The sequence below is a fragment of the Streptomyces sp. AC558_RSS880 genome, assembly GCF_019049255.1.
GTDB lineage: Bacteria > Actinomycetota > Actinomycetes > Streptomycetales > Streptomycetaceae > Streptomyces.
Window position 1 is genome coordinate 1 of record NZ_JAGMUJ010000017.1, and the last position, 43,826, is coordinate 43,826.

33 protein-coding genes, 1 other RNA gene and 1 pseudogene are annotated in these 43,826 nt (G+C 73.4%); 19 read left to right on the forward strand and 16 right to left on the reverse strand.

The genetic code is table 11. The features are described 5' to 3' along the window. A partial coding sequence (locus KUM38_RS06945; RefSeq protein ID WP_217128388.1) for a hypothetical protein occupies window positions 1-225 on the forward strand: 225 nt, incomplete at its 5' end. An 86-nt stretch (window positions 226-311) separates the two neighbouring features. On the opposite strand, the gene KUM38_RS06950 is transcribed toward KUM38_RS06945, so the two are convergent. From KUM38_RS06950 to KUM38_RS06965, 4 genes are all read right to left on the reverse strand, one after another. After that, complete coding sequence (locus tag KUM38_RS06950; protein WP_217128389.1) at window positions 312-1,622, reverse strand: acyltransferase; 1,311 nt, start codon at window positions 1,620-1,622, stop codon at window positions 312-314. Next, complete coding sequence (locus KUM38_RS06955; RefSeq protein ID WP_217128390.1) at window positions 1,619-3,820, reverse strand: polysaccharide deacetylase family protein; 2,202 nt, start codon at window positions 3,818-3,820, stop codon at window positions 1,619-1,621. The genes KUM38_RS06950 and KUM38_RS06955 overlap by 4 nt, the downstream gene beginning before the upstream one ends. After that, window positions 3,820-5,397: a hypothetical protein gene (locus tag KUM38_RS06960; RefSeq protein WP_217128391.1), complete on the reverse strand. Its 1,578-nt coding sequence runs from the start codon at window positions 5,395-5,397 to the stop codon at window positions 3,820-3,822. The genes KUM38_RS06955 and KUM38_RS06960 overlap by 1 nt, the downstream gene beginning before the upstream one ends. 173 nt (window positions 5,398-5,570) lie before the next feature. Beyond that, window positions 5,571-6,539, reverse strand: a complete 969-nt coding sequence (locus KUM38_RS06965) for a LysR family transcriptional regulator (RefSeq protein ID WP_217128392.1) — start codon at window positions 6,537-6,539, stop codon at window positions 5,571-5,573. 83 nt (window positions 6,540-6,622) lie between these two features. Here KUM38_RS06965 and KUM38_RS06970 point away from each other — a divergent pair, with 83 nt between their 5' ends. Together KUM38_RS06970 and KUM38_RS06975 are read left to right on the forward strand one after the other, a co-directional pair. Continuing rightward, window positions 6,623-7,945 carry an MFS transporter gene (locus KUM38_RS06970; RefSeq protein WP_217128393.1) on the forward strand — a complete coding sequence of 441 codons (1,323 nt, stop codon included), beginning with the start codon at window positions 6,623-6,625 and terminating at the stop codon, window positions 7,943-7,945. Between the two features lie 90 nt (window positions 7,946-8,035). Continuing rightward, window positions 8,036-9,043 (forward strand): LacI family DNA-binding transcriptional regulator, encoded by a 1,008-nt coding sequence (locus KUM38_RS06975; RefSeq protein ID WP_217128394.1) that lies wholly within the window; start codon window positions 8,036-8,038, stop codon window positions 9,041-9,043. A gap of 108 nt (window positions 9,044-9,151) precedes the next feature. On the opposite strand, the gene ssrA is transcribed toward KUM38_RS06975, so the two are convergent. The 5 genes from ssrA to ftsE all read right to left on the reverse strand — a co-directional run bounded on the left by ssrA (window position 9,152) and on the right by ftsE (window position 13,114). Continuing rightward, window positions 9,152-9,554: a transfer-messenger RNA gene (ssrA, locus tag KUM38_RS06980) on the reverse strand. A 155-nt stretch (window positions 9,555-9,709) separates the two neighbouring features. Further along, entirely contained in the window at window positions 9,710-10,189 is a 480-nt protein-coding gene (gene smpB / locus KUM38_RS06985; RefSeq protein WP_030834350.1) for an SsrA-binding protein SmpB, read from the reverse strand. A gap of 60 nt (window positions 10,190-10,249) precedes the next feature. Then, window positions 10,250-11,410, reverse strand: coding sequence for a S41 family peptidase (locus KUM38_RS06990; protein ID WP_217128395.1), 1,161 nt, complete (start codon window positions 11,408-11,410; stop codon window positions 10,250-10,252). 67 nt (window positions 11,411-11,477) lie between these two features. Then, window positions 11,478-12,395 carry a permease-like cell division protein FtsX gene (gene ftsX / locus KUM38_RS06995; RefSeq protein ID WP_217128396.1) on the reverse strand — a complete coding sequence of 306 codons (918 nt, stop codon included), beginning with the start codon at window positions 12,393-12,395 and terminating at the stop codon, window positions 11,478-11,480. A gap of 29 nt (window positions 12,396-12,424) precedes the next feature. After that, window positions 12,425-13,114, reverse strand: coding sequence for a cell division ATP-binding protein FtsE (gene ftsE / locus KUM38_RS07000; RefSeq protein WP_030834344.1), 690 nt, complete (start codon window positions 13,112-13,114; stop codon window positions 12,425-12,427). Between the two features lie 309 nt (window positions 13,115-13,423). Here ftsE and KUM38_RS07005 point away from each other — a divergent pair, with 309 nt between their 5' ends. Next, the gene (locus KUM38_RS07005; protein WP_073932041.1) at window positions 13,424-13,615 is read left to right on the forward strand and encodes a hypothetical protein; all 192 of its coding nucleotides are present in this window, start codon (window positions 13,424-13,426) and stop codon (window positions 13,613-13,615) included. A 100-nt stretch (window positions 13,616-13,715) separates the two neighbouring features. Here KUM38_RS07005 and KUM38_RS07010 read toward each other — a convergent pair whose 3' ends face one another. From KUM38_RS07010 to KUM38_RS07025, 4 genes are all read right to left on the reverse strand, one after another. After that, window positions 13,716-14,444: an LPXTG cell wall anchor domain-containing protein gene (locus KUM38_RS07010; RefSeq protein WP_217128397.1), complete on the reverse strand. Its 729-nt coding sequence runs from the start codon at window positions 14,442-14,444 to the stop codon at window positions 13,716-13,718. A gap of 307 nt (window positions 14,445-14,751) precedes the next feature. Next, on the reverse strand, window positions 14,752-15,858 hold the full coding sequence (gene prfB / locus KUM38_RS07015) for a peptide chain release factor 2 (RefSeq protein ID WP_217128398.1): 1,107 nt from the start codon (window positions 15,856-15,858) through the stop codon (window positions 14,752-14,754). A gap of 211 nt (window positions 15,859-16,069) precedes the next feature. Then, the gene (locus tag KUM38_RS07020) at window positions 16,070-17,314 is read right to left on the reverse strand and encodes a serine/threonine-protein kinase (protein WP_217128399.1); all 1,245 of its coding nucleotides are present in this window, start codon (window positions 17,312-17,314) and stop codon (window positions 16,070-16,072) included. A gap of 109 nt (window positions 17,315-17,423) precedes the next feature. Next, the gene (locus tag KUM38_RS07025) at window positions 17,424-19,112 is read right to left on the reverse strand and encodes a serine/threonine-protein kinase (protein WP_217128400.1); all 1,689 of its coding nucleotides are present in this window, start codon (window positions 19,110-19,112) and stop codon (window positions 17,424-17,426) included. Between the two features lie 460 nt (window positions 19,113-19,572). On the opposite strand from KUM38_RS07025, the gene KUM38_RS07030 reads away from it, so the two are divergent. From KUM38_RS07030 to KUM38_RS07070, 9 genes are all read left to right on the forward strand, one after another. Next, window positions 19,573-23,094 (forward strand): FHA domain-containing protein, encoded by a 3,522-nt coding sequence (locus KUM38_RS07030; protein WP_217128416.1) that lies wholly within the window; start codon window positions 19,573-19,575, stop codon window positions 23,092-23,094. Between the two features lie 276 nt (window positions 23,095-23,370). Further along, window positions 23,371-24,735, forward strand: a complete 1,365-nt coding sequence (locus KUM38_RS07035; RefSeq protein ID WP_217128401.1) for an ABC transporter substrate-binding protein — start codon at window positions 23,371-23,373, stop codon at window positions 24,733-24,735. Between the two features lie 7 nt (window positions 24,736-24,742). Continuing rightward, a complete protein-coding gene (locus KUM38_RS07040; RefSeq protein WP_217128402.1) occupies window positions 24,743-26,092 on the forward strand; it encodes a carbohydrate ABC transporter permease in 1,350 nt (449 codons plus the stop codon). After that, complete coding sequence (locus tag KUM38_RS07045; RefSeq protein ID WP_217128403.1) at window positions 26,089-26,991, forward strand: carbohydrate ABC transporter permease; 903 nt, start codon at window positions 26,089-26,091, stop codon at window positions 26,989-26,991. Before KUM38_RS07040 ends, KUM38_RS07045 begins: the two co-directional genes overlap by 4 nt. Before the next feature lie 148 nt (window positions 26,992-27,139). Beyond that, window positions 27,140-29,407 carry a bifunctional glycosyltransferase family 2 protein/CDP-glycerol:glycerophosphate glycerophosphotransferase gene (locus tag KUM38_RS07050; protein WP_217128404.1) on the forward strand — a complete coding sequence of 756 codons (2,268 nt, stop codon included), beginning with the start codon at window positions 27,140-27,142 and terminating at the stop codon, window positions 29,405-29,407. A gap of 155 nt (window positions 29,408-29,562) precedes the next feature. Continuing rightward, window positions 29,563-31,761: a CDP-glycerol glycerophosphotransferase family protein gene (locus KUM38_RS07055; RefSeq protein WP_217128405.1), complete on the forward strand. Its 2,199-nt coding sequence runs from the start codon at window positions 29,563-29,565 to the stop codon at window positions 31,759-31,761. 1 nt (window position 31,762) lies between these two features. Then, window positions 31,763-34,018, forward strand: a complete 2,256-nt coding sequence (locus KUM38_RS07060; protein ID WP_217128406.1) for a bifunctional glycosyltransferase family 2 protein/CDP-glycerol:glycerophosphate glycerophosphotransferase — start codon at window positions 31,763-31,765, stop codon at window positions 34,016-34,018. Further along, window positions 34,015-35,280 carry a hypothetical protein gene (locus KUM38_RS07065; RefSeq protein ID WP_217128407.1) on the forward strand — a complete coding sequence of 422 codons (1,266 nt, stop codon included), beginning with the start codon at window positions 34,015-34,017 and terminating at the stop codon, window positions 35,278-35,280. The genes KUM38_RS07060 and KUM38_RS07065 overlap by 4 nt, the downstream gene beginning before the upstream one ends. 98 nt (window positions 35,281-35,378) lie before the next feature. Continuing rightward, window positions 35,379-36,962 (forward strand): hypothetical protein, encoded by a 1,584-nt coding sequence (locus tag KUM38_RS07070; protein ID WP_217128408.1) that lies wholly within the window; start codon window positions 35,379-35,381, stop codon window positions 36,960-36,962. A gap of 12 nt (window positions 36,963-36,974) precedes the next feature. Here the strand turns inward: KUM38_RS07070 and KUM38_RS07075 are convergent, their stop codons facing one another. After that, a complete protein-coding gene (locus KUM38_RS07075; RefSeq protein ID WP_217128409.1) occupies window positions 36,975-37,388 on the reverse strand; it encodes an organic hydroperoxide resistance protein in 414 nt (137 codons plus the stop codon). Between the two features lie 130 nt (window positions 37,389-37,518). Here KUM38_RS07075 and KUM38_RS07080 point away from each other — a divergent pair, with 130 nt between their 5' ends. From KUM38_RS07080 to KUM38_RS07095, 4 genes are all read left to right on the forward strand, one after another. Further along, a complete protein-coding gene (locus KUM38_RS07080; RefSeq protein WP_217128410.1) occupies window positions 37,519-38,016 on the forward strand; it encodes a MarR family winged helix-turn-helix transcriptional regulator in 498 nt (165 codons plus the stop codon). A 79-nt stretch (window positions 38,017-38,095) separates the two neighbouring features. Continuing rightward, entirely contained in the window at window positions 38,096-39,697 is a 1,602-nt protein-coding gene (locus tag KUM38_RS07085) for a glycosyltransferase family 2 protein (RefSeq protein WP_217128417.1), read from the forward strand. A 56-nt stretch (window positions 39,698-39,753) separates the two neighbouring features. Continuing rightward, window positions 39,754-40,737 (forward strand): UDP-glucose 4-epimerase GalE, encoded by a 984-nt coding sequence (gene galE / locus KUM38_RS07090; RefSeq protein WP_217128411.1) that lies wholly within the window; start codon window positions 39,754-39,756, stop codon window positions 40,735-40,737. Continuing rightward, window positions 40,737-41,669 carry an ADP-ribosylglycohydrolase family protein gene (locus KUM38_RS07095; RefSeq protein WP_217128412.1) on the forward strand — a complete coding sequence of 311 codons (933 nt, stop codon included), beginning with the start codon at window positions 40,737-40,739 and terminating at the stop codon, window positions 41,667-41,669. The genes galE and KUM38_RS07095 overlap by 1 nt, the downstream gene beginning before the upstream one ends. Before the next feature lie 131 nt (window positions 41,670-41,800). Here the strand turns inward: KUM38_RS07095 and KUM38_RS07100 are convergent, their stop codons facing one another. Further along, window positions 41,801-42,445, reverse strand: coding sequence for a dihydrofolate reductase family protein (locus KUM38_RS07100; protein WP_217128413.1), 645 nt, complete (start codon window positions 42,443-42,445; stop codon window positions 41,801-41,803). Between the two features lie 127 nt (window positions 42,446-42,572). Between KUM38_RS07100 and KUM38_RS07105 the strand changes: the two genes are divergently transcribed. Further along, entirely contained in the window at window positions 42,573-42,803 is a 231-nt protein-coding gene (locus tag KUM38_RS07105) for a hypothetical protein (protein WP_217128414.1), read from the forward strand. An 84-nt stretch (window positions 42,804-42,887) separates the two neighbouring features. On the opposite strand, the gene KUM38_RS07110 is transcribed toward KUM38_RS07105, so the two are convergent. After that, window positions 42,888-43,514 (reverse strand): TetR/AcrR family transcriptional regulator, encoded by a 627-nt coding sequence (locus tag KUM38_RS07110; RefSeq protein ID WP_217128415.1) that lies wholly within the window; start codon window positions 43,512-43,514, stop codon window positions 42,888-42,890. Between the two features lie 142 nt (window positions 43,515-43,656). On the opposite strand from KUM38_RS07110, the pseudogene KUM38_RS41625 reads away from it, so the two are divergent. After that, window positions 43,657-43,826: pseudogene (locus tag KUM38_RS41625) on the forward strand (ABC transporter permease); the annotation flags it as partial.

Here is a 43,826-nt window from a genome sequence, read left to right on the forward strand (position 1 = left end):
GACGGCGTCGACGCCGTCTACGGCGCCTCCGGCTGGGGCAGTTCCAACATCTACCTGCTCATCGGCACCCCCGACGCCAACGGCGACGCCATCCCCGACATCTGGACCGTGCGCACCGACGGAACCGTGCGGTTCTACTCCGGCGGCCGGACGGTCCTCTCGGGCTCGGGCACCGAGATCATCGGGACGTCGAGCTACTGGAAGACACGCATCGCCATCGGGTGAGCCACACGGCTCCCCGCGAGCGGGCGAGGGCCGTCGGAAGCGTAGTCCGACGCCCCTCGCCCATTTCGCACGGCCGCACCGTGACGTCAGCCCCGGTGCGCCCCGCTGCTCGCCCGGGGCCGCTCGCTCTTGCTCCCGTTCGGCCACAGGCGCGGCTTCCGCTTCGCCCCGAGGTCCTCGACCCAGCCGACCGCGAGGATCATCAGGCCGATGAGCGGCCAGACCAGGGCGAACGTCCAGATCGTGTACGTGCTGTCGAGAGCGGCTGTCGCCCGCTCGCTCTGCATGAACGGGAGCCGGTACAGCAGATCGATGATCGGGAACGTCGCCATGATCATCATGTTGTGCCACAGGTAGATGGTGACTGCCCGGTTGTTGGACAGGGTCACCAGCTTGTCCCAGTTCGCCAGGCGTCCCGGAAGTTCCCGCCACGACGGGGAGTACTGGAGCAGGATCACCACGAAGCCGAACGACCAGGCGGCATCGGCCAGCGGAATGTCGTTGAGGTCCCAGCCCGAGGGACCGAGGTGGCCCGAGGCCCACCACAGGCCGAAGGCCATCACCAGGGACGCGCAGGACACGGTGACGTACCGCGGGATCTGTTTCAGCATGCCGTCGTGATGGGCGAAGCCGAGGACCCAGCAGCCGCCGTAGACCGCGAAGTCGGTGACCGCGTTGCCCAGCTCGCCGGGGATGGTCACCAGGCCGGTGCCGACGATCGCCGTCAGGCCGAGCGGGGCGAGCATGGTCGGCCAGGGTGCCCGCCGGAACAGCCACAGCAGCAGCGGCGACGCGATGACGAACCACAGGTAGGCGCGCAGGTACCACAGCGGCCCCACCGTCTCGTCCGCCCAGGTGCTCTCCAGCGGACCCAGAACTCCGGCATCCACCGGGTAGGGCGGGGCGCCTATCGGGACGAGGTAGTTGACCAGGTTGATCAGACCCCAGACCCCGTCCTGGTCCGGGTCCTTCGAAGGGCTCCAGTCGCCCACGAACAACAGCGCCAGCACGACCGCCGCGAACGCCCACATCGGCGGCAGCAGTCGGCGGACCCGCCCGCGGATCACGCTCCACGCCGGACGCTTCAGCGAACGCGCCATCAGCGAGCCCGCCAGCGCGAACATCACGCCCATCGACGGGAACAGCACCGACAGCCAGGCCCAGCCGAAGAGGTGGTAGATCACGACGCGGACCAGGGCGATGGAGCGCAGCAGGTCCAGGTACCGGTCGCGGCCCGGCTTCTCGGGCGCCGGGGCGGGTGCGGGCTCGGTCGTCCGCTGCCGCGGGACCGTGTACGACGTCCCCGGGACCGTGCCGGCGTCCCCCGCGTACGGCGTTCCGTACGGGCCCGCCGGTTCCGGGCTCGTGCCCGTACCGGTCGTGTATCCGTGGGTCATGCCACGGGCCTCCGATCATCGCTGTGCGGGGCGCGCGGGCCCGGCACCGCTCCGGCGACGGGTGCCCCGACCACGCCCGTGCGCCGCAGCTTCTGCCAGCGCAGGCGGCCGCCGGTGAGCGCGGTGATCCAGGACTGGAGGAGGACGACGTACATGAGCTGGCGGTAGAGGATCTGCTGCAGCGGCAGCGAGATGAGGTGGGTCATGCGTTCCCGGTCGAGGTGGAAGGCGTACGCCGCGCAGACCGCCTGGATGGCCAGGACGCCCAGCCACGCCATGATCGTCTTCTCGGTGGGGCCGAAGACGAGGCCGTAGAGCAGGAAGACGTCGATCAGCGGCGCGAGCAGCGGGGCCACGATCATGAACAGGGAGACGAAGGGCAGGCCGATGCGGCCGAAGCGGCCCGAGGGGCCCTTGTCGATCACCGCGCGGCGGTGCTTCCAGATGGCCTGCATGGTGCCGTACGACCAGCGGTAGCGCTGGGACCACAGCTGCTGGACGGACTCCGGGGCCTCGGTCCAGGCGCGGGCGTTCTCGGCGTAGACCACGCGCCAGCCGGCGCGGTGCAGCGCCATGGTGACGTCGGTGTCCTCGGCGAGGGTGTCGTCGCTCATGCCGCCGATGGGCTCCAGGGCGGAGCGGCGGAAGGCGCCGACCGCGCCGGGGATGGTCGGCATGCAGCCGAGGATGTCGTACATGCGGCGGTCCAGGTTGAAGCCCATCACGTATTCGATGTGCTGCCAGGCGCCGATGAGGCTGTCCTTGTTGCCGACCTTCGCGTTGCCCGCCACCGCGCCGACCCTGGGGTCGCCGAAGGGCTGGACGAGTTCGCGGACGGTGGACGGTTCGAAGACGGTGTCGCCGTCCATCATCACGACGATGTCGTAACGGGCGTTGGCCAGGCCCCGGTTGAGCGCGGCCGGCTTGCCCGCGTTGAGCTGGCGGATCACCCGTACGTTGGGCAGGCCCATCGCCTCGACGATGCGGGCGGTGCCGTCGGTGGAGCCGTCGTCGATGACGAGGACCTCGATCGGGTGCTCGCTCGCCATCAGGGAGTTGACGGTGTTCTCGATGCACTTGGCCTCGTTGTACGCCGGGACCAGCACCGTCACGGGTTCGTGGACCGGTGGGCCCCAGCGGAAGTTCCTGCGGCGGACGCGGCGGGCGTGGACGCCGGAGAGGAGGAGCATCAGGACGAAGCGGCCGATGACCAGGGTGCCGATGACCGCGAGGCCGACCACCAGGACGCCGGTGATGTGCTCCGAGGCCTGGACCAGGAAGATCCATGCCTTGCCCTTCCAGAGGTCGGCGCCGGCGACCGGACTGTGGGCGCTGGGCGCGTCCAGGGCCTCGGTGAGGTTGTCGAACTCGTAGCCCTCGTCCTTCAGGTCGGGCAGGAACCTGTCGAGTGCCGCGACGGTCTGGCTGCGGTCGCCGCCGGAGTCGTGCATCAGGACGATGGCGCCCTTGCCGCCCTCGGGCGTGGCGCGGCGGATGATCTCGTCGACGCCGGGCCGTTTCCAGTCCTCGCTGTCGGTGTTGTTGACGACGGTGAGGTAGCCGCGGCTGCCGATGTACTGGGTGACCGGCCAGGTCTCGTTGTCCATGGCGGCGGAGAAGGAGGAGTACGGCGGGCGGAAGAGCGAGGTGCGGATGCCGGCCGCGCCGGTGATCGCCAGCTGGTTCTGCGACAGCTCCCAGTCGATGCGCTTCTTGGACTGGAGGGAGAGGTCGGGGTGGTTGAAGGTGTGCAGGCCGATCTCGTGGCCCTCGTCGACCATGCGCTGGACGAGGTCCGGGTAGCGGGAGGCCATGGTGCCGGTGACGAAGAAGACCGCGTGCGCGTCGTGCTTCTTCAGCACGTCGAGCACCTTCGGTGTCCAGGTCGGGTCCGGGCCGTCGTCGAAGGTGAGGACGAGGCGGCGGTCGGGCACGCTCAGGCTCTGGACCTGCCCGGCGCGGGCGTCGATGACCGGGCCGCCCTCGAGTATCTCCTCGGGCACGTTCGTGGTGGGGGCGGGCTTCCCGACACGGTGGTCGGCGAGGATCTCGCTGTGCACGTATCCGCGCAGCATGAGCATGGCCGCCAGGGCGACGAGGACGAGCACCGGGAGCAGCAGGCGCAAGGGCACCCGGCGGCGCGAAACGCCGTCACGGGCCTGGCGGGTGGCCCGGTGACGGGGGGAACGGGGTGCCATCAGACGACGTTCTCCGGGGACGGTGCGGTGGGAGCGGTGGACGGGTCCATCTGTACGGCGGAGCCGTCGGCGGCGACGACCGGCCGGTCGGCGGGGGCACCGGCGGCGTTGTCGGTGCCCCTGGCCTCTCCGCCGCCGGTGGGGGCGGTCGACGCGGGGTCGGGGATCTCCGACACCGACGGGTCGGCGGGCGCCGTGCTCACGGTGTCGTCCGAGGGCGTGGTGGTGTCGCCGCCACTGCCGGTGGCCGGGTCGGTGGTGTTCTGCCGGGTCGACGTGGATGTCGGGTCGGCGGCCTCCGACCGGTCCGCGGTGCCGGCCCCGCCACCCGTCGCGGGAGCGGTGGTGTCGGGCGCGGGCAGCGTCGGGGCGCCGGTGGTCGGCGTGCCGCCCGGGGCGAGGCCGGTGCCGGAGCCGGGCGTGACGCCCGTCTCCCCGGGCCGCGGTGTCGTCTCGACCTGACCGGCGGGCTCGCCCTTCTGGCCGGGGACGGGCATCCAGGGGGCGTCGGAGTTGCCGGACAGCAGTGTGGCGACCATGACGACGGCGTAGCCGGCGCAGGCGAGGCCGACGGCCAGGCCGATACGGCGGTAGAGGCGGCTGCGGCGGCCGGACTCGTCGACGAACACGGGTCCGCCGGCGGCCTCCTGTCCGCCGCCCGCCCGGCTCGTCGTCCGGCGCAGTTCGAGGCCTTCCCCGATCTGCACGGAGTCGAGCTGGACCGTCACCTCGTGCGGGTCGTGGGTGGCCGCGGCGGAGTCGCCGGCCTCCTCCTGCCAGGGGTCACGGACGGGGGTGCGGGAGACCGCCGGGGCGCCGGAGTCCGGGGCGGGACGCAGGAACTCGGTCGGCGCACCGGAGTCCGAGGCAGGGCGCAAGAACTCGGTCGGGGCGCCGGCTGTCCCGGGGTCGGACGGCGGACCCCCGGACACCGGAGGGAAGACGGCCGTCCCGGGGTCGGACGGCGGGCGTCGGAAGGACGGCGGGGAACCGGCCGCTCCGAAGTCGCCCGAGGGGCGTGCTCCGCCCGGCCGGGACGAGGGTCCTGCCGTCTTGGCGCCGGGGGCGCCGCCCGGCTGGCGGGGGATGCGCAGGGCGGTGGTGCGCTCGGTGTCCCAGGGACCGTCCGCCGGGCTCTCGGACGGCATCGACCGGTGCGGTGCCGTGGTACGCCCGGCGTTCCAGGGAGCGTCCGGCCGGCCCTCGGACGGTGCCGTACGGCCCGGCGCCGCGGGGCCACGGGTGTCACCGGCCCGGGGGCCGGTCCACGGCTCGGGCCGGGCGGAGGGGTCCGCGCGGTGGGCGGCGTCGGGCAGGACCTGGGTCTTGTCGCTGTCGCCAGTCTTATCGCTGTCGCCGGTCTTGTCGCTGTCGCCGGGGAAGAATCCGACGTGGGCCCAGCGGTCCTCGAGGGAGCCGGGACCGGAGTCGGCCCCGCGCACGTCCGCGCCGGCGGGCTTCTCGCTCAGGGGGAGGACCCTCGTCTCACGCAGGTCCTCGTCCTCGGCGTTCCCGAACGCCGATACGCCCTCGGGCCGTTCCGGTTGGGCGTCTTCCCGCCATTTTTCCACGCGCACGCACTTCCCCCCACAGGGTACTTACGGTGCGCGTACGACTCGAGCACCCGCCGGCGGAACGGGCCCCCACCCGCTCCGAGCGCCCCGTTTATCACACCGTGCTCGGGGACCGAATGTAGCGCACGTGGAGGCCCTGTGTTCCCGGGGCAGTCATTCGTGTCAGTAGTGAGACATCAGTGAGCGGCCATCACGATAATGTCCCGGTCGGGCAGCCACCCCTCCACCGGCCGCCGCAGCCAGCCCTCCTCGGCGGCGACGACGGCCGCCGCCCGCCGGAGAGCGCCCAGAGCGGGATGAACAAGCCCTTTCCGCCACACAAGGGACACGGGTGACAGCGGAATCGGGTCCACGAGAGGGCGCAGCACCGTCGAGGGCAGTGGCGGAAAATCGATCACGGCGAGGATCGGGTGACGGGTCCTGGCCATGATCCGCTGGAACTCCTCCTCCCCGACGGCCAGCGGCGCGGGCGGCGCGAGCGCGATCCCCCGTCCTTCGAACAGCGACCGCGCGAGGTCCGTCCACTCCGGCGTACGGGGGTTGCCGGCCCCGGCGTAGACCGTCTCGCCGGCCAGCGCGGCGAGCGGCACCTCGGTCAGTGCGGCCAGCGGGTGGTCCTCGGGCAGGACGACCGCCATCGGCTCGTGGCGCACGGGCTGCTGGTCGAGTCCGGCCCGCAGCGCGGGGGCGAGGCCCGCGAACCGTCCGAACGACGCGTCGAGCCGCCCCGCGAGCAGCTCCCCCGCGGCCCCGGTCAGCCCGCTCTCGTAGCGGGCCATCAGCTCGTGCCCGGGGGCGAGTTCGCGGGCCCGGTGCAGCACCCGGCGCGGGGTGTGCAGGCCCGGGCTGTTGAGGTCCACCAGCAGGGGCCGGGCCCGTCCGGCGGCGGCGAGCAGGTCGTCCTGCGCCTGGAGCACCGCGCGGGCGTACGGCAGCAGGCGTTCGCCGTCGGCGGTGAGCGTCACCTGGCGGGTGGTCCGTACGAACAGCTCGTTGCCCAGCTCCCGTTCCAGCCGCCGTACGTCCCTGCTGAGCGCCTGCTGGGCGACGTAGAGGCGGGTGGCGGCCCGGGTGAAGTGCAGCTCCTCGGCGACGGTCACGAAGGCGCGCAGCAGGCGGGGGTCGAGGTGGGCGGGGGCGGACATGGCGCGAACTTACAACACGGGTGCGTCAATCGGCGCCGGGAAGGTGTTGGACCGGCCGCACGGCCACGGGCGACGGTGGTGTCATGCCCCAGCCGACCTCCCGTTCCCGGGACACCCCCCTGCTCACGGTCACCGCCGACGCCCTGGTCGCCGTCGACTTCGGCCCGCGCGGGCGGCGCGAGCCCCGCGCGAAGGGCCCGTACCGCCGTCTCCTCGCACTGCCCGGCGCCCGCGCGTTCACCGCCGGCAACCTGATCGCACGGCTGCCGATGGGCATGTTCAGCGTGAGCGCGGTCGTGATGATCGCCGGGACGCGGGGCTCGTACGCCCTGGCCGGCGCCGTCACCGCGACGGGCCTGGCGGCGACGGCGGTGGTCGCGCCGTGGACCGCGCGCCTGGTCGACCGGTACGGGCAGGCCCGGGTCGCCCTGCCGGCCACGGTGTTCGCCGTGCTCGGCTCCCTCGCGCTGCTGCTCTGCGTACGCCACGGCGCCCCGGACTGGACCCTGTTCGCCTCCTACGCCGCCACCGCCACCACCCCCAACACCGGCGGGATGTCCCGGGCACGCTGGGCGCACCTGCTGAAGGGGGACGCCGAGGCCCTGCACACCGCCAACTCCTTCGAACAGGCCGCGGACGAACTGTGCTTCATGCTCGGCCCGGTGCTCGCGGCCTTCCTGTGCGGGACGTTCTTCCCGGAGGCGGGCACGCTCGTGGGCGCCGTGCTGCTGCTGACGGGCGTCCTGCTGTTCACCGCCCAGCGGTCGACCGAGCCGCCGGTCGAGCGGCGTTCCTCCGCGGGGGCGCCGCTGCGGGCGCCCGGCATGCGGCCGCTGCTGGTCGTCTGTCTCGCGACGGGCGCGGTGTTCGGCTCGCTGGAGGTCGTCACCCTCGCGTTCGCGGACGAGCGGGGGCACCGCTCGGCGGCCGGTGTGGTGCTCGCGCTCCAGGCGGCCGGTTCCTGTGCGGCGGGGCTGCTGTACGGGGCGGTGCGCCCGGCGGGGTCCGCGCGGTCCCGGCTGCCGTGGTGCCTGGCCGCGATGACCGCGCTGATGGTCCTGCCGCTGCTCGCGGCCGGGCTCACCGGTTCGCTGGTGCTGCTGGCGGGGGCGCTGCTGGTCGCCGGGATGGCGACCGCGCCGACGATGGTCACCACCATGACCCTGGTCCAGCGGTACACGCCCGAGGGCCGGCTGAACGAGGGCATGACGCTCGCGGTGACCGGTCTGCTCGGCGGGATCGCCTGCGGCAGCGCGGCGGGCGGCTGGACGGTGGAGCACGTCTCGGCGACGGCCGGGTACGGCGTGCCGGTGGCGGCGGCCGCGACCGCCCTCCTCGTGGCCCTCTGCACCCTCGTCCTGTTCGGGCCGTCGAACCGCTCCACCGATTCCCTCCCGACCCATTGACGGTCACGGGCCCCGCACATACCTTCACCCGTCGAAGCGCTTCGAAACCGCTTTCTGCCTCCCCACGGACCGTGCAGATGAGGACCCCCGATGGTGAAGATCACGGATGTGGCCCGGCGCGCCGGGGTCTCCCCCAGCACGGTCTCGTACGCGCTCAGCGGCAAGCGCCCGATCTCCGACGCGACCCGGCTCCGGGTCCAGGCGGCCGTCCGCGAGCTGGGCTACCGCGCGGACGGCGGGGGCCGGGGCCCGGCCGCCCTCAGGTCGAAGGTGCTGGCCCTGGCGGCCCCGGTGCGCTCCGGCGTCCATGTGCCGGTGGTGACGCGGTTCGCGGTGTCGGTGGTCACCGCCGCCCGCGCCCACGACCACGACGTGCTGCTGCTCACCCAGGGCGAGGGCGAGGAGGGCCTCGGGCGCGTCGCGGACACCCGGCTGGCGGACGGGGTGATCGTGATGGACGTACAGCTCCAGGACCCCCGGCTGCCGCTGCTGCACTCGGGGGCCTTGCCGTCCGTGCTGATCGGCGTGCCCGCCGAGCCGGACGGGCTGACCTGTGTCGACCTGGATTTCCGGGCGGCCGGTGAACTGTGCGTGGACCATCTGGCGCGGCTCGGGCACCGGGTGGTGGCGCTGGTCGGCTCGCCGCCGGAGGTGTACGTACGGCGGACCGCGTTCGCGCGGCGGCTGGTGGAGGGCTTCACGGCGGCCGCCGACCGGCACCGGCTCACCTCGGCCGTGCATCCGTGCGGGACCGGCCGGGACGCCGCCCGCGTGATCGCCGAGCGGCTGGTGCGCGAGCTGCCGTCGCTGACGGGGGTGGTCGTGCACAACGAACCGCTCCTCGACCCGCTGATCGACGCCTTCGAGCAGCTGGGGCTGAGCATCCCCGGCGATCTTTCCCTGACCGCCGTCTGCCCGTCCCCCGTCGCCGCGTCGGCCCGCGTCCCGGTCACCTCGGTCGCGGTGCCGTCGGCGGAACTGGGCACCCGCGCGGTGCACCTGCTGGTACGGAAGCTGTCCGGGGTCCCCGTACCGGGGGTCACCCTGCTGCCGCCCCGGCTGACGGAACGGGCGAGCACGGCACCGCGCGGGGCGTGACGGCCGGTGCCGTCCCGGCCCGGTCGGTTCCGGTTACCGGGCTTTCCCGGGGCCGCATGACACAGGCCCCGCCGCTCGGAGCGACGGGGCCTGTGCCCACATGGGGTGGAGTGGAGATGGCGGGAATCGAACCCGCGTCCAACGGTGCGGAACCAGGGCTTCTCCGTGTGCAGTCGGCTGTGCTTTTCTCGGCCCCGGAGATCACGCCGACAAGTCTCCGACGGGCCCAGTCACTGTGTGGTTTCCCTCTTCACCCCGTGACCGGGTTCAAGGTTTAGTCCCCTAGATGATGCCAGGATCCGGGTCGGGAACACCCCCGGGCTGACACTCCCTTAAGTAGGGGAGCCGCTGCTCGCTACCTGAAGATCAGGCAGCGAGGGCAAGCTCGCCCTGGGAGATGGATCGCTTGGAATTGGCGATTATTTTTTCGGCCTGTGGTTTACGAGATCATGGCCGCTTCCTCGACACGCTTCCCCTGCTTCGACAGCCGCTGTCGAAACCGATCATCCCCATGTTGATTTTTCAACCCCCTGGAGGGGGCACGCACCCGCTGTGAGGTGCTTGCGCCATCGTACGTGACCAACGCCCGACGATGCCACCGTATTCCCGGCGGTCAACCCGCCTTCGTACAGGGTTCAACGCCCGCCGGGTCCGGGATGTTCCCGCTCAGGCCCGCTGCTTCCTGCGGACCGCCGAGATCGCCCGTTCGGTCTCGCGCCGGTCCTGCTTCTCCCGGAGCGTCTGCCGCTTGTCGTACTCCTTCTTGCCCTTGGCCAGCGCGATCTCGACCTTCGCCCGGCCGTCCTTGAAGTACAGGGCGAGCGGCACGATGGTGTGGCCCGTCTCCTGGGACTTGGACTCCAGCTTGTCGATCTCCTCGCGGTGCAGCAGCAGCTTGCGCTTGCGCCGCGCGCTGTGGTTCGTCCAGGTGCCCTGGCTGTACTCCGGCACGTGCACGTTGTGCAGCCACGCCTCGTTGCCGTCCAGCTGGACGAAGCCGTCCACCAGCGACGCCCGGCCCTGGCGCAGGGACTTCACCTCGGTGCCGGTGAGGACCAGGCCGGCCTCGTAGGTGTCGATGATGAGGTAGTCGTGCCGCGCCTTCTTGTTCTGCGCGATCAGCTTGCGCCCTTTTTCCTTAGCCATAGTGCCGCCCATTTTCGCACCAGGGAGGGGGTCCGCGGAAAGCCGATTACCGACCGCGGGTCAGCGGCCGAGTCCGCTGAGGACCGTCTCGGCGCGCTGGAGCGCCTGTCCGTCGGCCTCCAGGTCGGGGGCGAGGCCGCGCCCGTCGACGCTCCGGCCGGAGGGGGTGCGGTAGTGGCCGACGGTCAGCTCGGCGACGGAGCCGTCGGGCAGTTCGGTCGGCATCTGGACCGAGCCCTTGCCGAAGGTGCGGGAGCCCACGACGACCGCCCGTCCGCGGTCCTGCAGGGCGCCGGTGAGGAGCTCGGCCGCGCTCATCGTCCCGCCGTCGACGAGCGCGACCAGGGGTCTGGTGGTGTCGCCGCCGGGCTCGGCGTGCAGGGCGCGCTGCTCGCCCTCGACGTCGTACGTGGCGACCAGGCCGCCGTCGAGGAAGGCGGAGGCGGCGGTGACCGCCTCGGCGACCAGTCCCCCGGAGTTGCCCCGGAGGTCGAGGACGATGCCGGCGCCGGCGGGTGCCTGCCGTACGGCGGTGCGGACCTCGTCGCCGGAGCCCTTGGTGAAGGCGCCGACCGTGATGACGGTCACCCGGGAGGCGAGCTCGCGGACGGTGACGGTGTCCCGGGACAGCCGGGCGCGGCGCACGGTCTCGTGCCACGCGCGCCTGCCGCGTTCCAGACCGAGCCGGACGGTGGTGCCGGCGGACTCGCCGGTGGTCTCGCCGCGAAGTAAGGAGACGACCTCCGTGACGGGCCGGCCGTCCACCTTCTCGCCGTCGACGCTGCGCAGCCGGTCGCCCGCGCGGATCCCGGCGTCGGCGGCGGGCGTGTCGTCGCCCACCCTCGTCACCTCGATCCGGCCCTTCCGCTCGCGGGCCCACAGGCCGACGCCGGTGTACCGGCCGCCCAGGGCGTCCTCGAACTCCTCGTACTCGTCCGGGGAGTAGACGGCGGCCCAGCGGTCCCCGCTGCGGCTGACGGCGCGCCGGGCGGCCTCCAGGGGGGAGGCGCCCTCGGCGGCGGCCTCCTCGGCCGCCCGGGCGACATCCGTGCCGTGGCCGACGGGAGCGGCCGAAGCGGCGCCGTCCGCCGTGGCCCCGCCGTCGGTCCCGGGGAGGTTGCCCGTGGCCGCGCCGGCGACGAGCACGCTCGCGAACACCAAGGTCAGGGCGGCCCCGCGGCGGATGCGGCGGGGCTGACAGAACAGGGCACGACCTGACATGCCGGTGAGTCTAGGACAACGCGAAGGGGCGCACGGCAGGTTGGCCGCGCGCCCCTCTTGGCAAGAGTCACACCTTGAGATACTTGCGCAGCGCGAAGAACGCGGCCAACGCGGGCATCAGCAGACTGGTCGCGAGGATCAGCGGAAGCTTCGTCAGGACGGCGTCCCAGCCGATGAAGTTGATCAGATTCAGCTTCTCCGACAGGGCCAGCCCGTTGTCGATGATGAAGTACCGCCCGACCACCAGGAACCCGCACGCGAGGATGCCGCCGATGAGTCCGGCGACGGCGGCCTCCATGATGAACGGCGTCTGGATGTAGAAGCCGGAGGCGCCGACCAGCCGCATGATGCCGGTCTCGCGGCGACGGCTGAACGCGGAGACGCGCACCGTGTTCACGATCAGCATCAGGGCGACCACCAGCATCAGCGCCATCACCGCGCGGGCGGCCCAGTTCATGCCGTTCAGCAGCCCGAAGAGGTTGTCCAGGATGCCCTTCTGGTCCTGCACCGACTGCACGCCGTCCCGCCCGTCGAAGGCGGTGGCGATGACCTGGTACTTCTCCGGGTCCTTCAGCTTGATGCGGTACGACTCCTGCATCTGGTCCGGCGTCAGGGAGCTGGCCAGCGGGGAGTCGCCGAACTGCTCCTTGTAGTGCTTGTACGCCTCGTCCTGCGACTCGTACGTCACCGAGTCGACGACCGTCATCTTCTCCAGGTCGGTCTTGATCTGGCCCTTCTGGTCGTCGGTCACCGCGCCCTTGGCGCAGTTGGGGTCGGACTCGGCGTCACTCTTGTTGCACAGGAAGATGGAGACGTTGACCTTGTCGTACCAGTAGCCCTTCATGGTGTTCACCTGGTCGCTCATCAGGAGCGACCCGCCGAACAGGGCGAGCGACAGGGCGACGGAGACGACGACGGCGAAGGTCATCGTCAGGTTGCGGCGGAGACCCACACCGATCTCCGACAGGACGAACTGGGCGCGCATGGCGTCTGATCAAGCCTTTCCGTGGAGCGTCAGTGCTGGTAGCCGTAGACGCCGCGTGCCTGGTCGCGGACGAGACGGCCCTTCTCCAGCTCGATGACGCGCTTGCGCATCTGGTCCACGATGTTCTGGTCGTGCGTCGCCATCACCACGGTGGTGCCCGTCCGGTTGATCCGGTCGAGCAGCTTCATGATGCCGACGGAGGTCTGTGGGTCGAGGTTGCCGGTGGGCTCGTCGCAGATGAGCAGCTTGGGCCGGTTGACGAAGGCCCGCGCGATGGCGACGCGCTGCTGCTCACCGCCGGAGAGCTCGCCGGGCATCCGCTCCTCCTTGCCGCCGAGCCCGACGAGGTCGAGCACCTGCGGCACGGACTTGCGGATCTCACCGCGCGACTTGCCGATGACCTCCTGCGCGAAGGCGACGTTCTCGGCGACCGTCTTGTTCGGCAGCAGGCGGAAGTCCTGGAACACGGTCCCCAGCTGGCGCCGGATCTGCGGCACCTTCCAGTTGGAGACGCGGGCGAGGTCCTTGCCCAGAACGTGCACCTGTCCGTGGCTGGCCCGCTCCTCGCGGAGGATCAGCCGCAGGAAGGTGGACTTTCCGGAGCCGGAGGACCCCACGAGGAACACGAACTCGCCCTTCTCCACTTCCAGGGTGACGTCCCTGAGTGCGGGGCGGTTCTGCTTGGGGTAGGCCTTGGACACGTTGTCGAATCGGATCACGAGTGCACCACGGTTAGCCGGGGGTAGATGAGCGTGACCATACGCGAACCGGGGAAGCGAGCGCAGGCACCGGTAGGGGTTGCGTAAGACTTGCGCCCTTTTGTTCCGGTGCCGGGTGGGCACAACACCTCAGGAGCGCGAGGAACTGCGCGATCCGCCCCCACGGCGCCACAGCCGCGAAGCTCTCCGGAACCATCCCTCTGGGAGCGACCCGGCGCGGCTTCCGCAGGAACCTGGCACAGTGGAAGGGGAACGTTCGCGAGAGGGTGGGCGTTGTTCATCTGGAACCGGTGCGAGGAGGGCGAGCGCATGACGTACGACCGGCTGGTGTGCGCGAACTGCGCCGCGCCCGTGAGCGAGGGCCGGTGCCCGGTGTGCCGCGCGAACCGCGAGCGGCTGCAGCAGGAGAACTTCTTCGCGGGGCTGAACCCCATGACGCTGATCGCGCTGCTGGCGGTGCTGGTCGCGGCGGTGGCGCTGCTCGCCCACCAGACCGTCTGACGTCGTACGGGACAGGACGAAGCGAAGGGCCCGGAGCGCGGTCGCGCTCCGGGCCCTTCGTCTTACGTCATGCGTACGGTGCGTACGCGCGCGGCCACCGTCAGGCGGCGGCGCCGCGGCCGGACATCATGCGCGGCAGCACCCGGAAGCCGATACCGCCGGCGATCATCGTGGCGGCACCGATCAGCAGGAAGGTGGTCTCGGCGGCACCGGTCTCGGCGAGCTCCTTGCCGTCGCCCTGGGCCGAGGTGGCCGGGACGTCGTCGCCGGTGTCGGTGAGGGCCGAGGAGCCCTCGTCCTGGGGAGAGGCGTCGTTGCCGCCGTCCGGGGTGGTGCCGGTGTTGTCGTCGTCACCGTCGTCACCCGGGGCGGGCTCTACGGGGTCCTCGCCACCGGGCTCTTCCCCGCCCGGCTCCTCGCCACCGGGGTTCTCACCGCCGGGGTTCTCGCCACCGGGGTTCTCACCGCCGGGGTTCTCACCGCCAGGGTTCTCGCCACCGGGGTTCTCACCGCCAGGGTTCTCGCCACCGGGGTTCTCACCGCCAGGGTTCTCGCCACCGGGGTTCTCACCGCCAGGGTTCTCACCGCCAGGGTTCTCGCCACCGGGGTTCTCACCCCCCGGGTTCTCACCGCCAGGGTTCTCGCCACCCTCCCCTTCGCAGTCCGGATTGACCACGATGTCACAGCCCGGGTCCGGCTCGTCGCCAGCGGTGATGCCGATGTTGAACTCGAGCGCCGAAGCGGCACCCGCCGCCGTCAACGACGCACCCGCGGCGATCACGGCGCCGGCTGCGATGCGTGCGACGCGGATCCGCGTCTTCTTCGTCATGTGTGTGCTACCCCCAGTAGCTGATCGTCAATGAGGCCGCGCTCGGGGCGGTGATCAACGGGGGTGACTCTGATGAAACGCCCCCCGGTTCACATGCGCCCCAGAGATACGCATGCCACGCTTCACCTTTCCCATTTTCCAAAAGAACGTCAAGGCCGTTGCGTACGCGATGTCCGCCTACGCACGCTTTGCGCGAAAACGAAACTGTGAGTGTGACGTAAATCCCGGATGTCACCGGACGAAAAAGGCAACTGCCGTCCAAGTGACGGCAGTTGCCTTGTCGACAAATCGGCGTTCGCGCGGGAGGTTACTTCTCCTGCTGCTTGCGCCAGCGAATTCCGGCCTCCAGGAAACCGTCGATCTCGCCGTTGAACACGGACTCGGGGTTGCCGACTTCGTGCTCCGTGCGCAGGTCCTTGACCATCTGGTACGGGTGCAGCACGTACGAACGCATCTGGTTGCCCCAGGAGTTGCCGCCGTCGCCCTTGAGGGCGTCCATCTTGGCCTGCTCCTCCTGGCGGCGCCGCTCCAGGAGCTTGGCCTGGAGGACGTTCATCGCGGTGGCCTTGTTCTGGATCTGGGAGCGCTCGTTCTGGCAGGAGACCACGATGCCGGTGGGGAGGTGGGTGAGCCGCACCGCGGAGTCGGTGGTGTTCACGCCCTGGCCGCCGGGGCCGGACGACCGGTACACGTCCACCCGCAGCTCGGACTCGTCGATCTCGATGTGGTCGGTCTGCTCGACCACGGGGAGGATCTCGACGCCCGCGAAGGAGGTCTGGCGGCGGCCCTGGTTGTCGAAGGGCGAGATGCGCACCAGGCGGTGGGTGCCCTGCTCGACGGAGAGGGTGCCGTAGGCGTAGGGCGCCTGGACGGAGAAGGTGGTCGACTTGATGCCGGCCTCCTCCGCGTACGACGTCTCGATCAGCTCCGTCTTGTAGCCCTTCTGCTCCGCCCAGCGCAGGTACATCCGCTGCAGCTTCTCGGCGAAGTCGGCGGCGTCGACGCCGCCGGCCTCGGCACGGATGTTGACGAGCGCCTCACGGGAGTCGTACTCGCCGCTGAGCAGCGTCCGGACCTCCATCTCGTCCAGCGCCTTCCGGACCGCGGCGAGCTCGGACTCGGCCTCCGCGCGGGTGTCCGGGTCGTCCTCCTCCTCGGCCATCTCGAAGAGCACGGAGAGATCGTCGATCCGGCCCCGGAGCGCCTCGGTCTTCCGCACCTCGGCCTGGAGGTGGGAGAGCTTGCTGGTGATCTTCTGCGCCTCGTCCGGGTTGTCCCACAGGGACGGCGCGGCCGCCTGCTCCTCGAGCACGGCGATGTCTGCCCTCAGCTTGTCGAGGTCCAGAACGGCCTCGATCGACTCCATGGTCGAGGAGAGGGACTTGAGCTCTTCGGATACATCGACGACTGCCACGCCCTCCAGCGTAACGGCTCCGCCGACCGGCCCACGCAGTGCGGCGGGGCCGGGGCGGCTCGCCGCAGTCAGAAGTGTGCTCGCTTGCCGGCGCTGGGGGGTGGGTTCGCTTGCCGGCGCTCACAGGGTGCCGCTGCGCCCACCCTCCCCCACTCTCGGCTTCGCTCGAGCGGGGGGACCCCCATCGCCCCAGCGGCACGACTGCCCGCAGCTATGGGGTTGCGGGCGCCGAGTTCCGGGTGTCCTGGGGCGGGGGCGCCTCGTCCTCCGTCGTGGCCAGCCAGGTGCCGACGCCCGCCGCCACGAGCACCACCGCCGCCACCGCCAGGGTGAGCCGGCGCCGGCGGGCGACCGCGCGGTTGCGGGCGGAGCCCGGCCGGCGCGCACCCGCCGCGCGGGGCGCGCGGGCCGTGCCGCGGGCACCGCCGGCCAGCTCGTCGGGGGCCGGCACCCTCATCGACGTGTGCGTGTCGCGGTTGGAGTCGGCCGGTTTCGCGCCCGGCACCAGCGGGACCGCGCCGCGGCGCCGCACCGGCGCCCCGGTGGCCGGGGCCGGCCCGGAGGGCTGGAGCTCCTCCCCCGCCTCCTCCGCGGGCTCGGTGTCCGGCTCGTCCACGTCCAGCGGCGGCATCCCCGCCAGCATCGGCAGCAGCTCCCGCAGCCGTGCGCCCAGCTCGGAGGCGCGCAGCCGGGACGCCGGGGCCTTCGCCAGGCACTGCACCAGCAGCTGCCACAGCTCGTCCGGGATGCCCGGGAGGGGGACGACCGTCTCGGTGACGTGGCGGCGCAGCACCGCGCCCGGGTGTCCGCCGCCGAACGGCGTGAAGCCGGCGAGCAGCTCGTACAGGACCGTGGCCAGCGCGTAGATGTCGACCGAGGCGCGCGGGGGCAGGCCCTCGACGATCTCCGGCGCCAGGTAGTCCGGCGTTCCGATGATCTTCGTGGCCCGGGTGCGGCGCGGGGTGTCGATGAGTTTCGCCACACCGAAGTCGGTGAGCAGGGCGCGGTGCGAACCGCCGGGGCCGAACGGGCCCTCCATGTCGAGCAGCACGTTCTCCGGTTTCACGTCCCGGTGCACGACCCCGGCCGCGTGTGCCGCCGCCAGGCCGTCGGCGACGTCGGCGACGATCGCCACGGCGGCCTCCGGGGCCAGCCTGCGCTCCCGGTCGAGGCGGGTGCGCAGGTCCGTGCCCCGGACGAGGTCCATGACCAGGGCGAGATCGTTGCCGTCGACCACCAGGTCGCGTACGGAGACGACGTGCGGATGCTCCAGACCGAGCAGCACCGTCCGCTCCCGCACGAAGCGGCCGACGAGCTCCTGGTCCGAGGAGAGATCCTCACGCAGCAGCTTGATGGCGACGGGCCCGTCGGGGCCCTCGCCCAGCCACACCGTGCCGGCGCTGCCCCGCCCGAGGATCTGATGGGCGGTGTACCGGCTGCCGATTCTCCGTGCCAAGACTGCTCCTACCGACGCGTGTTGCCGCTAAAGCTACGCGTCCGGAGTGCCGGCCTTCACGGGGGATCCGGAAATCACCCCTCAGATGTCGACAAATCAGCAAACAAGCTCAGTTCGTCCCGGAGGGCACCGAGGGCTCGTCGGAGCCGCCCAGGTCCTCGATCCAGCCCGTCACCGAGCCGAACCAGTCGCTGAGCTGGTCCCAGTAGCCCTTGCCGGTGCCGATCCAGTCCTGGAGCGGGCTCAGCTCCCAGATCAGCCAGCTCGCGACGAACAGGATGACGATCGTGAACAGGCATCCCTTCAGGCAGCCCAGGCCGGGGATGCGCATCGGGTTGGCGCCGCGCTGCCGGGGCTGCCGCGGCTCCCGGGCCGGGCGCTGCGGCTCCGGCGGCGGCGCGTACCGCTGCGGCTGGGGCTGCTGGGGCTGCTGGGGCCGCTGGGGCTGCGGCGGGGGCGGGGCGTACTGCTGGGGCTGGTGCTGTTGCTGCGGGTGGCCGTACCCGGGGCCGGGCTGCTGCGGCTGGGGGCGCCGCTGCGGCTGCTGCGGCTGCTGCTGCGGGGGCCGGGAGACCTGCCGCTGGGGGCGGCGGCGCAGCGGGTCCTGGCTCGGGTCGAGGTACTGGACCTGGGTCTGCTCGTTGCGGTCGCGGGCGGCGCGGAGCTGGTTCTGCCAGGGGTGCGGGTCCTCCGGACCGGCACCGGGCCCGCCGGGCTGCCCCGGCGGTACGGGGGGCATGACGGCCGTGGGGTCGGCGGCACCCGCCGGGCCTCCGGTCTGCGGCAGGACGCTGGTCGCGCCGTTGGGGTCGTAGCCGCCCGCGCCGCTCTGCGGCAGCACCTGCGTCGGGTCGGCGGCGCCGGGCACGCCGGGTACGGGCGCGGGCGCCGGGTCGGGGGCGAGGAGCGCGCCGACGTTCTCGGCGGCGGCGATCTGCGCGGAGTTCGCGTGCACGCCGATGCCGTCGGCGACGACGCGCAGGCCGCGCGCGAGGTTCTCGGCGCTGGGCCGTTCGTCGGGGTTCTTGCGCAGGCAGCGCTCGATGACCGTCCACAGCGGGTCGGGGACCGTGGAGGGGCGGCGCGGTTCGGCGCTCAGGTGCTGGTGCAGCACCTCCAGGGCGGAGCCGCCGGAGAACGGCGGGCGGCCGGTGACCAGCTCGTAGAGCAGGATGCCGGCGCCGTAGATGTCGACGGCGGAGGTCTGCGGGCGGCCCTCGGCGGACTCGGGGGCGATGTACGCGGGCGTGCCGACGAACTCGTGGGTGCGGGTCAGACCCGGGGAGTCGGCGAGGCGGGCGATGCCGAAGTCGGTCAGCATCGGGTGCATCTCGCCGTTCTGCTGCTTGAGCAGGACGTTGGCGGGCTTCAGGTCGCGGTGCACCACGCCGTCGGCGTGGCTGGCGCCGAGCGCGTCGGCGATCTGCGCGGTCAGCAGGGCGGCGGCGACGGGGGTGAAGGGGCCGTTCTCGCGGAGGTGGCGGTGCAGGTCGGGGCCCTCGACGAGGTCCATGACCAGCGCCAGCAGATCACCCTCGACGACCAGGTCGCGGACCCGGACGATGTTGGGGTGGGTGAGCCGGAGCAGGACGGACCGCTCCCGCAGGAAGCGCATCACGACGTCGGCGTCGTTGGCGAGCTCCTCCTTGAGGACCTTGATCGCGACGGTCTCGCCGGGCTGTCCCGGTACGGCCGCCTCGGCGCCCGCGGTCTCCCGCTGGCGGGCTCGCCAGACGGTGCCCGTGGCGCCGCGTCCGAGCGGCTCCTCGAGCAGGTACTTGCTGCCGACTGGCCGCACGTCACGCACTCCCTGCTGCTTGCTTGGCGTACACCCTGGTCCACCGTGTCACTGAACGTTCCGACCCACTGTAGTGCCGCCGCGTGGGATACCGGCCGGTCGTCTTCGACGTGATCTCGCTGTGGGGCTTACGTACCCGTTCCCGTCCGTGTTCGGAGGTTCGCAGGAAAGACGCCCGACCCGGTCCGTTGGTTGCCGCATGCCGGACGTGACCGATCTCAAGTGGACCCGGAACGATCATTCGCTCCTCACCGGTCAGGCACTTTTGCGGGCAGAGCCGACCAATCAAGATCATTTGCTGCCGGAGTGCGGGCGCGTTGTCGGTGGCAGGTGCGAGGATGCGTGCAGTACTGGCCGTACGTGCGCGTGTGGCGGTGGGGGAAGTCCACGGTGGGGGGACCGCGGGGCGGTGGTGTCCCCCGCGTCGCGGGCGCCCGCGCAGAAGGGACCGCTGACGGCGATGCAGATCCGGCTGACCGTCGTAGACCCGCTGGGCCCCTCCTCCCCCGCGCGGGAGCGGGCCGCGAGCTGCGACGTGCTGGTCACGGCGCCCGCGGGCACGGCCCTGGCCGCGGTCGCCTCCGCGCTGGCCTCGGTGGTCTCCGGCGGCGACGGCCCGTCCGGCTCCTCGGGCACACCGGTGCTGTACGCCGGTGACCGGCGGCTGGACGCCCAGCGCTGCACACTGGGCGAGCCACCGCTGATCGACGGCGCGGTGCTGGCCGTGGGCGCCCCGGGCGAGCCCGAGCCGCACCCCGAGCTGGACGGGGCCCCGACCCGGCTGCACGTCGTCGCCGGTCCCGACGCGGGCGGAGTGCACCTGCTGCACGGCGGCGAGATCCGCATAGGCCGTTCCGCCGACGCCGACGTACCGCTCGACGACCCGGACGTCTCCCGGCTGCACTGCGCGGTGACGGTCGCCCCGGACGGCGGCGTCTCGGTCGCCGACCTCGGCTCCACCAACGGCACGACCCTGGACGGCCGGCGCGTGGGCCCCCGCCCGGTCCGCCTCGCCCCGGGCGCGCTCCTGCGCATCGGCGAGTCGACCCTGCGCCTGACCCCGGCGGCGGGTCCCCGCGCGCGAGCGGCCACGACACCGGACGGCGAGGGGCACGTACGGGTGCCGTCCCCGGCCGGGCAGGCCGACGGCGAGGACGCCCCCGCGCGCGTGACGGCACCGACGGCCCCCACCCACCACGCCGACGGCGTGGCCGGCTGGGCCGTGACGGCACCGGACGTACGGGACGCACAGGGCGTACGGGAGACGCCGGACACGGCGCGACGGGACGGCGCGAGCCAACCGCCCCGGGTGCCGGGACAGGGCCGCGCCCCCGGGATCGAGCGCACCGGCACCGCCCCCGGGGGGCGCGCGGTGCACACGGTCACCCGGGGAGACGTGCCCCGCCCTCCCCGGGGCCGCCGCGTGTCGCGGCCGCTGCCCGCCGACGGGGACACGCACGCGGGGCGCTCCGGCGTGGGCGCGCCCGGTACGGGCCCCGGCGCCGCCGACCGTTCCGCCGGGACGGCTCCCGAGGGGGGCCGGGGCGAGGGGGTCCGGGGCGGGACGGCCGTCCCGGCGCCCGGCCGAACGTCCGACGGCGCACCCGGCGACGCACCCGGCCGTCTCACCGGCCCGACCACCGGGCCCGCCACCGGCCACATGCCCACCGGCACACCCTCCACCCCGCGCGAGGAGTTCCCCGGCACCCGCAAGGGCACCCCCGTGCGCGGCACCGACCTCCCCCGGCCGACGGGCGGGCGCAGGCGCGGTGGACTCACCGCCTGGGCCCGGCGGCTGACCGGCGGGCGGCAGGAGCCGGAGGCCGCGTGGGCCGCCCACGGCGAGGAGGGCTCCGGTGCCGCACCCGCCCCGGGCGCGACCGCCCCCGCCGTGCCCGAGACCTGGCCGGACCCCGCCACGCTGCTGCTGACCGCGCTCGGCCCCGGCCCCCGGCTGTGGGAGCGCGGACCGGGCCACCCGGAGGCGCTCGCGGTGCGGCTCGGCACCGCGGACCGTCCGGCGCCGGACGGCTCCGGCCTGCTGCCCGCCGTACCGGTGACCTCGGGGCTGCGCGAGGCCGGCGCGCTGGGACTGGCCGGCCCGCGTGAGCGGCTCGCCGGGCTGGCCCGCACGGTGCTCGCCCAGCTCGCCGCGCTGCACTCCCCCGACGCCCTGGAGATCGTCCTGATCGCCGCGGACCCCTCCCGCCCCCTGGCGGAACGCACCGCCGAGTGGTCCTGGCTGGGCTGGCTGCCGCACGTGCGCCCGGGGCACGGCCAGGACTGCCGCCTGCTCCTCGCGCACGACCGCGAACAGGCCGCGGCCCGCGCCGAGGAACTGCTGCGCCGGCTGGAGGACCACGGCCACACGGCCCCCCGCACCTCCGGCGAGGGACCGTACGAACCGTACGAAGGGCCGTACACCGTGGTCGTCGTGGACGGCGACCCCGGCGGCCCCGACGTGCGCGAGGCGGTGGCACGGCTGGCCCTGGAGGGACCCCGGGCCGGGATCCACGTGGTGTGCCTCGCCGAGACGGCCGCGGCCTCCCCCGCGTCCCCGGTGACGGAGACGTACGAGGCGGCCTGCGCGGCGGCGCCGGCGTTCCGGCAGTGCGGGGCCGTCGCCCTGCTCAGCGGGGACGTGGCGACCGCCCTGCGCCTGCTGCGGGTGGCCGGGACCGGCTCCGGTCGTCCCTCCGGCCCCGTCGGCCACGGCACCCTCGCCACGGTCGACGCGGTCTCCCCCGCCTGGGCCGAGCGGTTCGCGCGGGCGCTCGCACCGCTGCGCACGGACGGCGCCGGCGGGGAGCGGCACGCGCGCGTGTCGGCGCCGCTGCCCCGGTCGGTGCGGCTCCTTGACGAGCTGGGCCTGGCCCGGGCCACCCCGGCCTCGCTGATGGCCCGCTGGGCGGACGCGGCCGACGACACACAGGCGCTCGGCGGACGCGTCACCGCCATACTGGGCGCCGGACCGCGCGGCCCGGTCACCGCCGACCTCGCCGCCGACGGGCCGCACCTGCTGGTCGAGGGGCCGCCCGGCAGCGGTCGTACGGAACTCCTGCGGGCGGTCGTCGCCTCGCTGGCCGCCGCCGAGCGTCCCGACCGGCTGGCCGTCGTGCTGGTCGACGGCCGGGGCGCCCCCACGCCGGGCGACGCGCCCGGTGAGGGCCTGCGCGTGTGCACGGACGTACCGCACGTCACCACGCACCTGTGCGCCAACGACCCGGTGCGGATGCGGGAGTTCGCGCAGTCCCTGAGCGCCGAGCTGAAACGGCGCGCGGAGCTGCTGGGCCGGTCGGACTTCGCGGAGTGGCACACCGGGCGGGAACTGTCGGACCGTATGGTCGCCCAGCGCACGGCGTCCGCGTCCCGCACGGAGCAGAACGGGGACCTCGACACCCCGCCCAGTTCGACGCTGCGGCTGCGGCCGGGCGCCGACCGGCGCAAGACGGAGGCCGCGCCGCCGCTGCCCCGGCTGGTGGTGGTCGTGGACGACCTGGACGCGCTGGTGTCCCCCGCGCTCGGTGCGCCGGGGCGGCCCGCCGCCGGGTCGGTGATGCGGGCGCTGGAGGCGGTGGCGCGGGACGGTGAGCGGCTGGGCGTGCACCTGGTGGCGGCCACCGGGCCCTGCGCCCGTACGGCACAGACCGAGCCGGTACGGCAGGCGTCGCTGCGGGTCGCGCTCGACGCGGCGGTGCCGGGGGGCGGACCGGACGAACCGGCGCCGGGGCGGGGGCGGCTGACCTGTCCGGACGGGCGGGAGACGGCGTTCCAGGGCGGGCGGGTGACCGGGCGCATCCCGCGGACGGCGACCCTGCGGCCGACGGTCGTCCCGCTGGAGTGGCACCGCATGGGGGATCCCCCGGCCCGCCGTCAGGTGCGCGAGCTCGGTAACGGGCCCACCGATCTGGCCTTGCTCGCCAGTGCGTTGGAGCGGGCGGCGCGTCAGGTCGCGGCGGCGGAGGTGCCGTCGCTTCTCTGACCCGGGGAACGCCGGCCGGCACTCAGGGCTGGGCGGGGGTGGGTCGCGCGGCCCGGCGCTCGCGGGGTGCCTCCCCCAGAGGGGGTACCCCCAGCCCACCCGTGCCGCCCTGCGACACGACTGCCCGCGGATCGCGGCGGTGACGCATGGTCACGACGCGGTCACGATAGCCGTCTTGACACGGGATGCGGTCTTGCCACCCCTACCCCCCGGGCGTAGACCAGAGCGCACGGGACAGCGCTCGGCGTTCGACGGAGTACGAAGAACGGGGCAGTGATGCGCAGGACGAGCAGGATCATCCGGATACGTGGTGCCGCGGCGCTCGCCGCCGGAGTGCTCGCGGTCTCGCTCACCGCGTGCGGTGGTGGCGACGACGACAGCGGCGGCGACGAGGAGAAGGGCGGCGGGACCGGCGGGACCGGAACCACCGTCACCCTTCCGAAGCTGGACGGCGCGAGCCTCGAGGTCGCCGCCGTGTGGACCGGCGCCGAGCAGGCCAACTTCAAGAAGGTCCTCGCGGAGTTCGAGAAGCGCACCGGCGCCAAGGTGACCTTCGTCCCCGCCCAGGACCCGATCATCAACTTCCTCGGCTCGAAGGTCGCGGGCGGCGCCCCGCCGGACGTGGCGATGCTGCCGCAGCCGGGCGCCATCAAGCAGGCCGTGGAGAAGGGCTGGGCCAAGCCGCTCGGCGCCGAGGCGGCCAAGGAGCTCGGCGAGAACTACTCGCAGGGCTGGCAGGACATCGGCAAGGTCGACGGCAAGCAGTACGGCGTCTACTACAAGGCCGCCAACAAGTCGCTGATCTGGTACAACGCCCAGGTCTTCGAGAACGCGGGGGCCGCCGAGCCGAAGACGTGGGACGAACTGCTCACGACCGCGCAGATGGTGTACGACTCCGGTGTCACCCCGTTCTCGGTCGGCGGCGCCGAGGGCTGGACGCTGACCGACTGGTTCGAGAACGTCTACCTCTCGCAGGCCGGTCCGGAGAAGTACGACCAGCTCGCCGAGCACGAGATCAAGTGGACGGACCCGTCCGTCAAGGAGGCGCTGACCACGCTCGCCGAGATCTGGGGCAAGAAGGACTACGTCGCGTCCGGCGCGCTGGGGACCGACTTCCCGACGTCCGTGACGCAGACCTTCACCGGCGGCGACCAGCCCAAGGCCGGCATGGTCTACGAGGGCGACTTCGCGCAGGTCAACATCGGCGAGGCCAAGGCGAAGGTGGGCACGGACGCCAAGGTGTTCCCGTTCCCGGCGGTCGGTGACACCCCGCCCGTGGTGTCCGGCGGCGACGCGGCGGTGATCCTGGAGGACTCCGAGGCGTCCCAGGCGCTGGCGACCTTCCTCGCCTCCCCGGACGCCGCGCGCATCCACGCCGGGCTCGGCGGCTACCTCTCGCCGAACAAGAACGTGCCGGACTCGGCGTACCCGAACGAGGTCCAGCGGAAGATCGCCAAGGCGCTCGTCGACTCTGGGGACGACTTCCGCTTCGACATGTCCGACCAGGCCCCGCAGGCGTTCGGCGGCACGCCCGGCAAGGGCGAGTGGAAGGCGCTGCAGGACTTCCTGAAGAACCCGAAGGACATCGCCGGTACGCAGGCGAAGCTGGAGGCCGACGCGGCCGCGGCGTACGGGAACTGAACCGGCGATGGCGTCGGACACGGCGGCAGGGGCACCGAAGGCGGCCCCTGCCGCTCCCAAGTCGCGCAAGAGCGTCACCGGCACCCGCGGAACCGTGGCGGCGCTGTTCCTGCTGCCCGCGCTCGTGCTGCTCGGTGCGCTCGTGGTCTACCCGATCGGGTACTCCGTCGTCCGCAGCTTCTACGACCAGTCCGGCGACGGCTTCGCCGGATTCGACAACTACCGGGCCCTGTTCACCGACGACGGCATCCGCACGGCCCTGAAGAACAACATCATCTGGGTGGTGTTCGCGCCGACGATCGCGACCGCGCTCGGTCTGGTCTTCGCGGTGCTGACCGAACGGGTGCGCTGGGGTACGGCGTTCAAGCTGGTCGTCTTCATGCCGATGGCGATCTCGATGCTGGCCGCCGGGATCATCTTCCGCCTGGTGTACGACCAGGACCCGGACAAGGGCGTGGCGAACGCGGTGTGGGTGGGGGTGCACGACACCTTCGCCCAGTCGTCGGCGTTCCCGAAGGCGCACCCGGGCCGCGAGTCGCCGCTGGAGCCCGCCGGCGGGGGCGCGTTCATCACCAAGGGGACGGTGAGCACCGGTGACGCGGTGACGCTGCCGCTGGTCGGGGTCGCCCCGGACCTGATGCCGGACGCGGCGGAGCGGGCGGCGGCGCCGAAGCCGGAGGACGACCGGATCACCGGCACCACCTGGCAGGACTTCACCCGCGGCAAGGGCGTCGGCACGCTGAACACCGTCGACGCCTCGGAGCTGGGTTACGCCGGGATGAAGATCGAGGCCGTCAAGGACGACAAGGTGGTGGAGACGGCCACCGCGGGCGACGACGGCACGTTCTCCTTCTCGTCGAAGGCCGACGGGGCTCAACTACGGCTCCCGGCGAGCAACTTCGCCGAGCCGTACAACGGCCTGGACTGGCTCGGCCCGTCGCTGGTCACGCCGGCGATCATCGGCTCGTACATCTGGATGTGGGCGGGCTTCGCGATGGTGCTGATCGCGGCCGGGCTCGCGGGCATGCCCCGGGAGCTGCTGGAGGCCGCGCGGGTGGACGGCGCGAACGAGTGGCAGGTGTTCCGCAGGATCACGGTGCCCCTGCTGGCGCCGGTCCTCGCGGTCGTCACCGTCACCCTGATGATCAACGTGCTGAAGGTGTTCGACCTGGTCTTCATCATCGCCCCCGGGTCGTCCCAGGACGACGCGAACGTCCTCGCGCTGGAGCTGTACCGCAAGGGTTTCGCGTCGGACCAGCCGGGTGTCGCCAGCGCGATCGCGGTGTTCCTGCTGCTGCTCGTCATCCCGGTGATGTGGTTCAACGTCAGGCGGCTGAGGCGGGAGGTCAGGCGATGAGTGCCACCAAGGCGGGTACACAGACCGATCTCTCCACCGTCAAGGCCGAACAGTCGCTCGGCTCCCGGCTCAGCCAGTGGGTCAGCGGTGGCCTGGTGCGCGTCTTCCTGATCGTCGTGGGCCTGTTCTGGCTGGTCCCGACGGTCGGGCTGCTGCTGGCCAGCCTGCGCACCCCGCAGGACATGGCCGCCGACGGCTGGTGGAAGGTGTTCACCGAGCCCTCGCAGCTCACCTTCGGCGCCTACGAGACGCTGCTGGAGAACGACGACATCACCGGCTCGCTGCTGAACACGGTGTACATCACCGTCCCGGCGACCGTGCTGGTGGTGGTGATCGGCTCCCTCGCCGGGTACGCCTTCGCCTGGATGGAGTTCCCCGGCCGGGACTGGTGGTTCCTGGCCGTGGTGGGGCTGCTGGTGGTGCCGGTGCAGGTGGCGCTGATCCCGATCGCCGAACTCTTCGGCAACCTCGGCATCTTCGGCTCCGTGACCGGTGTGGTCCTCTTCCACGTCGGTTTCGGTCTGCCGTTCGCGGTGTTCCTGCTGCGGAACTTCTTCGCGGAGATCCCGAAGGAGCTGCTGGAGGCGGCCCGGCTGGACGGGGCGGGCGAACTGCGGTTGTTCGTCCGGGTCGTGATGCCGCTCGCCGGGCCGGCCATCGCCGCGCTCGGCATCTTCCAGTTCCTGTGGGTGTGGAACGACATGCTGGTCGCGCTGATCTTCACCGATTCCGGGAGCCAGCCGATCACGGTCGCCCTGCAGACGCAGGTACGGCAGTTCGGCAACAACGTCGACGTCCTGGCGCCCGGCGCGTTCATCTCGATGGTGGTTCCGCTGGTCGTGTTCTTCGCTTTCCAGCGGCAGTTCGTCTCCGGTGTGATGGCGGGTGCGGTGAAGTAGCCGACGTACGAGTCGGGTTGAAGGGGCGGATCCGTACGGGTCCGCCCCTTCGTGTGACGGGTGTCCCCCGGATGCCGCAGGGGGCGTAACCAAGCCGGGCCGGTGGCCGTTGCCGGGCAGAACGCCCGCACCGACCGTTGGATGCCCCTTGCCCAGGTTCAGTGTCATTGTCCCCGCGTACCAGGTTCAGGCGTATCTGCACGAGTGCCTGGACTCCGTGCTGTCCCAGTCGTACCCCGATCTCGAGCTGATCGCCGTCGACGACTGCTCGCCGGACGCCTGCGGTGCGGTGATCGACGAGTTCGCGGCCCGCGACCCGCGCGTACGGGCCGTGCACCTGCCTCGGAACGCCGGTCTCGGCCCGGCCCGCAACGCCGGGATGGAGCGGGCGACCGGCGACTACCTGGTGTTCCTGGACGGTGACGACACCCTCACGCCCGACGCGCTGCTCGCCCTCGCCGACCGACTGAAGGAGACGGGCGAACCAGACGTGCTGGTCTACGACTACGCGCGCACCTACTGGTCGGGCGAGACCGTGCGCAACCGGGTCGCCGCCGAGCTCACCGAGGACGGACCCGCGCCGTTCCGCCTCGCGGACCGGCCGGGGCTGCTGAACCTGCTGATGGTGGCGTGGAACAAGGCCTACCGGCGGGAGTTCGTCGAGCGCGCGGGCTTCGCCTTCCCGCCCGGCTACTACGAGGACACCCCGTGGACGTACCCGGTCCTGATGACGGCGGAGTCGATCGCCACCCTGGACCGGGTGTGCGTGCACTACCGGCAGCGCCGGGCCGGCGGCATCCTGCGCACCACCAGCGAACGGCACTTCGACGTCTTCGACCAGTACGACCGGGTCTTCGCGTTCCTCGACGAGCGGCCCGCGCTGCGGTGCTGGCGGCCGGTGCTGTTCCGCCGCATGCTCGACCACCTGGTGACGGTGTACGCGCGGCGGGACCGGCTGCCGCGCGGGTCGCGCGCCGCCTTCCTGCGCCGGGCGCGTGCCCACTGCCGGCGTCACCGGGCGCCCGGCGCGTCCGTGTCCGCGCGCGCCCGGGTCCACCACACGATGGTCCGTCTCGGACTGCACCGCACCTACCGGGCGCTGCGGCTGGCGGCGGCGCTGCGCCGCCGGTGGGCCCGGATCGCGGGGCGGTTGCCGCGCGCCCTGCGCGGCGCGGCCCTGCGCCTGCACTACCGGTTCCAGCGGCTGCTGCCGCTCCGCGCCGACCGGGCCGTCTTCGCCGCTCACGGGGGCCGCGGTCACGGCGGTGACCCGGGCGCGCTGGAGTCGGCGCTGCGCGAGCTGGCCCCGCACGTCCGCACCGCGTGGGTGGCCCGTCCCGAGCACCACCACACCCTTCCGCCGGCCGCCCGCCGGCTCGTGCCCGGCACGGCCGCCCACTGGAGCGCGCTCGCCCGGTCCGCGTACCTGGTGACCGACGCCGACGTCGTGCCGGGGCTGGTCAAGCGCAAGGGGCAGGTCCTGGTGCAGACGCGGCGCGGCACCCCCCTCGGGCACGAGGGCCTGGACCTGCTGGAGCGTCCCGCGGCGGCCCGGGACACCGACTTCGCGCGGCTCCTCGAGGGCGTCGACCAGTGGGACTACGTCGTCTCCGCCAACCGCCACTCGACCCTGACCTGGGAGCGGGTCTGCCCCGGCCGCTACACCACCCTGGAGTACGGCAGGCCGCGCACCGACCGGTTCCACACGGCGACCGGGGCGGACGTGGCCCGGCTGCGGGAGTCGCTCGGCATCCCCGGGGGATCGGTGGCGATCCTGTACGCGCCGGCCCACCGCGACTACCGGCGCACCCAGCGCCGGCTGCTCGACCTGGAGCGCGTGGTGCGCCGTCTCGGCCCGCGGTTCGTCGTCCTGTCCCGCGCCCACCACCCGTACGGCGGGCCGCTGGAGGCCGCCTCCGACCGGGTCCTGGACATCACCGGCCACCCGGACGTCACCTCGCTGTGCCTGGCCTCGGACGCCCTGGTCACGGACTATTCGCCGCTGATGTTCGACTACGCGGGCCTGGACCGGCCGGTCGTGCTGCACATCGACGACTGGGAGGCGTACGAGGCGGCCCGCGGCGCCTACTTCGATCCGCGGGCGTTCCCGCCGGGCGCGGTCGCGGGCAGCGAGGACGAGCTGATCGACGTCTTCGCGACCGGTCACTGGTGCGGTGCCCGCGCCACCCGGCTGCGGGCGGACTTCCGCGCGCGCTTCTGCCCGCACGACGACGGCCGTGCCGCCGAGCGGGTCGTACGCCGGGTGGTGCTCGGGGAGACGGACCTGCCGCCGGTGGTGCCGATGGACGGGCGCCGCCCGGTGCCGCCGGCCGGTGCCGTGTCCGGCCCGTCGTCGCTCACGACGGTGCCGCAGCAGCAGCCCGCCGGTGTCCTGACCGTCACCGACCACGGCTGACGGCCGTTTCCCTCTGTGCGCACCGGGAGTTCCCATGCCCTCCGGCTCGTCACGGCCCACCCCGGCCCGGCCGCCCACCCGGCGGCCGACGGGGCGGCCGGGCCGGCGCCCCACCCGCTGAGGACGCCACGACACCCTCTACGAGAAAGAGCAGAATGCCCCGCTTCAGCATCATCGTCCCGTCCCACGGGGTCGCCGGCCGGCTGGGCCGGGCGCTGGACTCGGTCCTCGCCCAGTCCTTCGGCGACTTCGAGCTGATCCCGGTCTGCGAGGCACCCGGTTCCCTCGCGGCCGACGTGGCCGCCCGGCACGCCGAGCGGGACTCGCGGGTGGCGCCGGTGCACGCGCCGCCGGCGGCCGGACTGGCGGGCGCCCGCAACGCGGGGACACGGGCGGCCACGGGGACGTACCTGCTGTTCCTCGACGGCGACGACGTCCTCGTACCGGGGGCGCTGGCGGCGCTGGACGCGCGCCTGGACCGGACCGGTCCGGTGGACGTGCTGCACTGCGAGCACGAGCGGGCGCCCTGGTGGGAGGGCGAGCCCGCCAACCCGGCCGCGCCCCTGCTGGCGAAGGCCCCCGACGGCGCGTTCTCCCCCGACCGCGCCCCGCACCTCACCGGCGTGGGCCTCCCGGCGTGGAGCGCGGCCTGGCGCCGCGACTTCGTCACCGAGCGGGGTCTCGCCTTCCCCGCGGGCCACTTCACGGACATCGGGTGGGGCGGACTGGCGATGCTGGACGCCGAGCGGGTGGCGGTGCTGCGTTCGGTCGTCGTACGGCATCTGGTGCGACGGCAGGGCAGCCGGCTGAACCTGCCCGGGGAGCACCACGCCGAACTGCTGGACCAGGTCGAGCTGGTGCTCGCCCGGGCCGCCGAACGGGGGCTGCCCGCCGAGCGGTCGGCGCCGCTGTTCGAGCAGTTGTTCGCCGCCGTGCTGAAGACTGCCGCCCGTCCCCGGCGGCTCCCGTCGGGCCGCCGCGCCTTCTTCCACCGGGCGAGCACCCTGTACCGGCGTCACCGCCCCGCCGGGTACCGGCCCCCGCGCGGCAGTCTCGGGGTGCAGCACCGGCTGCTGGCGTCCGGCTCCTACGAGGCGTTCGCCGCCCTGCGCGGCGCCCGTCGCACGGTGGCGCGGGCCGTGGCGGCGGTGCCGCGCCCCAGGGGCCTGCGCACCCGGCTGCTGTACCGGATGCACCTGCGCCGCCCGCTCGATCCGCACCTCGCCGTGTACTGCGCGTACTGGGGCCGCGGCTACGCCTGCAACCCGGCCGCGATCCACGCCCGGGCCCGTGAACTCGCCCCGCACATCCGCTCGGTGTTCCTGGTGGAGGCGGACCGGGCGCACACCGTGCCGGACGGCGTCGAGTACGCGGTCCTCGGCAGCCGCCGCTCCTGGGAGGTGCTGGCCCGCGCGACGTACCTGGTCAACAACGCCAACTTCGCCGACGGCGTGGTCAAGCGCCCCGGCAGCGTCCACCTCCAGACGCAGCACGGCACCCCGCTGAAGACCATGGGCGTCGACCAGTCGACGTACCCGGTGGTGGCCGCCGCGACCGGCAGCTTCACCAAGCTGCTGGGCCGGGTGGACCGCTGGGACTACAACCTCTCCGCCAACCCCCACTCCACCCGCGTGTGGGAGCGCGCCTTCCCCGGCTCCTACGAGCACCTGGAGTACGGCTATCCGCGCAACGACGTGTATCTGACGGCCGGCGCCGACGACGTGGCCCGGATCCGCGCGGAGCTGGGCGTCCCTCAGGGCGCGCGGGCCGTGCTGTACGCGCCCACCCACCGCGACCACCGCACCGGCTTCGAGCCCGGCCTCGACCTGGAGGCGTTCTGCGAGGCGGCCGGCGAGGACGTCGTCGTCCTGCTGCGCGCCCACTATTTCTACGACCGGGGCGGGCGCGGGGGCGGCGGCCGGGTCGTCGACGTCACCGCGCACCCCTCGTCGGAGGACGTGTGCCTGGCCGCCGACGCGTTGGTCACCGACTACTCGTCGATCATGTTCGACTACGCCAACCTGGACCGGCCGATCGTGGTGTACGCCGACGACTGGGACGTCTACCGGGAGGTCCGGGGCGTCTGCTTCGACCTGATGGACGCACCGCCGGGACCGGTGGTCCGCACCCCCGACGAGCTGGCCCGGGTGTTCCGCGACGGCTCGTACGCGGACGCGGAGTCGGCCGCGCTGCGGGCCCGGTTCCGGGAGCGGTTCTGCGCGTTCGACGACGGGCGGGCCGCCGAACGGGTCGTGCGCCGGGTGCTGCTCGGGGAGCCGCCCGAGGCCCTGCCGCCCGTGATCCCGCTCGCGGAGCGCGTCCCCGCCCCCGCGGCCACCCCGGTGAGGAGCTGACGTGCCCCGCTTCAGCGTCATCGTCCCCGTCCACAGGGTGCGGGGGTACCTGCACGCCTGTCTCGACTCGGTGCTCGGGCAGTCGTACCGCGACCTCGAGGTGATCGCCGTCGACGACCGCTCCCCCGACGGCTGCGGCGCGGTCCTCGACGCGTACGCGGCCCGCGACGAGCGGGTCCGGGTGGTGCACCTGCCGCGGAACGTGGGCCTCGGCCGGGCCCGCAACGCGGGGATGGAGCACGCGACGGGCGACCACCTGCTCTTCCTCGACAGCGACGACACCCTCACCCCGGGCGCGCTGCGCGCGATGGCCGACCGCCTCGACGAGACCGGCGACCCGGACGTCCTGGTCTTCGACTACGCCCGCACCCACTGGTGGGGCGGCACCCGCCGCAACGTCCTGGCCCGGCTGCTGGCCACCGAGGACGTGTTCACGGCGGCCGAGCGGCCGGAGATCCTCGATCTGCTGATGGTGGTGTGGAACAAGGTCTACCGCCGCGACTTCGTCGCACGGGAGGGCTTCACCTTCCCGCCCGGCTACTACGAGGACACGCCCTGGACCTTTCCGGTGCTGCTCAGCGCGGAGCGCATCGCCACCCTGGACCGGATCTGCGTGTACTACCGGCAGCGCCGCCGGGGCAGCATCCTGTCCACCACCAGCCGCAGGCACTTCGACGTCCACGAGCAGTACGCGCGGGTGTTCCGGTTCGTCGACGCCCGCCCGGCGCTCGCGCACTGGCGGCCGTTCCTGCACGCCAAGATGGGCGAGCACTGCCTCGACATCCTCGCCAAGCCGGACCGCCTGCCGCCGTCCGACAAGGGCGAGTTCTTCCGCCGCACGGCCGAGATGTTCCGGGCGCACCGGCCGGAGGGCGTGACGGTCCCCGCCGAGCTGCGGGTGCTGGAGGGGAGTTACGCCGGGTACGTCCTGAAGCAGCGGGCGGGGAAGGCCGGCCGGGAGCTGGGGCGACGGGCCCGGCAGGCGGGCACGGCGACGGCGGCGCGGTACGCCCGGGCCCGGACCCGGTCCGTGTTCCGCCGTCCGCTCGACCCGGACCTCGCCGTGTACTCGGCGTTCTCGCACCGGGGCGTGCTCGGCGACCCGGCGGCGATCCACCGCGCGGCACGCGAACTCGCCCCGCACATCCGGGGCGTGTGGGTGCTGGCCGACGAGGAGCAGGCGGCCGGCCTGGAGCCGGACACCGCGTACGTGCTGCTCGACTCGCCCGGATACCGCCGGGTGACCGAGCGGGCCACGTACTTCGTCAACAACGTCAACTGGCCGGGCTCGCTGGTCAAACGCCCGGGGAGCGTGCACGTCCACACCCACCGGGGCACCCCGCTGAAGTACCTGGGCGCCGACCTGCTGGACCGGCCCGGCGCCCGGCTCGGCTTCGACGTCCCGCAGATGCTGCGCCGGGCCGACCGCTGGGACTACAGCCTGGTCGCCAACCGGCACTCCGAGCTGGTGTGGGAGCGGGCCTTCCCCTGCCACTTCACCTCCCTGCGCACCGGCAGCCCGCGCAACGACGTCCTGGTCGCGGCTCCGGCGGACCGGGGGCGTGCGGTGCGCGAACGGCTCGGCGTCCCGGACGGCGACACGGTGGTGCTGTACGCGCCGACCCGCCGCGACTACCGCAGGGACGGGCTGGTGGAGCGGCTCGACCTCGCCCGGTTCGCCGCCGACCTGGGCGAGGGCCGCACCCTCGTCGTCCGTCTGCACCCCTCGCTGGCCGCCGGACCGGCGCGCGGCCTCGGCCTGTCCGAGCTGCACCGGCGGGGCGTGCTCGTCGACGCCACGGACGAGCCGGAGGTGCAGGACGTGCTGCTCGCCGCCGACGTGCTGGTCACCGACTACTCGTCGATCATGTTCGACTACGCCCTGCTGGACCGCCCGATCGTGGTGTACGCCGACGACTGGGACGCCTACCGGGCGAGCCGGGGCGCCTACCTGGACATCACGGCCGAGGCGCCGGGCCATGTGGCGCGCTCCCCCTGGGAGCTGGCGTGGCTGTTCGACTCCGGGACCTGGCGGGACGAGGAGGCGGCGCGGCTGCGGTCGGTGTTCCGGAAGCGGTTCTGCGAGTTCGACGACGGCCGGGCCGCCGAGCGGGTGGTGCGGACGCTGATGCTGGGCGAGCGGATGCCCGAGCGGCCGGCCGGACCGGCCCGGGTGCCCTCCCCCGTGCGCCCGGCTCCGCTCGCGGCGGGGGGACCCCCGCCGTCCACCGGCCGCGACCTGCTGACCCCGTCGTGAGGCCGCGCACCCGGGTCCTGCTGCTGGCCGCCGTCTTCGCGCTGCTGCAACTCGCCAACGTCACCGGCCGGGACACCCCCGACAGCAAGAACTACCTGTCGTACGCGCTGAGCCTGACCGGTGCGGACAAGCGGGAGGCGGCGGCGGCCACCATCGACTGGTTCTGCGCGGGCCGCGCGTCGATCGCGCACCGCGAGCAGAACGTGAACGTGGTCCGCTTCCACGCCCCCGACCCCGCTCCGGAGGTCGTGCGCGAGTGCCGGGAGCGGGAGTGGCGGCAGGTGGAGGCCCGGCTGGCGGCCGGGCAGACCGGCGGGCACACCGTGCCGTTCATGCCGGAGCGGTTCATGCGGATCTTCGAGGTACGGCCCGGCTTTCCGGTGTTCCTGGCGCCGTTCGTCGCCCTGTTCGGGGTGACGTGGGGCGCGTGGGCGGCGGGCGTGGTGGTGACCTGCGCGGGCGGGGTGCTCGCCTTCCTGGTGCTGCGCGCCCTGGCGGTGTCCGTGCCGCTCGCGCTCACCGGGCAGGCGCTGTTCCTGGTCCTGCCGTGCGGGACGACCGCGATGCGCCCGATGTCCGAGGGGCTGCTGCTGGCGCTCACCCTGGCGGCGCTGTGGGGCTGCGCGCTGGTGCTTCAGGGGCACAGGACGCGGGCGGGCCTGGCGCTGGTGGGCGCCGCGCTGCTCGCGCTGTTCACCGTCAAGCACTCGCAGGCCCTGTTCCTCGGGCTGTGCCTGGCGGGCGCGGGCGCGGCGGTCGCCGTGCGGCGCCGGTGGCGGGGGCTGCCGCCGGGGCGCGGGGTGGTCGTGCTCGCGGGGACCGGGTGCGCGGGGGTGTTCGGCACGGTGCTGCTGGCCCGGCTGCTGCACTACCCGTCGGTGTCGGAGAGCGTGCAGGACCTGCTCACCGATCACTTCGCCCGCCCCGACCGGGAGCGGCCGTGGGCGGAGTTCTTCCAGTTGCAGGGGAACTTCTGGACGGAGTGGCTGCGGCGGCAGCTGTGGGAGCCGGTGTTCGTCTCGTTCCTGGCGGCCGGTGTCCCGGGGGCGCTGCGGCGGCCGGCGTTCGGTGCCTTCCTGGTCGCCGCCGCCTGCACGGGGTTCCTCAACCAGGCCGGGCATCCGGACATCAACATCTGGGGCGACCGGCTGATCACGCTGGCCTGGCTGCTGCCGGTGCTGGGTGTGCCGCTGCTGCTGGAGCCGGTGGTGCGGCGGGCGGTGGTGCCGGCGCAGGGCGCTCCGGTGGGGCTGGCGCGCTGACCGTCCGCTTCACCCGATGAGGTGACGCGGGGTCATGCCGCGGAGCACGCCGGGAACATTGGGCAAATGCCTGTGAAGCTCCCTTTCCGCACCCTCCGATGAGCTCCCCGGTCCTCGTCCGGCCGGCCGTGCGCGGTGCCACGGCGCTGCGCGGCGGCGGGACCTGGCGCCCCACTCCGTACCAGTTCTTCGGCTTCCTGTTCTGGCTGGTGATGTCGCTGGCGTACTGGAGGGTGCCGCTGTGCTGCGACGCCGGGCAGCACGCGGCGGTCGTCGAGCGCCTCAAGGACGATCTGCTGCACCCCCGGCACCCGATGGCGGACCTGCCGGGGGCGGGCAGCCCCTACTACTCGCCGTTCGCGCTGGCGCAGGGCGTGGCCGCCCGGCTGACGGGGCTGGGCGGCTGGGAGGTGCTCAGGCTCACCGGGCCGCTGAACCTGCTGGTGCTGCTCACCGGGATCGGCCGTTTCGTGCGGGTGCTGACCCCGCGCCCCTGGGCGCCGGTGCTGGCGCTCGGCGCGATGACGCTGCTGTGGGGGGTGGAGCGGGCCTGGTGGAGCGGCTATCTGAACCTGATGTCGATGACGGGCAACCTGGCCTACCCGTCGGCGTTCGCGATCGGGCTCGCCTTCTGGGCGTGGGCGCTGACGGGGGCGCGGACCCGGGGCGCGGGGGCCGTGCGGTGCGCGGGGGCGCGGACCTGGGGCGCGGGAGCCGTGCGGTGCGCGGGGCCGGGCGGGCCGCGCCCGCTGTCCGGGTACGCGGCGCTGGGCGCGCTGTACGGGCTGATCCTGCTCGTGCACCCGATCACGGCGGTCGCGGCGGCGCTGGGCGCGGTGGCGCTGGTCGCCGGGTGGCAGCGGCGGTGGGGTCCGGCGGCTGCCGGGCGGTGGGCGCTGACGGGGGCGGTGGCGCTGCTGACGGCCGCCTGCTGGCCGTACTTCGACGTGTTCGCGCTGGCCGGGGACGGCAGCGTGGACGCGATGCACCGGCGGCTGTACCTGGACCTCGGCGGGCAGTTCGGGCTGGCGCTGCTCGGGCTGCCGGTGCTGTGGCTGCGGGCGCGGCGCACCTCGTGGCGTGATCCGCTGGTGCTGATGTTCGTCCTGGACTGCCTGGTGGTGGCGTACGGCTGGGTCAGCGGCCACTACACCTACGGCAGGATCCTCGGGCTGACGCTGGTGCCGTTGCAGTTCGCGGCGGCGGTGGAGCTGGCGGCGCCGCGGCCGTGGCCGGTGTGGCGGCGGCTGCTGGGCGGGGCCACGGCGGCGGGGGCGTGCGCCGCGTTCCTGACCGTGCACGCCGGGGCGGTGGTGCCGGCGGGCTTCGAACGGCCGCCGGACTGGCCGTCGTACGCGTGGGCCGCGCGGTACGTCGGACCGGGCGAGGTCGTGATCACCGACGGCTACCACGCCGTCCACGCGATCGCCGGGTACGGGCCGAACCTCGCCGCGCCGGCCTGGCCGGACGCCTCGCTGGACGAGGGGGAGCGGCTGCGGCGGGTGGCCGACGTGCGCGCGTACCTCGACCCCGGTTCGACCCGCGCCGAGCGGGCCGCGGTCGTCCGCCGGTACCACGCGCGCTGGCTGCTGCTGACGCCCCGGCAGCGGGTGCCCGAGGAGGCGGTGGTGGTGGCGTGGAGCCGGCGGACGGGTGAGGTGCTGGCGCGGATCGGGGGGTGAGCCCGCCGGGGACTACTCGATGACGAGGTCGACCGGGATGTTGCCGCGGGTGGCGTTGGAGTAGGGGCAGACCTGGTGGGCCTGCTCCACCAGCTTGCGGCCGGTCTCCTCGTCGAGGCCGTCGGGCAGCTCGACGCGCAGCGTCACCGCGAGCGCGAAGCCCTCGCCCTGCTTGCCGAGGACGACCTCGGCGGTCACCGCGGCGTCGCTGACGTCGACCTTCGCCGCCCGGCCGACCACGCCGAGGGCGCTGCCGAAGCAAGCCGCGTAACCGGCGGCGAACAGCTGCTCGGGGTTGGTGCCCTGGCCGTTGCCGCCGAGCTCCACGGGGGCGCTCAGGCCGAGGTCCAGCTTGCCGTCGGAGGTGACGGCGCGGCCCTCGCGGCCGTGGGTGGCGGTGGCGACAGCGGTGTAGAGCGCGTCCATGGGAGGACCTTCCCTCTCGAGTCGTGGCTCGGCCGGGCCCTTGGACGGGTCCGGCCGCCGTACGACCACAAGTAGAGCACGCAATTGAATTGCGCGCAATCAAATGGCTCGCGAGGGCTACCCTGGAGGCATGACAGCCACTCCGAGCCCACCCCCCGCGACGGCCCCGCTGCCGGGCGCCGCGGACGACTGGCTCCGCCTCGACCAGCAGATCTGCTTCAACCTGAACGCCGCCTCCCGCGCCTTCAACGGCGTCTACCGGGTGGTCCTCAAAGACCTCGGGCTCACCTATCCGCAGTACCTGGTCATGCTGGTGCTGTGGGAGCACGGCACGCTGCCCGTGAAGAAGCTCGGCGAGCATCTGCGACTGGACTCCGGCACGCTGTCCCCGCTGCTCAAGCGGCTGGAGACGGCCGGCCTGGTGCGCCGGGAGCGCAGTGCGCGCGACGAGCGGTCGGTGGAGGTCCGGCCCACCGAGGAGGGCACGGCGCTGCGGGAGCGGGCCCTGGAGGTGCCGCGCCGGATCATGGCCGCGACCGGCTTCGGGATCGACGAGATCCGCGATCTGAGCACCCGCCTCCACCGGCTCACGGCGGCACTGGACACGGCGGTGGCGGAAGGCGCGTGACGGCGGCCGACGTGCGCCGCGCGCGCCGAGCGTCCTCAATGGAGGGCAGGAGCAGCCCCGTGACGTGCCCGAGGACGCCATGCAGCCCTCTCAGCCCCAGGTCGCCGTCGTCGTCATCGGCCACGACGACGCCGCCCATGTGACCGACGCCGTGCGCTCGGCGCTCGGACAGGGCGACGCCGTGCGGGAGGTCGTCGCCGTCGACGACTGCTCGACGGACGGCAGCGCCGGTCTGCTGGACCGGCTCGCCGAGGGCGAACCCCGGCTGCGGGTGATCCGGCTCCCCGTCAACAGCGGCGGCTGCGGCACCCCGCGCAACACCGGGCTCGCCGCGGTGACCTCCCCGTACGTGATGTTCCTGGACAGCGACGACGTACTGCCGCCCGGCGCGGTGGACGCGCTGCTCACGGCCGCGACCGGGGCGGACGCGCAGGTCGCGGGCGGCCTGTGCGTGCGCCGCGAGCTGCCGTCGGGGCGCGAGGTGCCCTGGGAACCGGCCCTGTACGCCGCGCCCGCCGTGCTCGCCCGCCCGGCGCTGCGCCCGCGCCTGGTCCACGACACGCTGTGCGTCAACAAGCTCTACGGCACGGCCTTCCTGCGCGCGCACGGCATCCGCTTCCCCGACGGCCGGTTCCCCTACGAGGACGTCGTGTTCACCGCGCGGGTGTGGGCCGCCGCCCCGCGCGTCGCGCTGGTCCCGGACCGGGTGTACGTCTGGCACGTCCGCCGGTCCGCGCGACGGCTGTCGCTCTCGCTGGACCGCGCGGGCGTCGACAACTGGCGGGCCCGCACGCACGCGTGCCGCACCGCCCACGACATCCTGCTGGCCGCCGGGGAGAAACGGCTGGCGCGCCGGGCACGGGCCAAGTTCCTCGACCACGACCTGCGCATGTACGCCCGCGAGCTGCCGCTGCACGACGAGGAGTACCGGCGGGAGTGGTGGGCGCACACCCGGGCGTTCCTCGCGGAGTACGACGCCGCCGACTGGGCCCGCGACCCCGTGGCCCCGGGCCGGCTGACCGGGCGGGTCGTGCTGGCCTCCCCCGAGCCGTGCGACCTGCCCCGGCTGCGGGAACTGGCGGCCCGGCCGGCCCGGCTGTGCCCGCCGTACGCCCGCACGGCGGACGGCACGCCCTGCTGGTCGGCCGCCCTGCCCGGAATCACCCTGGAACCCCTGCTGACCCGGCCCGCGCCACTGCTCCCGCTCGCCGTGGACGCGGAACTGCGCCCCCACGCGCACGGCCCGCGGCTGCGGGTGCGCCTGCACGAGCTGTACGGCCGGGTGGCACGGGCGGGACCGGTGGCCGCGGAGGTGGAGTGGTGCCACCGGGACCAGGGCGGCGCCCGCGTCCGCCGTACGGTGCCGCTGCGGACGGCCGCCGACGGCACCTGGGTCGCGGAGACGACCGTACGGCCGGACCGGCTGGCCACGCTCGGCACGGGCGCCTGGGACCTGCGGCTGCGGGTGCGCTTCCGGGACGGTTCGAGCCGCCGGGTCACCGCGCACGCGCTCGCCGGGCCGGGGCTGCTGCGCCGCTGTGTGATGCCGAGCCCCTGGCACGGCGTGGTGCTGGTGCGGCCGTACGCCACGCACTCGGGTGCGCTCGCCCTGCGCGTGGCGGCCGGAGTGCACGGAGTCGCCCCGGTGCTGCGCGGAAGGCTGCGGCGCCTGCTTCACTGAGAGCCGACCATTTCCGACCACACGGGCACGGGCCAACGACGAGGGGACGGCCATCCATGACCTGGTTGATCACCGGCGGCGCCGGTTACATCGGGGCGCACGTCGTACGGGCGATGACCGAGGCTGGCGAACGGGCGGTGGTGTACGACGACCTGTCCACCGGACTCGCCGACCGGGTGCCGGACGGGGTGCCCCTGGTGGTCGGCTCCACCCTGGACGACGAGCGGGTGGCGCGCGCCCTCGCGGACCACGAGGTCGCCGGGGTCGTCCACCTGGCGGCGAAGAAGCAGGTGGCCGAGTCGGTGTCGCTCCCCCTGCACTACTACCGGGAGAACGTCGAGGGCCTGCGCGTCCTGCTGGACGCGGTCACGTCGGCCGGGGTCCGCTCCTTCGTCTTCTCCTCCTCGGCGGCGGTGTACGGCATGCCGGACGTGGACCTCGTGACGGAGGAGACCCCCTGCTTGCCCATGTCGCCGTACGGCGAGACGAAGCTGGCCGGCGAGTGGCTGGTCCGCGCGGCCGGCAGAGCGGCCGGACTCTCCACGGCCTGCCTGCGCTACTTCAACGTCGCCGGCGCCGCCCGCCCGGACCTCGCCGACACGGGCGTCTTCAACCTCATCCCCATGATCTTCGAGAAGCTGACGGACGACCTGCCCCCGCGCGTGTTCGGCGGCGACTACCCGACTCCCGACGGCACCTGTGTCCGCGACTACATCCACGTCGTCGACCTGGCCGAGGCCCATGTGGCGGCGGCCCGCGCGCTGCGTTCCGCCCCCGGCCGGCACCTCACCCTCAACATCGGCCGCGGTGAGGGCGTCTCCGTGCGGGAGATGATCGACCGCGTCAACGCCCTCACCGGCCACGACCGCCCGCCCGTGGTCGCCCCGCGCCGCCCCGGCGACCCGCCCCGCGTCGTCGCCTCCGCCGACCGCGCGGCCACGGAACTGGGCTGGAAGGCCCGCCACGACATCGACGACATGATCACCTCGGCCTGGGCCGGCTGGCTGCGCCTGCACCCACCGACGGAGGCCCGCCCCTGATGCCCACCCGCACCGAACGCGCCCTGGGCGCCGTCATCGGCTCCGCCGTGGGCGACGCCCTGGGTGCCCCCTTCGAGTTCGGCCCGGAGGGCGCCTTCTCGGCCCGCTTCCCGGCACCGGGGGCCGGCGGCGAGATGTGCGGGGGCGGTGGCTGGGACCCGGGCGAGGCGACGGACGACACGCAGATGGCGGTGCTGGTCGCCGAGTCGCTGCTGGAGCGCGGCGGCCTCGACCTCCCCGACGTCTTCCGCCGTTTCCAGCGGTGGGCCGCCGCCGACCCCAAGGACATCGGCCTCCAGACGGAGGCCGTACTGACCAGCGGCGACCCGTGGGACCTGGCCGCCGCACTGCACTTCCAGACCAGCCAACGGGCGGCGGGAAACGGCACGTTGATGCGGGCGGCCCCCTCCGCCGTGTACTTCGCGCCCCTGGGCCGCACCGCCACCATGGACGCCGCCCGCCGCCTGTCCGCCCTCACCCACGGCGACCGGGCGGCCTGGGAGGGCACGGCCGTCCTCCACGAACTGATCCGCGTAGCCCTGACCGGCGCCGACCCCATGACCGCCGTACCCGACACCCTGCACGCGCTCCACCCGGACCACCACGACCGCTACGCCACCGTCCTCGCCCCCGACTGGCACCCGGACCTGGCCACGGAGTTCAACGGCGCGGTCTGGCCCTGCCTGGCCTCCGCCGTCTGGGCCCTGCGGACGACGACCGGCTACGAGGACGCCGTACGCGCGGCGATCGACCTCGGAGGCGACACGGACACGGTGGCGGCGGTGACCGGCGGCCTGGCGGGGGCGGTGTACGGCGTCGACGCCATCCCCGCACGCTGGACCGAGCCCCTGCACGTGCCCCTGCCGGGCTTCGCCGGACGAGTCCTGTCCACGACGGACCTGTCCGGTCTCGCCCGGCGGTTGTGCGGCTGAGTCTCTGCGGTGGAAGCCGGGCGTGGCTTCATGGGACGGGCCCGGCGGGCCGGCCTCCCCGACCGGTCGGCGTTCCGCCGGCCGGACCTCCGGGAGTCGGAAGGGCCGGCCGGGACGGTCCTGGGAACCGGTCACTTCCGCCAGAACAGATGATGGGTCACGCCGCTCGGGCTGGGCACGACCTCCAGGTGGAACCGGTCGAGCAGTTCGTCGGGGGACTCCCACAGACGCAGTCCGGACCCGAGCTTCACCGGCGAGACCGCCACGTGCAGGGTGTCGACGAGGCCGGCGTCGAGGAACTGCCGAATGGTGGTGACCCCGCCGCCGAGCCGGACGTCCTTGCCCCGCGCCGCCTCCCGCGCCTGTTCGAGGACCGCGGCCGGGTCGCCGGCGACGAAGTGGAACGTGGTGTCGGAGAGCGTGAACGAAGGACGCTCGTGGTGGGTCATGACGAACACCGGGGTGTGGAACGGGGGCTCCTCCCCCCACCAGCCGCGCCACTCGTGATCGTGCCAGGGCCCGCGCTGGGGCCCGAACTTGTTGCGGCCCATGATCTCGGCACCGATGTTGCGGGCGTAGTCCCGGGTGAAGTAGTCGTCGAGGCCCCGGCTGCCCCCGGGGTCGGTGCGCATGGGCCAGCTCGCCGTGGCGCCGGCCCAGGCGAACAGCCGCTCGGGATGGTCGAGACCGAACGGCTGCTCGAGGCTCTGGTCCTCGCCGGCAGCGACGCCGTCGCTCGAGACGTTGAAGTTCTGGACTCTCAGAAGCTGAGCCACGCGTTCCTCCAGAGTGGTCGGACAACGGTGATGAGACTCTCCGGGCCGGGAAAAGTCATCGCCGTGTGCGGGTTCAGATCTGGTTGAGGCCGCCGTCGACGGCGACCCCGGGCAGCGGGCCCACGACGTGCTGATCGCCTGGCGCAACTTCAACGGGGCCTGCGTCGCCGACCGGTTCCGGCGCGCCGTCGCCGAGGGCGACCTGCCGCCCGGCACCGACCCGGACCGGCTCGCCCGGTACGTCGTCTCCCTCTCCTCCGGGATCGCCGTCCAGGCCGCGAGCGGCATCGACCGTGACGACCTCCAGCAGGTCGCCGACACCACCCTGCTCAACTGGCCTCCGGTGACCTCCCCGTGACCACGGCCGGTCACCCTCGCAGCGGGCGCTGACGACGCCGCACGGCGGCGAGGGGGAGGAGTCCCAGGGCGCGACGCGCCTCCCTCACAGCGCCTTCAGCGCCTCCGTCGTCGCCCGGGTCAGCGCCGCCAGGTACTCCTTCGGCAGCTTCGGGCTGCGGATGACCACCGAGCGCCAGTACAGGGGGCCCGAGATCAGGTCGAGGGCCAGGGCGTGGTCGGCGCCGGGGCGGAGTTCGCCGCGCGCCTGTGCCGCCGCGACGATGCCCCGGGCGACGGAGTCCTGGCCCTCGCGCAGCGCCTTCTGCAGGGCCTCGGCGATGTCGGGGTTGCGGGCGGCCTCGGCCTGGAGGTCGGGGAGGATCTGCGAGGCGACGGGGTGGCGCAGGGCGCGGGAGGTGACCTCGTACAGCAGGCGCAGGTCGCCCTCCAGGGAGCCGGTGTCCGGCGCGGGCAGGCCCTGGACGGCGATCGCGGACAGCAGGTCGAGGACCAGGTGCAGTTTGGAGCGCCAGCGGCGGTACACCGCGGTCTTGCCGACACCCGCGCGGCGCGCGATCCCCTCGATCGACATCCGCGCGTAGCCGGCCGCCGCCAGTTCCTCGAAGACGGCCGCCCGGATGGCCTCCGTCACGTCCTGACGCAGTACGGCGGCCCCGGCGGGGGCCCTGCGGCGCGGACGCGGCTGGGGCTCGTCGGCGTTCGTCGTCATGCGGACAGCATAGGCCGATACCGTCACGACGAAACGGTTGCGTTCCGGCGTTCTTTCGACTTACGCTCCCGTTGCGACGATACGGTCCCGTCCCGACGTAGGGACTCCCGTCGCCCCCCTCCCTCTAGCGAAAGCGCCGGATGTGAGTCAGGCCCTCCACACACCACCCCCCGCACCGGCCCGCCCGGTCCCGGCCGAGGACGACCTCGCGGCCCTCGCCGCCAAGTACGGCCTCACGGTCAGCGGCGCCCGGCCGTCCCTCGGCGAGTACGTCCGTCAGCTCTGGGACCGGCGGCACTTCATCCTCGCCTT

Excerpts from the sequence above, each read along its gene's own strand:
- KUM38_RS06950 (WP_217128389.1), bottom strand. The coding sequence starts at position 1,622 with ATGACCCACGGATACACGACCGGTACGGGCACGAGCCCGGAACCGGCG.
- KUM38_RS06955 (WP_217128390.1), bottom strand. The coding sequence starts at position 3,820 with ATGGCACCCCGTTCCCCCCGTCACCGGGCCACCCGCCAGGCCCGTGAC.
- KUM38_RS06965 (WP_217128392.1), bottom strand. The coding sequence starts at position 6,539 with ATGTCCGCCCCCGCCCACCTCGACCCCCGCCTGCTGCGCGCCTTCGTG.
- KUM38_RS06970 (WP_217128393.1), top strand. The coding sequence starts at position 6,623 with ATGCCCCAGCCGACCTCCCGTTCCCGGGACACCCCCCTGCTCACGGTC.
- KUM38_RS06975 (WP_217128394.1), top strand. The coding sequence starts at position 8,036 with ATGGTGAAGATCACGGATGTGGCCCGGCGCGCCGGGGTCTCCCCCAGC.
- smpB (WP_030834350.1), bottom strand. The coding sequence starts at position 10,189 with ATGGCTAAGGAAAAAGGGCGCAAGCTGATCGCGCAGAACAAGAAGGCG.
- KUM38_RS06990 (WP_217128395.1), bottom strand. The coding sequence starts at position 11,410 with ATGTCAGGTCGTGCCCTGTTCTGTCAGCCCCGCCGCATCCGCCGCGGG.
- ftsX (WP_217128396.1), bottom strand. The coding sequence starts at position 12,395 with ATGCGCGCCCAGTTCGTCCTGTCGGAGATCGGTGTGGGTCTCCGCCGC.
- KUM38_RS07005 (WP_073932041.1), top strand. The coding sequence starts at position 13,424 with ATGACGTACGACCGGCTGGTGTGCGCGAACTGCGCCGCGCCCGTGAGC.
- KUM38_RS07010 (WP_217128397.1), bottom strand. The coding sequence starts at position 14,444 with ATGACGAAGAAGACGCGGATCCGCGTCGCACGCATCGCAGCCGGCGCC.
- KUM38_RS07030 (WP_217128416.1), top strand. The coding sequence starts at position 19,573 with ATGCAGATCCGGCTGACCGTCGTAGACCCGCTGGGCCCCTCCTCCCCC.
- KUM38_RS07035 (WP_217128401.1), top strand. The coding sequence starts at position 23,371 with ATGCGCAGGACGAGCAGGATCATCCGGATACGTGGTGCCGCGGCGCTC.
- KUM38_RS07040 (WP_217128402.1), top strand. The coding sequence starts at position 24,743 with ATGGCGTCGGACACGGCGGCAGGGGCACCGAAGGCGGCCCCTGCCGCT.
- KUM38_RS07045 (WP_217128403.1), top strand. The coding sequence starts at position 26,089 with ATGAGTGCCACCAAGGCGGGTACACAGACCGATCTCTCCACCGTCAAG.
- KUM38_RS07055 (WP_217128405.1), top strand. The coding sequence starts at position 29,563 with ATGCCCCGCTTCAGCATCATCGTCCCGTCCCACGGGGTCGCCGGCCGG.
- KUM38_RS07070 (WP_217128408.1), top strand. The coding sequence starts at position 35,379 with ATGAGCTCCCCGGTCCTCGTCCGGCCGGCCGTGCGCGGTGCCACGGCG.
- KUM38_RS07075 (WP_217128409.1), bottom strand. The coding sequence starts at position 37,388 with ATGGACGCGCTCTACACCGCTGTCGCCACCGCCACCCACGGCCGCGAG.
- KUM38_RS07080 (WP_217128410.1), top strand. The coding sequence starts at position 37,519 with ATGACAGCCACTCCGAGCCCACCCCCCGCGACGGCCCCGCTGCCGGGC.
- KUM38_RS07085 (WP_217128417.1), top strand. The coding sequence starts at position 38,096 with ATGCAGCCCTCTCAGCCCCAGGTCGCCGTCGTCGTCATCGGCCACGAC.
- galE (WP_217128411.1), top strand. The coding sequence starts at position 39,754 with ATGACCTGGTTGATCACCGGCGGCGCCGGTTACATCGGGGCGCACGTC.
- KUM38_RS07095 (WP_217128412.1), top strand. The coding sequence starts at position 40,737 with ATGCCCACCCGCACCGAACGCGCCCTGGGCGCCGTCATCGGCTCCGCC.
- KUM38_RS07110 (WP_217128415.1), bottom strand. The coding sequence starts at position 43,514 with ATGACGACGAACGCCGACGAGCCCCAGCCGCGTCCGCGCCGCAGGGCC.